The sequence below is a fragment of the Streptomyces sp. NPDC019443 genome (genome assembly GCF_044389785.1).
Lineage (GTDB): Bacteria > Actinomycetota > Actinomycetes > Streptomycetales > Streptomycetaceae > Streptomyces.
In genome coordinates, this window is sequence record NZ_JBIRYJ010000014.1 from 115,344 (window position 1) to 171,538 (window position 56,195).

Sequence of the window (56,195 nt, forward strand, 5' to 3'; positions counted from 1 at the left end):
ATAGAGGACCTGATCGCCTACCGCCGCACCTCCGAGCCGACCGTCAAGCGCGAGGCCGAGGTCAATCTGCCCACCGCCTTCGGGCAGTTCACCGCCTACGGCTACCGCTCCACCGTCGACGGCATCGAGCATGTCGCGCTCGTCCACGGCGAGGTCGGCGACGGCGAGGACGTTCTCGTACGCGTCCACTCCGAGTGCCTGACCGGCGACATCTTCCACTCGCTGCGCTGCGACTGCGGCCCCCAGTTGCAGGCCTCCATGGAGCACATCACCGAGGCCGGCCGTGGCGTGGTGGTCTATCTGCGCGGCCACGAGGGCCGTGGCATCGGCCTGCTGTCCAAGCTGCGCGCGTACGAACTGCAGGAGCGCGGCCGCGACACCCTCGACGCCAACCTGGAACTCGGCCTGCCCGCCGACGCCCGCGACTACGCGGCGGGCGCGCAGATCCTCGTGGACCTCGGCGTACGCAGCCTGCGGCTGATGACCAACAACCCCGAGAAGATCACCGCGCTCGTCCGGCACGGCCTCACGGTCGACGGCCGCGAGCCGATGCCCGTCCAGGCGGGCGAGCACAATCTCCGGTATCTGCGCACCAAGCGGGACCGGATGGGACACGACCTGCCCTGGCTCGACGCCACCGGCGTGTCGGCCTGCGGCAACCAGTAAGTCAGAAAGCGGCAAGGGAGAAACATGAGCGGCAAGGGTGCACCCGAACTGTCCGTACGCAACTGCGGCGACCTGCGGGTGGCGGTGATCGCGGCCCAGTGGCACGAGAAGGTCATGGACGGCCTCGTCGACGGCGCCCTGCGCGCACTGCACGAGCTGGGCATCGACGAGCCGACGCTGCTGCGTGTCCCCGGCAGCTTCGAGCTCCCGGTGGTCGCCAAGGTGCTCGCGGGCCGCGGTTACGACGCGATCGTGGCGCTCGGCGTCGTCATCCGCGGCGGTACGCCCCACTTCGAGTACGTGTGCCAGGGCGTCACCCAGGGTCTGACCCAGGTCTCCATCGACACCGGTGTCCCGGTCGGCTTCGGCGTGCTGACCTGCGACACCGAGGAGCAGGCACTGGACCGGGCCGGTCTCAGCGGATCCAACGAGGACAAGGGACACGAGGCGGTCACCGCCGCACTCGCCACCGCCGCCACACTGCGCACCGTCAGCGAACCCTGGCGCTGAGTGTCCCGGGCGGACCCCTTACCCTGGGGACCATCATGGCGAACAAAACCTTCGAAGAGCTCTTCGCCGAGCTGCAGCTCAAGGCGAAGAACGGCGACCCTGCCACCTCCCGCACCGCCGAACTGGTGGACAAGGGAGTGCATGCCATCGGCAAGAAGGTCGTCGAGGAGGCCGCCGAGGTCTGGATGGCCGCCGAGTACGAGGGCAAAGAAGCCGCCGCCGAGGAGATCTCGCAGTTGCTGTACCACGTCCAGGTGATGATGGTCGCGCGCGGGATCTCCCTCGACGACGTCTACGCCCACCTCTGAGCACAGCCCCACTACGTACGTACGAACAAAGGAAGCCCGTCTCATGCTGCGCATCGCCGTCCCCAACAAGGGTTCACTGTCCGGACCTGCGTCGGCGATGCTCCATGAGGCCGGCTACCAGCAGCGCAAGGAGTCCAAGGAGCTCGTCCTCGTCGACCCCGAGAACGACGTCGAGTTCTTCTATCTGCGCCCGCGCGACATCGCGATCTACGTCAGCTCCGGCAGGCTCGACATCGGCATCACCGGCCGCGATCTGCTGCTGGACTCCGGCGCCAACGCCGAGGAGATCCTCCAGCTCGGCTTCGCCCGCTCCACCTTCCGCTACGCCACCAAGCCGGGCACGGCCACGGGCGTCGACGGCTTCGGCGGAATGACGATCGCCACCTCCTACGAGGGCATCGTCGCCAAGCACCTCGCGGACAACGGCATCGACGCCTCAGTCGTGCACCTCGACGGCGCGGTCGAGACCGCGATCCAGCTCGGCGTCGCCGAGGTCATCGCCGACGTCGTGGAGACCGGCACCAGCCTGCGCAACGCCGGCCTGGAAGTCATCGGCGAGCCGATCCTCACCTCCGAGGCGGTTGTCATCCGGCGCACCGGCGAGCCCGCCGACGACCCGAAGGTGCAGCAGTTCCTGCGCCGCCTCCAGGGCGTCCTGGTCGCCCGCACCTACGTGATGATGGACTACGACTGCCGGGTCGAGCACCTGGAGCAGGCCGTCGCCCTCACCCCCGGCCTCGAGTCGCCGACCATCTCCCCGCTGCACCACGAGGGCTGGGTCGCCGTCCGCTCCATGGTCGCCGCCAAGGAAGCGCAGCGGATCATGGACGATCTGTACGACATCGGCGCGCGGGCGATCCTCACCACGGCCATCCACGCCTGCAGGCTCTGACGGATGCCCGCCACCATGCCCGCCGCCGCGCCCCAAGTCCCCGCTCTTCCCGTCACGTTCAGGCCGACCCGTACCCGCATCGTCCTGCTGACCGTGGGCGCGGCGATGTTCGCCGTGATCACCGGGGTCGCCCTGCTGCTGGAGAAGCTGAGCGCGGGGGAGCGGAGCAGCTTCGTCTTCACCGCGCTGGTCTTCTTCGGCGTACTTGCCCTGCTGAGCCGACCCAAGGTCGTCGCCGACGAGCACGGCGTCACTGTCGTCAACCTCACCCGTATGCGGCGCCTGGAGTGGGCGGAGATCCTGCGGGTGAATCTGCGCCCCGGCGACCCGTGGGTGTTCCTCGACCTCAGCGACGGCACGAGCCTGCCGGTGCTCGGCATCCAGCCCGGCATCGCCAAGGCACAGGCCATCAGTGACGCCCGCGCGCTGCGCGCGCTCGTGGAGAGCCGGGGCATCCGCGCGGACGAGGACTGAGCGGCGACACCCCTGCCGCGCCGGCCGTTCGCCGACTGTTTTTCCCGGGGCGACACCCCCGAGCCCCTCGGCTGAAAACCATTACTCTGGTGGCCGGTGGCGACAAGCTCGTCCCTCCCCGCACCACACGGTCGCCAACGGCCCGCGGGGCACCTGCGACCCGAGGAGTGACTCCCTCCAGCAATGGACGGATCGTCCGGTAGTACCTGCGCCGCCCCCTCCCAGGAGGCGGCGGCATGATCATCCCCCTGTTGCTGCTTGCCGCAGCGTTCCTCCTGATCCTCGCCAACGGCTTCTTCGTGGCGGCCGAGTTCGGCCTCGTCACGGTGGAGCGGCCCGATGCCGAGCGCGCCGCCGCCGAGGGCGACCGCCGCGCCCGCCGTGTCGTCAAGGCACTGCGGGAGCTGTCCTTCCAGCTCTCCGGCACCCAGCTCGGCATCACCATCACCTCGCTCGTCGTCGGCATGCTCGCCGAACCCGCCCTGGCCCAGCTGCTCGACGGGCCGCTGACCGCGACCGGGCTGCCCGAAGGGGCCGTCTCCGGGGTCGCGGTGGTGATCGGGATGCTGTTCGCCTCCGCCGTCCAGATGGTGATCGGCGAGCTCGTTCCCAAGAACTGGGCGGTCTCCCGGCCGTTGCAGGTCGCGCGGTTCGTCGCAGGACCGCAGCATCTTTTCTCGACCGTCTTCCGCCCCGTCATCACCCTGCTGAACGCCGTCGCCAACCGTCTCGTACGCCTGTTCGGCGTCGAACCGGCCGAAGAGCTGGCATCCGCCCGCACCCCCGGCGAGCTGGTCTCGCTGGCCCGCCACTCGGCGCGGGCCGGCGCGCTGGAGCAGGACACCGCGGATCTGTTCGTACGGACCCTCTCGCTCGGGCACCTCACCGCGCAGCATGTGATGACCCCACGGGTGAAGATGAGCGCCCTCCAGTCCGACGCCACCGCGGCGGACGTCCTGAACCTCACCCGCGCCACCGGCCTTTCGCGCTTCCCCGTCTACCGGGAGCGCATCGACGAGATCGTCGGGATGGTGCACCTCAAGGACGCTCTCGCTGTCCCGGTCGAGGAGCGGCTGCGCACCCGCGTCGACCGGGTCGCCGTACCGCCGCTGCTGGTGCCCGAGACGCTGCCGGTGCAGCAGCTCCTGGAGCGGCTGCGCAGCGAGCAGCCCATCGCGGTGGTGGTCGACGAGTACGGCGGCACGGCCGGAGTCGTCACCCTGGAGGACATCATCGAGGAGCTCGTCGGCGAGGTCCGCGACGAGCACGACGCCGAGGCCGACGGTCGGCCCGAACTCGCCCCCGTGGCCGCTGAGGAAGGCAGCCCCGCATGGGAGGCTGATGGCAGCTGCCGGGTCCTCACGCTGCGCCGGATAGGCCTCGATGTGCCCGACGGCCCGTACGAGACCGTGGCCGGTCTTGTCGCCGATCTGCTGGGGCGCATCCCCGCCCCCGGTGACCGGGCCGAACTGCCCGGCTGGCGGCTCTCGGTGCGCCAGGTGGACCGCTACCGCGCCGAACGGGTGCGCCTGGTGCGTACCGCCGATGTGCCGGCCGTGACGGAGGCCGTCCGATGAGCGTCCTCCAACTGCTGTTCGCGCTGCTCCTGGTGCTGGCGAACGGATTCTTCGTCGGCGCCGAGTTCGCCCTCGTCTCGGTACGCCGCAGCCAGATCGAACCGCTCGCCGCGGCAGGTTCCTCGCGGGCCCGGCAGGTGCTGCACGGTCTGGAGAACCTGCCCCAGATGATGGCGGCCGCACAGTTCGGCATCACCATCTGCTCGCTGACACTCGGCGCGGTGGCCGAGCCGACCGTCGCGCATCTGCTGGAACCGGTCTTCCACGCGGCCCATGTGCCCGAAGGGCTGATCCATCCGCTGGGCTATGTCATAGCACTGGCCGTGGTTGTCTTCCTGCACCTCGTCATCGGCGAGATGGTCCCGAAGAATCTCGCCATGGCCGCCCCCGAGAAGACCTCACTCTGGCTGAGCCCCGGCCTCGTGGGCTTCGCCCGGCTGTGCCGCCCGGTCACGGTCGGACTCGGCGCCTGTGCCCGGCTGGTGCTGCGGGCCTTCCGCGTCGAGCCGAAGGACGAGGTGGAGGCGGTCTTCACAAGCGAGCAGCTGAACCGCCTCGTCGAGGACTCGGGCCAGGCGGGTCTCCTTGAGCCGGCCGAACAGGAGCGGCTCGAGGACGCGCTGGAGCTGGGCAGCCGCCCGGTGATCGATGTGCTGATCCCCCGCTCCACTCTGGTGACAGTCCCGCCCTCGGTCACCCCGCGGCAGATCGAGGAGCTGACAGTCCGCACCGGATACTCCCGCTTTCCCGTCTGCGCGCAGGGCACGGGTCCCTATATGGGCTACCTCCACGTCAAGGACGTACTCGATCTGGAGGACGGCGAACGGGCCGTGCCCCAGCACATCTGGCGTCCCATGGCGACCCTGCGGGCCGAACTCCCGCTGGACGACGCGCTCACCGTGATGCGCCGCGCGGCCACCCACCTCGCCCAGGTCGCCGACGGGTCCGGCCGGGTGCTGGGACTGGTCGCACTGGAGGACGTCCTGGAAATGCTGGTCGGCGAGGTCCGTGACCCGTCCCACCGGGTGACGGTGCCCCGGTCGCCCCATGCGGCCCAGCCCGCAATGGACACCGCGCTGGCCGGCTGAGCCTCGGCGTCAGGTCAAGAAGCCCGGCGGAGGAGGATCCTGCGGGCCGCGGTCGACCGGACCGCGGCCCGACAGGACCTCGCCGTACGCCTGCATCAGGTCGGGCAGCCGCAGCGTGGAGAGGTCCTCGCGGGTGGGCGTGCCCGGGTATCCGGACAGCCGCAGATCCCGGTAGGCGCAGCTCTTCTCGTACAGGGTGCGCAGAAAGCGGCCGTTGCCGAGCTCGTCGATCCAGCCCTGGTCGACCACGTGCCCGCTGATCGAGCGCAGCTCCTCGCGGACCTCGTCGTCCCACACATCGCCGTTCTCGGCGGCCAGCACCTCGCCGATCGCTGTCAGTTCGAGAGGGCGGTACGAGGGGAAGTCGACCCGTGTGGTGAAGCGGGAGGAGAGCCCGGGGTTGGCGGCGAGCAGCCGGTCCATGCCTTCCGGGTAGCCGGCCAGGATGACCACCAGGTGGTCGCGGTTGTCCTCGGCGCGCTTGAGGAGGACCTGGAGCGCCTCGTCGCCGTACGCGTCGCCCTTGGAGTAGCCGGTGTTGGAGAGGCTGTACGCCTCGTCCACGAACAGCACGCCGCCGAGCGCCGAGTCGATCAGCTCATTGGCCTTCACCGCCGTCTGGCCCAGGAACTCTCCCACCAGGTCGGACCGTTGGGCCTCCACCAGATGGTCGCCGCCCAGCAGCCCGAGCGCGTAGAAGACCCGGCCGAGAATGCGGGCGACGGTGGTCTTGCCGGTCCCGGACGGGCCCGAGAAGACAAAGTGCCGTTTCGGCGGCCGGACGGGGAGGCCCTGGCCGGCGCGCAGCCTGGCCATCTTCAGCTGCGCGGACAAGGCCTTGACCTGCCGCTTGACCGGCTCCAGTCCGACCATTCGCTCCAGTTCGGCAAGTGCCTCGCCGAGCAGCACCGGATCGGTGGGGCCCGCCGGAAACGCCGGGGGCGCCGGCTGGGCCGGCACCACCGCCTTGCGCCGTACGCCCTCGGGCGGGACGCTCGGCACGGAGCCGGGGAGCTGGGTCTGCGGATCGACGCCGATCCGTGCCTCGGCCGCGACCGGCCCGTCGCCGTCGGCCTGCGCGTCCACCGCGTCCTGGCCGAAGCCCGCAAGCGACACGGCCGCGAACCCGGACGACTCGTCGTACCCGTCGATGCCGTCGTACTCCGCGATCGCCGCGAGTCGTGCGGAGGTGTCCATGAAGGCCGGGTCGATCCTGTGCACCGCCCGGTACAACGGCAGGGCGGCGGCGCTGCGGCCGGTGCCTTCGTGCGCACGCGCCAGCCAGTAGCGCAGCTCCTTGCGCTGCGGCTGCTCGCTGCGACAGCGCATCAGGGCGGCGGAGAGCAGCGGCTCGGCCTGCCCGTACATCTCCAGGCGTACGCGTGCCATGCCGCCGAACAGCCCGGCCTCGATGCCCAGAAACGGATCGTTGATCAGCGGCTCGGTGTGGCGTACGAGCTGTTCCCAGTCCTTGACCAGATACGCGCGGCAGGCGTGCAGAAAGCGCACCTGCGGGTCCGCGTCGACCGGCGGCAGCCCGGCGAGTGCCTGGTCCAGCTCCGGCACATGGCGGCCGTCGAGCCAGTGGGAGGCGTGCGCGAGCAGCAGATCGCGCGGGCTCTCCAGCACCGGCTGGACCCACCAGCCCAGCCAGTACCAGGAGTTGAGGGTGCGGCGGTGGCGGGCGCGCTGGTCGCCGAAGCGCTCGCGGGTGCTGTACATGCGCAGCAGCGCGGTCGTGGTGTCGACGCGCAGGGCATGGAGCCCGAGCCAGCCGTCGGCCATCCCGGGATCGAGCCGCACGGCGGTCCGGAACTCCTCCTCCGCCTGCGGATACGCACCCATCGTGTAGGCGTCCACGCCGCGCACCCAGGCGAGGTCGGCCGGGGCCGGTACGCCCTGCGTGCCGATGTCCATCAGGTCCCCCACAAAAGTGCACCTGTCGTGTGTTTCCCGGGGGGACTGCACCCGACAGCGGCTTCGCCGCGGGCCAGACCCCCGGTGCCGGGCGGACGCCCGGCGGGCAACGCACTGAACCACCTTGCCGTGGACGGGAATTGACCCCACCGAGGTGCATCGTACCTGCGCAAAGGGGTTGCGACGAAGGGCGCAGCAAGCTGTCCGGTGGCCGTGACCCTGGGTAAGCGGGGGGTGGGGTGCCGCGCCTGTGATGTGGGGGAGAGGGCAGAACGAAGCCCCCGATCACGGGGGAACAACCGGGGGCTTCGCGTCTGCGGCGGCTCCGGAAAGCCGCACATTGAGAACGTAAGACCTGTACGCCTCCTCGGTCAAGAAGGGTTGAGGCACTCTTGAGGCGGAATTCCGACTGCTCAGTATGTCGGGGGAAAGCAGTCACCCTGTGTGATGACTTGATTCGGGCGCGCTGTCACAGCAGGTCCCGGGCGCCACTCGTAACCCTCGTGGCACTCACGTACCAGGGCATCGGCGTACCGGCGTGAGGGGTCCGCGGCGAAATGGCGTGTCTCCGCCACTGTCCAGCCGTCCCAGAAGGCGGAGAGTCCGCTTCCGTCGCGTTGGCGGCCCCGCTGCCAGGACTCTTCGGCGTCCCGCTCCATCCACAGCAGCCACGCCAGATACGGGCGCAACACCCGTCGCCCTGCTCCCACGCCCTCGATCAGCACGACAGGAGCGGCCTCCAGCGCGCGCGGCGGACCGAAGCGGCGCAGATTCCAGTCGTACGGGGTGTAGTGCGCCGTACGGCCGTGCGCGAGGGGATCGATCACCTGGGTCAGCATCCGGTCCGTCCACGCGAAGAGCTCCTCGTGGGTGGCGAGATCGTCCAGATGGAGCACCGGCACATCGCCGCCGACGGCCGCCGCGAGCCGGGCGGCGAAGGTGCTCTTGCCCGCTCCGGCGTGGCCGTCGATCCCGATCAGCCGCACGGGTCCGCACGATGGCGGGAGTGAGCGCAGCGCCGGGGCCTGCCGGTCGAGGTCGTCCATGTCGCAAGCCTATGAGGGCGGCGGGCCCGGCCGCAGGTCGCTCCCCCTATGGGGGACCCCCCCGGTGGACGCGACCAATATTGGTGGCGCGACGCGTCTCCGGGCGCTGGCAGAAGTCCGCCCGGACCCGCAATAGTTGCCCCACTGTCGCGCACCCTGACTTGGGGGTCCCATGGCCAGATCTACTTCGCGCCGAGCCGTGCTGAGCGCCGCGATCGCGGCAGCGGCGGGTGCGGGTGCGCTGTCCTCGTCCGCGATGCCGGCCGCCGCCGCGCCGGGCGGGACGCTCCCGGAGCCGGACTCCGCCGGGCCTGCGGAGTCCGCCGGGCACGCGGGAGGCACAGGGCCCGCGGGGCGCGCGCCCGCGCCGGCCGTGGACAACCGCTTCTGGACCTCGTACGCCGACTGGCGCCTCGGCGCCGCGGCCGGCACCCGGGCCGTCGCGGGCAGCCGCCCCGGCCTGGTCCTCGAGGGCCCCACTGGCCGCACCGTCTACACCGACCCGCACACCGGACAGACCACAACCTGGGAGTACGGCACCTGGACCTCGCCCGTCCACCTCTCCCGGGTGCCCGCAACGGAGGTCATCGCCTCCTGGAACGCGCGCACCCCGGCCGGCACCTGGCTGCAGGTCGAGCTGCGCGGCAGCTACTCCGACGCCACCCGCACGCCCTGGTTCGTCATGGGCCGCTGGGCGGCGGGCGACGGCGACATCCGGCGTACCTCGCTCGACGACCAGACGGACGGGAAGGCGAGCATCTGGACCGACACCTTCTCCGTCGACGACGCTTCGAGCGGGCTGCGGCTGAACTCGTACCAGCTGCGACTGACCCTCTACCGCAGGCCCGGCACGAAACTGACGCCCACCGTCTGGCGGCTCGGCGCGATGGCATCCGACGTCCCGGACCGCTTCACCGTGCCCGCGTCGACGCCAGGGCTCGTGCGCGAGCTGCCCGTGCCGCGCTATTCGCAGAACACGCACATCGGCCAGTACCCGGAGTACGACAGTGGCGGTGAGGCGTGGTGCAGCCCCACCTCATCGCAGATGATCATCGAATACTGGGGCCGGAAGCCCACCCCGGCCGACCTGTCCTGGGTGAACCCGGCCTTCGCCGATCCGCAGGTCTGCCACGCGGCCCGCTTCACCTTCGACCACCAGTACGACGGCTGCGGAAACTGGCCCTTCAACGCCGCCTACGCGGCCACCTACAAGGACATGAGCGCGGTCGTCACCCGGCTGTCCTCGCTCAGCGACCTGGAGACCTTGATCCGGGCCGGCATCCCGGCCATAACGTCCCAGTCCTTCCTGAAGGGAGAGCTGACCGGGGCGGGATACGGCACCTCCGGGCATCTGATGGCAGTGATCGGCTTCACAGCCGGCGGCGATGTGATCGCCAACGATCCGGCGTCGCCCAGCAACGAGGCCGTACGCCGGGTCTACAAGCGCGCCGAGTGGGAGACGATCTGGCTCCGTACCAAGCGCTACAACGCGAGCGGCAAAGTGGTCTCCGGCACAGGCGGCGTCTGCTACCTGTACTGGCCCGCCGTCCCGACGGCCGCCCAGCGCCGGGCTCTGGCGGCAATCGGCATCCGCTGACCGCCAACCGTCCCCGGAGGTAGTGACGTACGTCTCTACCCCGGGGCCGGTATCGCTGGCACTGTGGGTGGGTCACCCGGGGGGACGCACCTGCCAGCCGACTGAACGAGACGCACCATGACTTCGACCGCTGCCACCGCCGACCGCGCCGAGACCCGCGCCCGCACCGGCGGCCCCGAGGACGGCTCCAAGGTCCTCGAGCACATCCTCGGCTGGACGCTCGTCGTCGTCCTCGCCATGTTCGTCACCCAGCTCGGCCTGATCTGAGGTCTGCCATACTGCGCAGATCTTGTGGCAGTTGGAGACCAGGGTCCAATTTGAGTAATAGTCAACAGCGTGGCGCGACCGGACGATCCCAGGCACGCCGCGGTGAACTCATCGCAACCGGACGGAAGTTGTTCGCCGACACTTCCTACGACGCGCTGTCGATGGACGACATCGCCAGACACGCCGGAGTCGCCAAGGGCCTGGTCTACTACTACTTCAAGAGCAAGCGCGGCTATTACCTCGCCATCATCGAGGACTCGATGGCCGACCTCGTCTCGCGCGCCGCGGGCGACACCGAGCTGCCGCGCGCCGAGCGCGTGTACCGCACGGTCGACGGCTATCTGCGCTTCGCCCAGCACCATCAGGCGGCGTTCCGCACGATCGTCACGGGCGGCGTCGGCTTCGACACCCAGGTGCAGTCGATACGGGACGCGGTGCGCGAGGAGCTGATCGCGACCATTGCCGAAGGCGCCTACGGCACGCGTGACATCCCCATGCTGGCCCGGCTGGCGCTGCTCGGCTGGCTCAGCAGCGTCGAGGGAATCACCCTCGACTGGCTGGGCCACCAGGAGCCGGCGCGCGAGACCGTGTGCGCGCTGCTGATACGGATGCTGCGCGGCACGCTCCACACGATCGCGGAGTTCGAGCCCAAGTGCCCCGAACCGCCGGCCGAGTCCCTGCCTGCCGCGCTCGCCGAGGCCGTGCCCGAGCCGGTCGAGGCATGACGCGAGGGCGGGCAGCCGCACCCGGCCGCCCGCCCTCATCGTGTCCGCAGGCTAGTTGATGGCCTTGATCAGCTCTCCGTTCGAGGTGTCACCGCTGAGCTCCCAGAAGAAGGTGCCGCCCAGGCCCTGCTGGTTCTTGTAGTTCATCTTCCCCGCGATGGTGGCGGGGGTGTCGTAGCTCCACCACTGGGTGCCGCAGTGCGCGTACGCCGTCCCGGCGACGGTCCCATTGGCCGGGCACCTGCCCTTGAGCTCCTTGTAGTCGTCGATGCCCTGCTCGTACTTCCCGGGCGCGGGCCCGGTCGCCGTCCCGCCGGGCGCCTTCTGTGTCACGCCCGTCCAGCCCCGTCCGTAGAAACCGATCCCGAGCAGCAGCTTCGACGAGGGGATGCCGAGGCCCTTCAGCTTCTTGATCGCGGCGTCGGAGTTGAAGCCCTGCTGCGGAATGCCGGTGTAGGAGGTGAGCGGCGAGTGCGGGGCCGTGGGGCCCTGCGCCGCCCAGGCGCCGAAGAAGTCGTACGTCATCGGGTTGTACCAGTCGACGTACTGGGCCGCGCCCGCGTAGTTCGCCTTCTCGATCTTGCCGCCGGACGAGCCGTCCGCGGTGATCGCAGCGGTAACCAGGTTGGAGCTGCCGAACTTCGCGCGCAGCGCGGACATCAGGTTCTTGAAGGACTCGCGCCCGCTGGTGTCGCAGGTCAGGCCGCAGGCGTTGGGGTACTCCCAGTCGATGTCGATGCCGTCGAAGACATCCTTCCAGCGTGGGTCTTCGACCAGGTTGTAGCAGGACTGGGCAAAGGCGGCCGGGTTGGCCGCGGCCTGGCCGAAGCCGCCGGACCAGGTCCAGCCGCCGAAGGACCAGAGGATCTTGAGGTTCGGGTGGAGCTTCTTCAGCTTGCGCAGCTGGTTGAAGCTGCCCCGCACCGGCTGGTCCCAGGTGTCGGCGACGCCGTCCACGCTCTGGGCGGCGGTGTACGTCTTCTCGTAGTCGGCGAAGGCGTCACCGATCGCGCACTTGCCGCCGGTGACGTTTCCGAAGGCGTAGTTGATGTGGGTGAGCTTGTTCGCGGAGCCGGAGGTCTGGATGTTCTTGACGTGGTAATTGCGGTCGTAGACGCCCCATTCGGTGAAGTAGCCGATCACCTTGTTCCCGGCTGCCGCCGGGGCGGCAGCGGGCTTCTTGGCCGGGGCGGACTCGCCGGCGGACGCGAGGTGGGCGCCGGTGAGCAGGGTCGCGCCGAGTGCGGCGGTACATGCGGCGGCGATGAGCGCCCTCAGGCGGGCGCGGGGACGGTGTGGTCCGAGCATCAGGTCTCCTCGTGGGGGAGGGAGAGCGAGTGGGGGCATGCGCTGTCGACCGTCTGACTTCTTTGGCATGAACGCGGCCATGCGCTGGGGGGAACGCTAGAAGGACTAGACCAGTGCGTCAATGGTTCGGACCAATTCCGGCCGCGATGCAAGGGAAAGCGGAGCCGAAAATTCCCACCCGTGACGGAAGTCCGCTGATCGGGCATACTCAACGCGCCACAGCCGCCGTCGAGCCGCTTTCGTGATCCGGAAGGGCAGCATCGGCCTGGCAGTAAGTCCGGCGGCGCGCCCACACCCTTCGCGCGCGACGCCGCAGCGCCCGACAGGGAGGAGAGCGCCGCAATGCCCGACCGCGCCCCGCAGCCGGTGGAACGCCAACTGCCCACCGAGGAATCCAGGGATCTGATCGCCCTGGTACGCGACATCATCCAGCGGGAGATCGCCCCCCGGGCGGCCGAGGAGGAGGACTCCGGGCACTTCCCGCGTGAGGTCTTCTCGCTTCTGTCCGAGTCCGGACTGCTCGGCCTTCCGTACGACTCCGAATACGGCGGCGGAGACCAGCCGTACGAGGTCTACCTCCAGGTCCTCGAAGAGCTCGCCGCCGCCCGCCTCACCGTCGGCCTCGGCGTCAGCGTCCACTCCCTCGCCTGCCACGCACTCGCCCGCTACGGCACCAAGGAGCAGCAGACCGAGCATCTGCCCGCCATGCTCGGCGGCGGCCTGCTGGGCGCGTACTGCCTGTCCGAGCCCGGCTCCGGCTCGGACGCCGCATCGCTGCGGACCAAGGCCGTGCGTGACCAAGACAGCTGGGTGATCACCGGCACCAAGTCCTGGATCACGCACGGCGGGATCGCCGACTTCTACACCGTGATGGCCCGGACCGGCGGGGAGGGCGCCCGCGGCATCACCGCCTTCCTGGTCCCGGGCGACGCACAGAGCCTGAACGCCGCCGCCCCCGAGAAGAAGATGGGGATGAAGGGCTCGCCCACCTCCCAGCTTCACTTCGACGGCGTACGGGTCCCTGACTCCCGCCGGATCGGCGAGGAGGGGCAGGGCTTCGCGATCGCGCTCTCCGCGCTCGACTCGGGCCGACTCGGCATCGCCGCCTGTGCGGTCGGGGTCGCGCAGGCGGCCCTGGACGAGGCCGTCTCGTACGCGACCGGGCGCCGGCAGTTCGGACGGCCCATCGCCGACTTCCAGGGGCTGCGCTTCATGCTTGCCGACATGGCCACCCGGATCGAGGCGGGGCGAGCGCTCTATCTCGCCGCCGCCCGGCTGCGCGACGCGGGACGGCCGTTCTCCCGGCAGGCCGCCATGGCCAAGCTGTTCTGCACCGACGCGGCGATGAGCGTCACCACCGACGCCGTCCAGGTGCTCGGCGGCTACGGCTACACCCTGGACTTCCCGGTCGAGCGCTATATGCGCGAGGCCAAGGTGCTCCAGATCGTCGAAGGCACCAACCAGATCCAGCGCATGGTCATCGCCCGTCACCTGGCCGGACCTGAGACACGCTGAACCTATTCACCCGGGTTCGGGGGCGCCGTGGGCCAGGGGGCGTTGACGGTTGCTGTGCGGTGGGTGGTTTCGCCGCTGGACCTAGTCACCCGGGTTCGGGGGCGCCGTGGGCCAGGGGGCGTTGACGGTTGCTGTGCGGTGGGTGGTTTCGCCGCTGAACCTATTCACCCGGGTTCGTGGGTGCCGCGGGCCAGAGCGTGTTGGTGGTTGCCGTCCGGTGGGTGGTTTTCGCGGCCGAGCGCCAAACAGTCCGCGGCGCCCCGAAAGCCGGCGGCGCCGCGAGTCTGCTCCACTCCGGGTCGCGGCGCCCCGGCAGGGTCTTGCCCTTGCTCGCCCACAGCTGGAGCAGCTCCCGGTAGATGGGCGGATCGGCCGGGTGCGGAACCGATTCTTCGGGTGGCGGTGTCGCCAGCCGGCGCCGACCGTGACTGGTCGTGGAGTACAGCAGGGTCATGCCTGGGGAACGCACCGTGCCCGTGGCGGGTTACCGCTGGGACAAATCGCGCGGAAGTTCGCGACCTACCCGCCGCTGGGGCTTGCCGCGAAGTCGCCCGCCCGACAGCAACCACCAACGCCCCCCGGCTCACGACCCCGGGTGCTCGGCTGAAACACGAGTATGGCGCCCGGGCCCGGTCTCCGGCAGAGTTTCTGACGTGTCGTCAAATGGCCTGCCGCCCCAGGGGGTCAGCCGTGTCCGACGACCGTCCGGTCGCCCTCGACGAACACCCCGTCCACCAGGCGCCCCTGTCGATGGGAGAGCGCCGCGACGCCATTGAGGACCGCTGTGCCCGGCTCACCGGACACCGCCCGCGCGACATGGAGTTCCACGCCCTCTACGCCGCGCTGCGGCACGCCGATCGTCATGCTCCGAGTGGCCTACTGACAGGTCCACTTCGGTGAAGCGCAGGTGGCCGAAGACCCGGACGCCCTGATCCTGCACCACGCCAGTCTCGCCGCCATGGTGCAGGGGAGCTATTGGACCCAGGTTTGAGAACGTCTAGGCCGCGTGGCGCCGCATCTGCTGCACCCGCAGCGGACGCGAGCCCGGACCGCCGACGTGCGAGAAGGGCTGCGTCCGCCAGTCGAGCCCCTGGGGGAGCGTAAGCAGCAATGCGGTGTCCTGCTCCTGGACCTCGAGGGTCTCGTCAGCGGGACGCGCCTGCGAGGCGGGACGGCCCGTACCGGCGCACACGGTGAGCCCGAACGGATTCCACGGGGTGGGGCACAGGGCGTGCTCCGGCAGGACGTCCTCGTCCGCCAGCAGCGCGATCGGCTGCGCGCAGTCCGGGCAGATGACCCGGAACATCTCAAAGGTGTCGTACGCGTCGAGCTCGTCGATCTCAGCCGGTTCGGCCGAATCGACAGGCTCCGGTTCGGTACGTCCTGTGTTCTTGACACTCTGCATGGAGAATCTCCCCCTCGGGTGGGCCGACCAGGCACTTGCGGCCTCGACCACAGCAAGCAATTCCCCACGCGCCCGGCAGGTAACCGTGGGGTCACGACCGACCGGGCCGCAGCCCTGTGGCATTCGTCACATGCCCGCCGCAGGTGCCCCCGCACGCCGCAGCCGACTGTGCCGGAAGCGACCTGGGGCAATAGGTTGATCCGCATGGAGGAGCTGGATCGTCAGATCGTGGAATTGCTCGTCAAGGACGGGCGGATGAGCTACACCGACCTGGGCAAGGCCACTGGCCTGTCCACCTCGGCGGTGCATCAGCGCGTCCGCCGTCTGGAACAGCGTGGTGTCATCCGCGGCTATGCCGCGGTCGTCGATCCCGAGGCGGTCGGGCTGCCGATCACCGCCTTCATCTCGGTCAAACCCTTCGACCCGAGCGCGCCGGACGACATTTCGGAGCGTCTCGCAGACGTGCCTGAGATCGAGGCCTGTCACAGCGTCGCGGGCGACGAGAACTACATCCTCAAGGTGCGCGTCTCGACCCCGCTGGAGCTGGAGCACCTGCTCACCCGCATCCGCTCGCTGTCCGGGGTCTCCACCCGTACGACGGTCGTGCTCTCCACCCCGTACGAGGCACGCCCGCCGCGTATCTAGGCTGGTCCCATGAGCGAGAGCGCCGCCCCCCAGAGCGAACACCGCACCGTGCTGCTGCGCGGTGGAGAAGTCCACAGTCCCGCCGACCCCTTCGCCACCGCGATGGTCGTCGAACGACGACATGTCGCCTGGGTGGGCTCCGAGGGTGCCGCCGACGCCTTCGCGGGCGGCGTCGACGAAGTGATCGACCTCGAAGGGGCCCTGGTCACCCCGGCGTTCACGGACGCACACGTGCACACCACGGCGACCGGCCTGGCGCTCACCGGCCTCGACCTGTCCGGCGCTCGCACGCTCGCCGAGGCCCTCGGTCTCGTACGGAAGCACAGCGCCGCACACCCCGGCGACAAGGTCCTCCTCGGGCACGGCTGGGACGCCTCGCGCTGGCCCGAGCAGCGCCCGCCGTCCCGGGCCGAACTCGACGAGGCCGCCGAAGGCCGCCCGCTCTATCTGCCGCGGATCGACGTCCATTCGGCCATGGTGACCACCGCCCTGCTCGACCTCGTCCCCGGCGTCAGCGGCCTCACCGGCTACCGCCCGGATGCGCCGCTGACGGCAGCGGCCCACCACGCTGTACGCTCCGCCGCCCATGGCGCGATCACCTCCGCCCAGCGCGCGGCCGCCCAGCGAGCGGCGCTCGCGCGGGCCGCCTCTCTCGGCATCGGCACCGTCCATGAGTGCGCCGGCCCCGACATCTCCGACGAGGACGACTTCACGTCCCTGCTGGCACTGGCCGGGGCGGAGCCGGGCCCGCGAGTCGTCGGCTACTGGGCCGAGCAGGTCGCAGATGCGAAGGACGCCCGGCGGATCCGCGAACTCGGCGCGATCGGCGCGGCCGGCGACCTCTTCGTCGACGGCTCCCTCGGCTCGCACACCGCCTGCCTGCACGACCCCTACGACGATGCCCCGCACACCGGCGCCGCCCACCTCGACACCGCGGCCGTCGCCGCCCATGTCACCGCCTGCACGGAGGCCGGACTGCAGGCCGGTTTCCACGCGATCGGCGACGCCGCCCTCACCGCGGTCGTCGACGGCGTCAGGGCCGCGGCGGACACGATCGGCCTTGCCCGCGTCCGCGCCGCCCGTCACCGCATCGAACACGCCGAGATGCTGACCCCCGAAACCATCGCCGCCTTCGCCGAGTTCGGCCTCACCGCCTCCGTGCAGCCCGCCTTCGACGCGGCCTGGGGCGGCGACAGTGGCATGTACGCGCAGCGCCTCGGCGTCGAACGGGCCCGCACCCTCAACCCGTACGCGGCACTGGTGCGCGCCGGAGTGCCCCTGGCCTTCGGCTCCGACAGCCCCGTGACTCCGCTCGACCCCTGGGGGGCCGTCCGGGCCGCCGCCTTCCACCGCACGCCCGAGCACCGCATCTCCGCCCGGGCCGCCTTCACCGCCCACACCCGCGGCGGCTGGCGCGCCGTCGGCCGCGACGACGCCGGTGTCCTGGTGCCCGGCGCGCCCGCCGACTACGCCCTGTGGCGCACCGGGAAACTCGTCGTCCAGGCCCCCGACGACCGCGTCGCCCGCTGGTCCACCGACCCCCGTTCCGGCACCCCGGGCCTGCCCGATCTGAGCCCCGGCGCCGAACTCCCCGTCTGCCTGCGGACCGTGGTCTTCGGACAAACCGTCTTTGAGCGGCCGTACGAGTGACGTGCGGACATTTCGTGCCGCTGACGGATACTCACCACGCTCGGCCGCGACCTGCGGATCTTCCGCGCTGACCTGGTGATTTGGGCAAACCTCGCAGATCAGACGACTGTTGACATGGAGCGCCCACCGGCGGGTAGGTTCGGCCGAGTCCACCACAGGACGTCCGACCGGCAAACCTCCACGCAGTCGTCGAACGCCGCTGGGTCATGGGGCAGTGCGCCGCACCGGCGCACTGCCACTGGGAGCCAGGTTCAGCGCCCGCGCCTCGGGGGCGAGGGATGGTTCCAGCCGGCCGGCGGGTGCGACCCGGGTGGGGCCCGGCGTTCAGTAGACAACGGCTCTCGGTCGACCCGCAGCCAGCGGGTCCCAGGTCGGCCCGAAGGACGCCGGGCCCCGATCCGCAGCTCCTTGTCCGCGCCACCGTCGGACGTACGACACCTCAGCTCCGTGCCGCCGCAGCCGCGCGCCGAGCGCTCGCTATGGTGGGGCTCTGAGCACGGACTTTAAGGGGCAGCAGTGAACGACGGCGCTGGGGTTACCCGTGGCGAAGCCCAGGGGCGGCGGTACGGCCCGCTCGGCAGGGTCTTGGTGATCATCCCGACCTACAACGAGGCCGAGAACATCAAGCCGATCGTCTCCCGGGTGCGCGCGGCCGTGCCCGGGGCGGACGTCCTCGTCGCCGACGACAACAGCCCCGACGGCACCGGCAAATTCGCCGATGAGCTCGCGGCCCACGACGACCAGGTGCATGTTCTGCACCGCAAGGGCAAGGAAGGGCTCGGCGCCGCCTATCTCGCGGGCTTCACCTGGGGAATCGAGCACGGCTACGGCGTACTCGTCGAGATGGACGCCGACGGCTCCCACCAGCCCGAGGAACTGCCCCGGCTGCTGACCGCCCTCAAGGGCGCGGACCTGGTCCTCGGCTCGCGCTGGGTCCCCGGCGGCCGCGTGGTCAACTGGCCCAAGTCCCGCGAGTTTCTCTCGCGGGGCGGCAGCACCTACTCACGCCTCCTCCTCGGCGTCCCCATCCGGGACGTCACCGGCGGTTACCGCGCCTTCCGCGCCGGGACCCTCGAAGGGCTCGGGCTGACCGAGGTGGCCTCCCAGGGCTACTGCTTCCAGGTCGACCTGGCCCGGCGAGCCGTCGCCGCCGGTTACCACGTCGTGGAGGTCCCCATCACCTTCGTGGAGCGCGAACTGGGCGACTCCAAGATGAGCCGGGACATCGTCGTCGAAGCGCTGTGGCGGGTCACCGCGTGGGGAATCGGAGGCCGGGCGAAAAGTCTCCTCGGCCGCAAGCCCTCCCGAGGTCGCACGTCGTCCTGATCGCGGACGGCCGCCGGGGCGGTCCGCGATCTTCTTGATCACCCGCTTACGCCGCTCCGGCGGCCGTCCAGGCACACTGGGGGCATGACGACCGGCGCACCGCCCCCGACGGCCCCCAGGCGCTCGCGCGCCCGCACTTTCGTCCCACTCGGCATCGCCGTCTGGCTGGTGCTCGAGATCTGGCTGCTGACCCTCGTCGCCGACGCGGCCGGCGGACTCACGGTGCTCGCGCTGCTCGTCGGCGGCGCCGTCCTCGGCGGCGTCGTGATCAAGCGGGCCGGCCGCCGCGCGTTCCGCAGCCTCACCGAGACCCTGCAGCAACAGCAGACCGGCCAGGGTCCGGCCGCCGGCGTCGGCAGCCCCGGGACCGGGACCGTCAGCAAGGGCAACGGCTTCCTGATGCTCGGCGGCCTGCTCCTCATGCTGCCCGGCCTGATCTCCGACGTGGTGGGCCTGGTGCTGCTGGTACCGCCCGTCCGCTCGATGCTCGGGCGGTACGCGGAGCGGTCCGTGGAGCGCCGTATGCGCGCTGCCGCACCCGGCAGCCTCGGCGATGCCTTCCAGCAGGCCCGCATTCACCGGCCGGACGGGAAGGTCGTCCAGGGTGAGGTCATCCGGCAGGACGGAACGCCGCCGCGGAGTTACGAGGACGAGGGCCCCCGACCTCCGCTGACCCCCTGACGGGATCTGATGGGATCTGACGGGATCCGCGCACAACAGAGCCGCGGGCCGTCTCACTGAAAGTGAGACGGCCCGCGGCTCTTGTTTCTATGACGCTGTTGGTGCGGTGTTACGCGGTCAGGCGGACTTCCGGCTGTCCCGCGGATGCACAGCGATGTTCATGGCGCCGGAACGCAGGACCGCCAGCCTCTCGGCCAGCACCTCCTCCAGTTCCTCGCGGGTGCGCCGCTCCATGAGCATGTCCCAGTGCGTTCGCGCCGGCTTGCCCTTCTTCTCCTCGGGGCCATCCCCGTCCACCAGGAGTGCCTGGGCGCCGCACGCCTTGCACTCCCACTCCGGCGGAATTTCCGCCTCTACCGAGAACGGCATCTCAAAACGATGTCCGTTCTGGCATGCGTACTCCACCGCCTGGCGCGGGGCCAGATCGATGCCGCGGTCCGTCTCGTAGCTGGTAACCACGAGGCGCGTACCGCGGAGAGCTCGCTCACTCATGAATCGTGCCTCCCGGGCTTGTCGCCCACAGGACAGGTGTCGCTGTCGTCGTCATCCGGTCAACGTCCGGTCGGCGGTAAAGATTCCCGTTCCGGGTCATGCGTCGCCCGTCGTGCCGCCCCTTGTTGTACCCACCATTGCCCGGTTTGTCACATCTGACAGAAAGTGTCACCCAGTGAATTCACTTCTTCAGCACGCAGTAACGGTCCGCCTGGCAGGCCAAAGGCGTACACTACCGGCCTTTCACTTCGACGTCTAAATCCGCTCCGGGACGGGGTTGCCCGCGGCGGCCACCGCACGCCGCACCGGGACCCGCGCCAGCAGTACGAAACCGAGCGCGAAGAAGACCACCAGAGAGATGATCGCGTCCCGATAACTGCCGGTCAGCTGGTATGCCAGGCCGAACACCAACGGCCCCAGCCAGCTCAGGCCGCGGTCGCTCATCTCGTACGCCGAGAAGTACTCGGCCTCCTTGCCGCGCGGCACCAAGTGTGAGAACAACGACCTCGACAGCGCCTGGCTGCCGCCCAGAACCAGCCCGATCGCGCCCGCCAGAGCGAAGAACCAGACTGGTTCCCCGGCCGGAAGGAAGTACCCCGCCGCCAGAATCAGCGTCCATACGGCGAGCGAGGCGAGGATCGTGCGCTTGGCCCCATGTGTTCGGGCCAGCCGTCCCATTCCCAGCGCACCCGCCACCGCGAGCACCTGCACCAGCAGCACCGCGGTGATCAACGTCGCCTGGTCGAGGTCCAGCTCCTCGGAGCCGTAGATCGACGCCTGCGAGATCACCGTCTGGACCCCGTCGTTGTAGATCAGATAGGCCAGCAGGAACGACAGCGTCAGCGGATGCCTGCGCATGTCCCGCAGCGCGGCCGTCAACTGCCGCCATCCGGACCCGACCGCGCCCTCGCCGCTCGGCGCCACCCGCCGGTCCCGCAGCCGCCGAAGTGGCACGAGCGTGAAAGCGCCCCACCACAGGCCGGCCGACGCCAGACAGATCCGTACCGCCGCCGACTCCGACAGGCCGAACGAGTCATGGCCCGAGTAGACGACCAGATTCAGCACCAGCACCAGCGCGCCGGCCGTATAGCCGAAGGCCCAGCCCCGCGACGACACCGCATCGCGCTCGTCCGGCTCCGCGATCTGCGGCAGATACGCGTTGTAGAGCACCATCGACACCGAAAGCGACGCGTTTGCGACGATCAGGAGGAACGCGCCCAGCAGATAGCGCTCACCGTCGAGGAAAAACATCCCTGTCGTCGCGGCGGCCCCTACGTAGGCGGCCACCGCAAGCAACGGCTTCTTGCGTCCAGTGCGGTCGGCCACCGCACCCGCCAGCGGCATCAGCAGCACCGCGAGCACCACCGAGACGGACACGGCGTAGGCGAAGACCGATCCCGCCCGTACCGGAATGCCCAGCGGATGCACAAAGCCGTCGGCATCCGCCGCGGCCTTGGCCACCGATGTCAGATACGGCCCCAGGAAGACTGTCAGCACACTCGACGAGTAGACCGAGCACGCGAAATCGTAGAAATACCAGCCGCGTTGCTCGCGCCTGCGCTCACTCGTCCCGGTCGTCCGGTCCGCGGTGTCGGCCGTCACTCCGCGCCCCCTTGCTCGTCCCCGTGGTGCAGACGCGCGGGGTTCAGACCCAGACTCCCCGGTCGGTCAGTACCGTGCGCAACGTCTCCAGATGATCGGTCATGATGCCATCCACACCGAGGTCCAGGAGCGCTGCCATCCGATCAGCGTCGTTCACCGTCCAGACATGGACCTGCAGGCCCCGTTCGTGTGCGGCCGTCACAAAACGCCGGTCCACCACCCGGATACCGCTCTGCGACTCCGGAACCTGCGCACACACCGCGCCCATCCGCAGTGCCGCCGGAATTCCGTACGAGCGCAGCCGCAGCCCCATCACGCCCCGCACTCCGTACGAGGTCGCCAGCCGCGGTCCCGCGAGCCGCATCGCCCGCGCCACCCGGCCCTCCGAGAAGGAGCCGATGCACACCCGGTCCCACGCGCTTGCGCGGCGGATCAGGTCGACCAGCGGGACCAGCGCGGGCTCCGCCTTGATGTCCACATTCCAGCGGGCTTCCGGGAACTCCTCCAGCAGTTCCTCGAGGAGCGCCGGCGGTTCCTTGCCCCCCACCCTGGCCTGCCGGACCTCGCTCCAGGGCAGCGCCGAGATCTTGCCGCGCGCGTCCGTCACCCGGTCCAGCGTCGTGTCGTGGAAGGCGACCAGCTTGCCGTCCGCGGTGGTGTGCACATCGGTCTCGAAGTATCGGTAACCGATGCCGGCGGCCCGCCGGAACGCGGCCGCGGTGTTCTCGATCCCGTCCGCCGCGCCGCCGCGGTGGGCGAAGGCGAGAGTGGAGGGGTGATCCAGGTAGGGGTGGAGTGTGCGCGTCACCTTCGCAGTATCGCCCGCCCCGGTGTCCTGCCGGCGACGACCGTACTGCCACTTTCCTGATCGGAGATGGCGAAGACGCGCAGGAACAGTTGCGCCAGCGGCCCGATGGCGAGGGCGTACGCGACCGTGCCGACCCCCACCGAACCGCCGAGCACGAAACCGGTCGCCACGACGCCCACCTCGATGGCCGTACGGACCAGCCGGATCGAACGGCCCGTGACGCGGTGCAGACCCGTCATCAGACCATCACGGGGACCGGGTCCGAACCGCGCCGAGATATACAGGCCCGTCGCCGCGCCATTGAGCACGATGCCCCCGATCAGCACACCGATCTGCATCCCGAGCCCGTGCACGTCCGGGACCAGCGCGAGCGTGCCGTCCATCGCCACGCCGATCACAAAGACATTGGAGACCGTGCCGAGCCCCGGCCGCTGCTTCATCGGAATCCACAGCAGCAGCACAACCGAGCCGACGATGATCGACACGATGCCGATCGTCAGCCCCGTCAGCTCGGCCAGACCCTGATGCAGTACCCCCCACGGCTCAAGGCCGAGCCCGCCACGCACAAGGAGCGCCGAGCTCACTCCGTACAGCGTCAGACCGATGTACAGCTGCAGCAGTCTGCGGGTGAGATGCCTCGACACCGTGGACACAGTGACGCCCCCCTCTGGTGATTGTGGACTGATGCATGACACCCTGTGGCTACGGAACAAACGTCAACCATGGCCAATTCGAGGAAGGTGGACTGACTTCCATGACGCAGTGGACCTCTGCGGTGGGCGCGGCTCAGCTCGCCCGGCAGCTCACCTCCCAGCAGCCACGCCCGGCCGGGCCCGGCACCCGCAAGCCCCCCGCCTACCGCGCCCTCGCCGACGGCATCCGGCTGCTCGTCCTCGAAGGCCGCGTCCCCGTCGCCGCCCGGCTGCCCGCCGAACGCGAGCTCGCGCTGTCGCTGTCCGTCAGCCGTACCACCGTCGCCGCGGCGTACGAGGCGCTGCGCGCAGAAGGCTTCCTGGAGTCACGCAGGGGAGCGGGCAGCTGGACAGCCGTGCCGGCCGGGAACCCGCTGCCCGCACGCGGACTCGAACCCCTGCCGCCCGAGTCGCTCGGCTCGATGATCGACCTCGGCTGCGCCGCGCTGCCCGCGCCCGAACCCTGGCTCACGCGCAGCGTCCAGGGCGCACTCGAAGAACTGCCGCCGTACGCGCACACCCACGGCGACTACCCGGCCGGTCTGCCCGCCCTGCGCCAGATGCTCGCCGACCGCTACACCGAGCGCGGCATCCCCACCATGCCCGAGCAGATCATGGTCACCACCGGGGCGATGGGCGCGATCGACGCCATCTGCCACCTCTTCGCCGGGCGCGGCGAGCGCATCGCCGTCGAATCCCCCTCCTACGCCAACATCCTTCAGCTGATGCGTGAAGCCGGGGCCCGGCTGGTGCCGGTGGCCATGGCCGAAGGGCTGACCGGCTGGGACATGCACCGCTGGCGGCAGGTGCTGCGGGACGCGGCGCCGCGGCTCGCGTATGTGGTGGCCGACTTCCACAACCCCACCGGCGCGCTGGCCGACGACGACCAGCGCCGCCGCCTCGTCGACGCCGCACGCTCCGCGGGCACGGTCCTCGTCGTCGACGAGACCATGTCCGAGCTGCACTTGGACGAGGGCATCGACATGCCGCGGCCGGTCTGCGCCTTCGACCCGGCGGGCAGCACCGTCCTCACGGTCGGCTCGGCCAGCAAGGCGTTCTGGGCAGGCATGCGCATCGGCTGGGTGCGCGCGGCACCGGACGTGATCCGCTCGCTGGTCTCGGCCCGCGCATACGCCGACCTCGGCACGCCCGTCCTGGAACAGCTCGCCATCAACTGGCTGATGCAGACCGGGGGTTGGGAGAAGGCCGTCGCCATCCGCCGGGCCCAGGCGCGCGAGAACCGCGATGCGCTGGTCGCGGCGGTGCGCCGGGAGCTGCCCGACTGGGAGTTCGACGTGCCGAGCGGCGGGCTCACCCTCTGGGTGCGTACGGGAGGCCTGTCCGGATCCCGTCTCGCGGAGGTCGGAGAGCGGGTGGGCGTGCGGGTGCCGTCCGGGCCGCGCTTCGGCGTCGACGGCGCCTTCGAGGGCTATGTACGGCTGCCGTTCACGGTCGGCGGTCCGGTCGCGGAGGAGGCGGCGACACGACTGGCGGCCGCCGCGCGGCTCGTGGAGACGGGCGTGACCACCGGCACGGAAGCGCCGCGCACGTTCGTCGCATGACGGCGGAGGTCAGCCCTCGGCCGGGACGGGAGCGGGCACGGGACCAGGCGAGGGAGCTGGCGTGGGCGTGGGATCAGGCGCGGGCGTGGGATCAGACGTGGGTGCGGGCGAGGCATCAGGCGACGGAGCGGGTGCGGCCGGCTCGGCCCCGTCCGGGTGCTCCGGCAGCAGCTCCAGCACGGCCTGCCGGTGCGCCTCACTGGTGGCGTCGTCGTACGGGTCCGGGGTCGCCGGCACCTGAAGCCTGAGCACCGGGCCCGTACCGAGCCGCGCGTATCCGCGACCCGGCGGGACGTCGGGCGTCGGCGTGGTGTGCGGCTTCGTCCCGAGCACCGACTCGACCTGTTCGAAGGTGGCGGGGCCCAGCACCACCCGGCTGCGGGTGTGCGTCCTCACGGTCTCGGTGAGCGAGTCCACGCTGTCGAACTGCTCGGCCACGACCACCGTCACCTGTGCCGCCCTGCCGTGCCGCAGTGGCACCTGAAGCAGCTGCTGCGGATCGATGCGCCCGTCGGCCGCCGCCAGGTGCCCGAAGATGCTCGGCCGGTCCAGCAGGATCCACAACGGCCGCTTGGTGTCGTCGGGCGCGGGATGCCCGGCCTGCCGGGCGCGGTTCGCGGCGATCAGCCGGCGCTCGGTCTCGTGCGCGGCCCACTCCAGGCTCGCCAGCGCCCCGGCCAGTCCGCATTCGACGGCCAGCACGCCGGTGCGCCCCGTCAGGCATGCGTACTCTCCGGTGCCGCTGCCCTCGACGATCAGCACGTCTCCGTGCTGCAGGGCCTGGAGCGCGATCGAGCGAAGGAGGGTCGTGGTGCCGCTGCCCGGCTCGCCGACGGCCAGCAGATGCGGTTCCGTCGAGCGCGGGCCGGTGCGCCAGACGACCGGGGGCGCGTCCCGGGTCTCCTCGCCCACCGTGACCGGCACGGTGCGCTGCACCGCGCCGTCGTCGGTGAAGCCCAGCACGGTCTCGCCGGGCACTGTGACGAATCGCTGGGCGGCGATGGAGGTGCGCAGGGCGGGCAGCACGCTCATCAGGAGCTGGTTGCCCTCCTCGTCCCAGGTGAAGAGATACTCGCGGCCGCGCCCGGACTTGGCGTGCAGCAGCTGCTCGATCCTGGCCCGGGGCTCGGCCTCACCGTCGGTGAAGTACGCGGGGTAGGTCACCCGGAGCTGGGTGAGCCGCCCGTTGTCGTCGAACTCGTAGTCGCTGAAGGCCTTGCCCCATTCGCCGCCGTGGGCGAAGAGCGGCGCCGGGTCCTCTGTGACGGAGAAGTACGGCACGAGGGCCTCGTACAGAGCCCGGAGCCGGCCGGCCTCCGCGTCGTCGGGCCCGGTCTTCACCGGCGTACGCACCCGGCCCTTCCAGGCGGCCGCGGCCATCACCGTGATCAGGGCAATCAGCGGCCCGTACGGGATGAGCGCGACCACCAGGACGCAGGCCGCGATCAGGAACAGTGTGGGACCACGCCGTTCCTTGGGCGTGGCGGCCCACTTGTGCCCGGACATCGCGGCCAGCTGCCGAAGGCCACGGCTGATCGCGATCAGCGGATGGAGGACGTCCGTGGCGCTGTCGGCGGCCGTGCGCGCGATCTGGCGGCTCCGGGCGATCTGTGCGCTGCCGCTGCTGAGAATGCGGGGGAGTGGTCGCCGGGCCACATCGGTCTCCTGAAGGTGCTGACGGTGCTGAAGGTGCTGGGTGGGGCTGCGGGTGTCAGAACTTGATCCCGCCCAAGAGGCTGGCGAGGCTCGCGCTGCCGGCCTTGATGCTGGGGGCGATGGCGGTGCCCGCAACGAAGAAGCCGAAGAGCGAGCAGACGACCGCGTGGGACGCCTTGAGCCCGTCCTTCCTGAAGAACAGGAAGACGATGATTGCGAGCAGCACGACGCCTGAGATGGAGAGGACCATGAGAGTTCTCCTGGTTGAGGGGACAGTCACCATGAGTTCTTCCAGGATCACAGGAAGTATCCATGTGATAAAAGGTCCAAATAGGTGAATTTCTCAGGATTTCACTGCACCGGCGGACGTCACGCCACCGATCGGCGGGCACACTGCGCCGTTGCACGGCACAGTGCCTCCCCTGCACTGTTCCTCGCCGCGGCCGGGCCCATCATGCCGGTGTGCGGGCAGTACCCTGTCGATTCACTCGTACGGCGGCTCTTGCCGTGCACCCCAGGTCAACGCAGTGAAAGGCGGTCAGTCCAATGAGTGAAGCCCCGGATCCAGAGGTGATCGAACTCGCGACCAAGGTCTTCGATCTGGCGCGCCAGGGAGAGACCGAGGCGCTCGCCGCCTACGTCGACGCCGGCGTCCCCGCCAACCTCACCAACGACCGTGGCGACACCCTTGTCATGCTCGCCGCCTACCACGGGCACGCCCCGGCCGTGGAAGCGCTCCTCGCCCGCGGCGCCGAGCCGGACCGGGTCAACGACCGCGGCCAGACGCCGCTCGCCGGCGCGGTGTTCAAGGGCGAGGACGCCGTCATCCGCGTCCTCCTCGCCGGCGGAGCCGACCCGGCGGCGGGCACGCCATCCGCGATGGATACCGCGCGGATGTTTGGGAAGACAGAGCTCTTGGAGCTGTTCGGCGGCCATTGAGGGGCCGCCGGAGAGGCTCCTGAGAGGCCGCTGAAAGGGGCGCCGTAAATGTGGTCGCGGTGGCGAAATGGGTGGGTCATCATGACGTCGGGCCCTACCCCGGACTTCATCCGGGAGTTCCCCTGGGGCCACCGACGAGAGGCAGAGGAAGATGGTCTACACCAAGCGGAAGACGACGGGCGGCCCTACATGTTGCTGCGCGGCCTAGGCATCTCCACTCCCCGGTTGCGTCGACAGCTTGATGTGAGGCTTTTCCCATGTTCGATCCAGTCATAGCGCCGAGCGGCACGCTGCTCGGCCTGCTGCAGAGGGGCCGCGGTGACGGCACGCTGCATGCGCTCGCCGCGCCGCGCGCAGAAGCGCTCGCGGCTCTCAACCACTGCGTACTGAACGATCCGCGCCACGACTGGCAGGTCGAGAACCGCTCCCTGTACTACGCGCGCCTCTACCTGGATCTCCATGGCGGTCTCGAGGAGATCGAGCGGCACCTGTGTGACGCCGACGACTGCCTCGACACCGACGAGGCCAGGACCGGCCTCGCGCTCGCGGTGCTCGGGCACCTCGCCTCGTACGGCAGGGACGACGCCCTCGCGCTGCTGCGGCGGTACGCCGCCGGCGGCTCCAACTGGGCCTGGGCCCTCGATGAGCTCGCCCTGCGCGACGACGACAACGGCCTGCGCGCGCTGGCCGCGCCGGTCCTCGCCCGCTTCCCGGCGACCCCGGAGGGCGACGCCGAGCTGGCAGTCGCAGTACGGGACGCCTTCGAACCGCGGCCGTGGCGCCTGTGGGCCGAGGACCAGCGAGAGGTGATCGGCGCCCGCGTACGCGCGGCCCAGGAAGCCGGCTCCTTCGACCGCTGGCAGCGCCAGCTGCGACCCACCGGACCCCGGCCGGGCTGGAGCATCCAGGCCGTCTTCGACTGGGCCGACCAGGGCGTCGAGCGCGGCAGCGCCCTCCATGTGCCCGCGGCCCGATGTCTGTCGGCCGTCGCGGGACCCGAGGACCGGCCCGCGATCGTCAAGGCCGCCCGCGAGGGATCCGACGGCGCGCGCTGCGCCGCCCTGCACTATCTCGCCGAGTCACGCGACCCCGTCGTCCTCGATCTGATCGAGGCCGCGGTGTCGGGCGGCTCCCGCACTGTCGCCGACGCCGCCGTCTCCGCGTTCGAGCGGATGTGCGGCGACGAGGCCGTCGACCGGGCCCGCGGCTGGGTGCACCGGCCCGACGCGCTCGGCGCGTCCGCGGCGGGCGTGCTCGCCTGCCGGGGAAGCGCCAAGGACGACAAGCTGGTCCTCGGCGCGCTGCGCGAGACCGTACGGGCCGACGGGCCCGACGCGCCCCTGCTGTGGAGGCTCGTCGACGGGGCCGGACGGCTCGGCATCGGCTGCGCAGCACCCGTACTGCGCCATGTGTACCGGGAGACCGCGTCCTCGCAGCTGCGCGGCCGCGCGGCCCGCGCGCTCGCCGCCACCGACGCCTCCTTCGCCACCGGATTCGCCGTCGAATGCCTGTGGGACTGCGAGGAAACCACCAGAGAGGTTGGCGCGCTGCACGCCGAGACCGGCGATGTGCGCGTTGCCGAGCGATTGCGCCGACTTGCCGCGGATCCGGCCGAGGAGGCAGAGGTGCAAACCGCCGTACGCAGCAGAATCGGCCCGGACATGCCCGCCATGTGACATTAGGGACGCGAAACGGTCCCGGCCACAAACGCTCATGGGACGTTAGCCAAGCGGAAAGATCCACGTTGGCACAGCCACCCCGGGCCAGACGACAACACGAGTATGCGTGTCGTCATCGTCACCGAATCCTTTCCGCCAGACGTCAATGGTGTGGCGCACTGCGCCCTGCAGACCGCCCGGCACCTCGCCGCGCGCGGTCATGACCCGCTCGTCATAGCCCCGGCGGTCGCCGGGGCCGACAGCTCCGACCGGAGCGCGCCCTGCCCTGTGGTGCGCGTCCCCTCTCTGCCGCTGCCCGGATATCCGCAAGTACGGGTGGCGCTCCCCAGCCGGCGGGTGGCGGCCGCGATCACCGCCCACCGGGCCGAGCTCGTCCATCTGGCCAGCCCGTTCGTGCTCGGCGTGCGCGGCATGGCGGCAGCGGCGCGGCTGGGCCTGCCGGCCGTCGCCGTCTACCAGACCGACCTCGCCGGCTATGCCCGTACGTACGTGGGCGCCGGCGAAGGGGCCGCGTGGCGGCGCATCCGCACCGTGCACAGCGCTGCGGACCGCACGCTCGCGCCCTCCAGCGCCGCCCTGCGCGATCTGGAGGAGCACGGGGTGGAGCGGGTGCGGCTGTGGCCGCGCGGCGTGGACACCGCACGTTTTCGGCCGGAGCTGCGCGACGAGAAACTGCGCCGCGAGCTCGCCCCGAACGGCGAGCTGATCGTCGGCTATGTCGGCCGGCTCGCCCCCGAGAAGCATGTCGAACTCCTCTCCGGGGCCTGCGCGATGCCCGGCGTACGGGTCGTGGTCGTCGGCGACGGGCCGAGTGAGCCGTCGCTGCGCACCGCACTGCCCGGAGCCGTCTTTCTCGGCCGCAGGACCGGCGACGACCTCGCCCGGATCTTCGCCTCGCTCGACGTCTTCGCGCACACCGGTCCGTACGAGACCTTCTGCCAGACCGTGCAGGAGGCCATGGCCAGCGGGGTGCCGGTCATCGCCCCGGCCGCGGGTGGACCGCTCGATCTGGTCGACCACGGGCGTACCGGGCTGCTGGTCGAGCCGCGGGACGTGGACGCGGTGCGGACTGCGGTCGCGACGCTGGCGGGGAACCCGGAACTGCGTTCCGCGTACGGGCTGGCAGGGCGCGCCGCTGTCGAGGGCAGGACCTGGGCCGTGATCGGGGACCTGCTCCTCGACCACTACGCCGAGGTGCTGGGCGCGCGTACGGCGGTGGCGGCGTGAGCGCGCTGCGGATCGTACGGCTCGCGAACTTCGTCACCCCGGCCTCCGGCGGCCTGCGAACCGCGCTGCGCGAGCTCGGCAAGGGCTATCTGGCCGCGGGCCACGAGCCCGTGCTGATCGTGCCCGGCGACTTGGCGAGCGACCAGCTCACCCCGCAGGGACGGGTGATCACCCTGCCCGGGCCCGAACTGCCGGGCACCGGCGGCTACCGGGTGCTGGCAGGCCGGCGGCGGCTGCGCGATGTCCTGGAGAGCATCGAACCCGACCGCATCGAGGTCTCCGACCGCACCACCCTTCGGTGGACGGGCGAGTGGGCCCGGCGCCACCGGATCCCCTCAGTGATGGTCTCGCACGAGACGGCCGACGGGGTCCTCAGGACGTGGGGGTTCTCGGAGTCGCTCGCCGGCCGGACCGCGGACCGGCTCAACCGCCACACCGCGTGGGCGTATTCGCGGATCGTGTGCACGACGGAGTGGGCGGAGCGGGAGTTCGTCCGCATCGGGGCGCGCAATGTGGTGCGCGCGCCCCTCGGCGTCGACCTGGTCGGCTGCAGGCCGGGACGGCGCAGCAAGGTCCTGCGCGCGAAGTACGCCGCCGGGGCCGACGTGCTTCTGCTGCTCTGCTCCCGCCTCTCGGTCGAGAAGCGCCCGGGCATGGCCCTGGACGCACTCGCCGAGCTGCGCGAACGCGGTGTGCGGGCCTCCCTGGTGGTCGCGGGCGACGGCCCGCTGCGGGCCGCGCTGACCCGCAGGGCCCGGGCGGAGCGGCTGCCCGCGGTCTTCCTCGGCTATGTCGGCGACCGCGAGGTGGTGGCCGACCTCCAGGCGGCGGCGGACCTCTGCCTGGCGCCGGGCCCCGCAGAGACCTTCGGCCTCTCGGCCCTGGAGGCGCTGGCCTGCGGCACGCCGGTCGTGGCGAGCGCGTCGTCGGCGCTGCCGGAGGTGGTGGGCGACGCGGGAGCGGCCGCTCTCGACACCCCGGAGGACTTCGCCGACGCGGTACAGATGCTGCTCGCACGCCCGGAGGACGATCGCCGCGAGGCAGCCAGGGCGCGGGCCGAACTCTTCGACTGGCAACAGTCGGTAGATGCGTTCCTGGCGGCGCACGAGGCTCCGCCGGTGCGCGAGCGTGCACACGGAGAAGGGGTGACGGCGTGACGGCGGGGCGGGGCGCCACGCTGATGGACGAGCCGGGCTCGGAGGGCCCGGAGGGGGGCGCGGAGGCCTGTCGGCACGGGGAGAGGGTGCGCGTCGACGGGCTTGACGCGGAACGTCAACGCGTCACCGGGTGCGCCCCGGTGGCCGGGGAGGGCGCCCCGGTTGGCGCGTGCGTCTCCATGGCTGCCGTCGTGGCCCCGGTGGTGGTCGGGGACGGCGCCCGCGTGGGCGCGTACGTCTCCCAGGCTGCCGCCGTGGCCCCGGCGGTTGGGGATGGCGCCCCGGTTGGCGCGTATGCCTCCAAGGCTGCCGCCGTAACCCCGTCCGTCAGCCACCGCGCGCCCGGCACCGGGCCCGTCCCCCAACGCCCCTCGCGCGCGCCCCGCTTCGCCGCTCTCGGCGACTCCCTCACCGAGGGCGTCGGCGATCGCGTCGGTGACCACTGGCGGGGGTGGGCCGCCCTGCTCGCCTCGGGGATCGGGGGTGGCGACGCGCCCGCCGAGTTCCGGAACTTCGCCGTCAGCGGGGCGCTCACCCGGGACGTCGTCGAGCGCCAGGCCCCCGAGGCGCTGGCGTTCGAACCCGACATCGCCGCCGTACTCGTCGGGGTCAACGACACCCTGCGCCGCACCTTCGACATAGAGGACATGGCCCGGCAGCTCGACGCCGTGTGCAAGCAGCTCGTGGCCCGCGGCACCGTGCTGCTGACCGCCTGTCTGCCCGACCCCGGCAGCATGCTCGGGCTGCCTCTGCCGCTGGCCCGCCCGCTCGCCAGGCGTCAGCGGGCGGTCAACGCGGTCGTCCACGCCCTGTCCGACCGCTACGGCGCCGTACATCTGCATACCGCGGACGCCGCCTGGGTCGCCGACCGGTCCATGTGGAGCGCCGACCGTCTGCATCCGGGCGAGCGTGGGCACCGGATGATCGCCCGGCGCTTCCACGAGCTGCTGGCCGAGCGCGGGCTCGCCCACGGGACGGCGCCCGGCGGCGAGCCCGAGCAGCCGCCGCCGAGCCGGTCCGCGTCCGTGCTGTGGCTCGCCACGGCCGGCACCGCATGGGTGGCGCGCCGCTGCACCGACCTGCTGCCGCAGCTGATGCGGCTGGCGGGCGCGGAGGTACGCCACTGGGCGCGCGGCACCAGCGCACGCCTGGACATGAGCGCCGAGCATGCCCTGTCGTCCGCGCTGGCCGCCGTGTCACTGGACGGTTCCCTTGCCAGAGTGGGGGAATGAGCGGGCGCGCTCGGCAGGCACCTCGTGGAGCGCGCCGACGGAAGTGTGACTGAGCTGCACGGCCCCGGAGTGCTAGCTCGGACACCAGGGAACAAGTAGCCAGCCAGTAGCTTCCATGGCTTTGCGGGGGGTCTCCTTCGGCTGACGGGGCACGGTCTTCTCCCGGTCGAGGTGACCGTAGACCGTGGAGCGGGGCACGTTGAAGATGTCGGCGATCTGCTGGACGGTCTTCTCCCTGGCGTCGTATGGCCTCTGGGCGAGCTCGGCCTGGTCCGGGGTGACCTTGGGCCGGCGCCCGCCGACCCGGCCGCGGGCCCGCGCGGAGGCGAGTCCGTCGTTGGTGTCGGCCACGATCAGCTCGCGCTGGAGCTCGGCGAGTACGGACAGCATCCCGAACATCGCCCGCCCCTCCATCGTGGAGGTGTCGATGCCCTGCTCGATGGCGTGCAGACCGATGCCGCGCTCGCGCGCGCCGAGAGTCACCAGGTGGAGGACGGAGCGGGAGAGCCGGTCGAGCCGGGTGACCTTCAACGCGTCGCCCTCGCGCAGCAGCTGCATGACGAGGTCGAGCTTGGGGCGGGACGCCTTCGCGCCGCTCGCGGTGTCGACGTGGATGTTGTCGCGGTCGACTCCTGACCGCAGCAGGGCGTCGATGTGGTGATCGGGGTTCTGGCCGGCGGTCGAGCCCCGCGCGTAGCCGATGAGATGTGGGCGCCGCCCTGCGCGGGCTCGCCGTGGCGGGTCTTGCCGGCGGTGGCCCTGCACGGTGCGGTTGCTCGCGTCGGTCGCACGGCTCGGGGTGCTTCGGGAGGTCCGGCCGGCGATGTCCGCGGAGCGGGCCCGGCGGATGGCCGTGAACGCCGACGGGGCGGCGTACGCCGACGCGGTGTCGGTGTACGCCGCCCTGGGGCGGGACGAACTGCGGGAGGCGGCCCGCGTGCTCATTTCGGCTACTTCGGGTCGCGGTTGAACGTGGAGTTCGACCAGAAGTAGCCGAGCACCGCAAGGCCCAGGCACCAGACGATGGCGAGCCACCCGTTGTGGCCGATCTCGCTGCCGAGCAGCAGGCCCCGGAGGGTTTCGATGGCGGGCGTGAACGGCTGGTACTCGGCGATCGGCTGGAACCAGCCCGGCATCGCGTCGACCGGGACGAAGGTGCTGGAGATGAGCGGCAGGAAGATCAGCGGCATCGCGTTGTTGCTGGCTGCCTCGGCGTTCGGGCTGACCAGGCCCATCCCGACCGCGATCCAGGTGAGCGCCAGGGCGAACAGCGCGAGCAGCCCGAACGCCGCCAGCCACTCCAGGGCGGTCGCATCGGTGGACCTGAAGCCGATGGCCACGCCGACGGCACCGACGAGGACCACGCTCATGATCGACTGCAGCACGCTGCCGACGACGTGCCCGACGAGCACGGAACCGCGGTGGATCGCCATCGTGCGGAAGCGGGCGATGATGCCCTCGGTCATGTCGGTGGAGACGGACACCGCGGTGCCGATCGTGGTGCTGCCGATGGTCATCAGCAGCAGTCCCGGCACGAGGTAGGCGATGTACTCGGAGCGGTCGGCGCCGCCGCCACCGATGCCCGCGCTCATGGTGTCGCCGAAGATGTAGACGAAGAGCAGGAGCAGCATGATCGGGGTGAGCAGCAGGTTCAGGGTGAGGGACGGATAGCGTCGGGCGTGCAGCAGGTTGCGGCGCAGCATCGTGGACGAGTCGCGCACGGCGAGGGACAGGGAGCTCATCGAACAGCCTCCTTGGGCTGGCTGGGGACGCCGGCGCCGCCGGTCAGGGCGAAGAACACGTCGTCGAGGTCGGGGGTGTGCACGGTCAGCTCGTCTGACTCGATGCCGGCCGCATCCAGCCAGTCGAGGATGGAGCGCAGCTCGCGCTGGCTGCCGCCGCTGGGGATCTGCAGCGCCAGCGACTCGTCGTCCCGGGTGACCTCGCGCAGCGCGACCGCGGCGCCCTGGTAGGCGGCCGGGTCGGTGAAGCGCAGCCGGACGTGCCCGCCCGGGATGAGCCGCTTCAGCTCCTCGGGCGTGCCCTCCGCGGCGATCTTCCCGTCGTGGAGCACCGCGATCCGGCCGGCGAGCTCGTCGGCCTCCTCCAGATACTGCGTGGTGAGGAAGACGGTGACGCCGCCCGCGACCAGCTCGCGGATGATCTGCCACATGCTGTGCCGGGCGCGCGGGTCCAGGCCCGTGGTCGGCTCATCCAGGAAGATGATCCGGGGCCCGCCGACCAGGGTCATGGCGATGTCCAGGCGGCGCTTCATGCCGCCGGAGTAGATGGAGGCGGGCTTCTTCGCCGCGTCGGTGAGGTCGAAGCGCTCCAGCAGCTCGGCGGCGACCCGCCGTCCCTCGCCGTGGGAGAGGTGGTGCAGGTCCGCCATGAGGAGCATGTTCTCCTCGCCGGTGATCAGGCCGTCGACGGCGGAGAACTGCCCCGTCACGCCGATCGCGGCGCGTACCGCCTGGGGGTCGGTGGCCAGGTTGTGGCCGCCGACCCGCGTCTCGCCGGAGGCGGGGTCGGCGGAGATGAGGGTGGAGAGGATCTTGACGGCGGTGGACTTGCCGGCGCCGTTCGGGCCGAGCAGGGAGAAGATCGTCCCTTCGGGGACGGCCAGGTCGACGCTGTCGAGCACGGTCTTGTCGCCGTAGGACTTGCGCAGCCCGTTCGCCGCGATGGCCAGGTTCGTCATGAGGGGTGGCTCCTTTAGAGGCTGCGGGCGGTGATGTCGCCGTGGTCGGTGGTCGCGTGGATGGTCAAGCCGGCCGCGGCGCCGTCGGTGTTCTTGAGGGCGTTGTTAATCCGGCCGTAGCCGGTGCCGGCGTCCAGGGAGGCGGAAACTCCGGCCGCGGCGCCGACCGACACGTCGCCCATCCGGGTGCGCAGCACGAGGGTGCCGGAGATGGCCTCGGCGATGTTGATGTCGCCCTTTTGGGTGTTGATCTCTGCGGGGCCGCCCAGGCGGCCGATGGCGACGTCACCGGCGGAGGCGGTGAGGCGGACGCTCGCGGCCTCGTCGATCTTGACCGGGCCGTGTGCGCCCTCGAAAGCGACGTCGCCGAGGCGTCCGACGGCCCGGAACTCGGCGCAGGACGCCTCCGCCTCGACCCGCGAACCGGCGGGCAGCTGGATGGTCACCTCGACGGAGCCGGACGGGCCGAAGTACTGGTTCTTCGCCGCCGGGGCCTCGATCCGCAGGACGCCGTCGCTGTATGCGACGTGGGTCTGCTCCGCCGCCTTCACATCGCGGCCCTTCGAGGCGTTGGCGGGCTGGACCTCCACCGTGGTGTCAGCGCGGTCGGCGGCGATGAACTGGATGCGCCCCGCGGGAATGTCCAGGACGGCGGTGATCGGGGCGGGGGTGTCGAACGTCTGCATCGTGCCCTCCGGTACTCGTTGTTTCTGACACCCGAAACGCTACGTTGCATTCAAGAATCACTCAACGTTCTTGTTGCGCAGAACCATCATTTTTGCAGGTAGATGCCATGGCATCGTTGCAACGGTACTGCGCGTAATGCAACAACAGCTCGTTGATTCGTTGCAATGATTTGGGGGTGAACGCTATGCTGGGGGCATCAAGGAAGCGTGAAGGGAGATCGTGATGCCGGGAGGCAGGCTCACCCAGCAGGAACGCCGGCAGATCGCACTGGGGTTGGCCGACGGCCTCGCCTACGCGGAGATCGCCCGCGGTCTCGAGCGCCCCACCTCGACGATCACGCGTGAGGTGATGCGCAACGGCGGCCCCACCGCCTACCGCGCCGACCTGGCCCACCGCGCCACCGAACGCCGCGCCCACCGGCGCAGGCGGGCCGCGCCCCGCGGGCAGGGGGCGCCGGCGCAGACCCACGGACGCGACGCCGAAGCCGTGCGCGAGTACGAGGAGATGTTCACCACCATCCTCATGCAATCGGGCCTGCCCAAGATGATGTCCCGGGTGCTGACCTCCCTCTACACCACCGACGCCGGCAGCCTCACCGCCTCCGAACTCGTCCAGCGCCTCCAAGTCAGCCCGGCGTCCATCTCCAAAGCCATCACCGCGCTCGAGAGCATGACCCTCGTCCGCCGGGAACCAGGCGAACGCCGCCGCGAGCGCTACGTCGTCGACGACGACATCTGGTACCAGTCGATGATCGACAGCGCCCGGTCCAACGCTCAGCTCGCCGAGACCGCGCGGCAGGGCGTCGGCATCCTCGGCCGCGACACCCCGGCCGCTGCCCGCCTCGAGAACGTCGCCCGCTTCCTCGACTTCGTCGGCGAGAGCATCATCCGCGCCGCGGAGCAGGCCCGCGAGGTCCTCTACACGAAAGCCGAACCGACCTCAGGCGGCACTGCCACGCCAAGTTCGGGTCGCGGATAGACAGCCGTCTTGATGGTCACAGCCAGTGGTGCCCGCGCCGGACCCTTCAACCTGGGCCGAGCCCATCGCGCGCCCGCCAGGCGGCCTCGTTCTTGCGAGTATCGGTGAGGTCGGCAAAGTCCTTCATCGCAGCTCCGTGGCTGATCGGGTGGTGGCATCCGCCGGGGTACGGGGGCGGGGCACGGCCACGGTCGGCACCAGGTCGAGCCGCCTGTCCATGTCGAGGCGGAAGGTGCCGTACGAGTTGATGTTCGACCAGAACAGGGCAGCCAGCCCGCGCCGGTCCTCATCGGACAGCTTCTTGGCCCACGCCGGTTCGGCGAGGACCGGCTGAAGCAGCAGGGTGTTGATGTGCACGAGCGCGGATTGGAGCAGGCGGGAGGCCGAGCCCGGAGAGCAGATCGGTTGAGCGGCTGCCGAGCACCGGATCGACCGCGATCCCGCCGGCGAATGCCACATAGGTGCGCACACCGCGTACCGCCGGGCCCGCCTCCAGCAGCGATCCCGCGGCAGTCCGGACCGGTGCGCCCCACGCCACCGGTCGTCCGTCGACCGTGACGGCTCCCTGCCGTGCAGACAGAGCGAGCGGGCACGCACCGCAACCGACCGTCCGCAGCGCGAGGTGACCATCCCGAACCGCGCCATGCTGACGGACCGTTCGACGACGACGGCGGCCTGGTCGCTGAGCACCGCGCCGTCCTGCTCGCGCGGCACGCGTCGCGGAGGAGGACGCGGACGGAGCGTAGCCGGGCCGGTCGCTTCTGCGCCGTTTCGGCCGTTGTCAGTGCGAGGACCTAATCTGTGCAGCGTGACTTCGCCTGCCTCGACGGACTTCGTTCCGCCCCAGCTCAGCGCGGGGCCGCGGCCCGCGCAGGGCCCGGCCGCCGACGAAGGGCTCGCGCGGCGGCTGCGCGCGCTCGCGTGCACCGCACCGCTGCACGACCTCGACACCCGCAAGGCGAATCTCGCGGGGGAGTACACGGTGTACGCGATGGCGGAGGTCGCCCTTGCGGCGATCGACCTCGTCACGCTGAACATGGACTTCGACACCGGCGCCGATCATGACCAGATAGTGGCGAGGCTGCTCCCGCGCGTCGCCGCCCAGGCCCCGCGGCGCCCGGTCGCCGAGCACGAGCGCGTCGCCCGCTGGGTCCTGGAGAACCTGATCAACGTCGGCAGTGTGGACCGCGGATTCCGCGCGGTGTACGGCACCTTCGGCCCCGACGGCGTGTACACGCGGCGTGACTACGACTTCAAGCTCATCGAGGAAGTGCCGGGATACGGCGGCAGCGTCTATCTCCGTACGACCGACGAAGCGGTCAACGTCCTGGTCGGTGCGCTCGACACGGACGTCACCAGCGCGCAGATCGCGGCCGAGGTGAAGCTGGAGGTCCTGATCAGCAGGGGCCGCCTCGCCGATGCCCAGCTCGCGGCCGAGCAGGCCAGATACCGCACCGTGCAGTACGCCGAGACCCTGCGCAGAACGCTGGAGGCGACCCGGCGCAATGTGCGGGCCGTCGACTGGCTCAACGCGGTGCCCGACATGATCGCCGAGGCGCTCGACCATGTCGCCGACCGCTACCGCCATGAGAACGCGATTCTGACGAACATCCGCAAGGCGAGGGACGAGGCCGAAGACCCCGAGCACAAGCGGCGCGCCGCCGAACTCGTCGACATCGTCAAGGACTGCATCCGCCGCCACACTCAGCTCCAGTCCCGGCTGCTCGAGGCCGGCCCGCTGTTCCGCGCCGAACAGGACCGCCAGGCCTTCGCCCGTCCCACTGCCCGGACCGGGCTCGATCTGTACGGGCAGTTGGTCGCCCCGATCCTGCCGCTCCCAGTGAGGGCGGCGATCCGGGTCACGGACGCGTTCTTCGCCCGCGGGACCGGTTTGCGTACGCCGTCGTCCGTACGGGTCGGCGACTTGGTCGACATGCTGCTCACCCCGCCGATGGAGCGCGAGCATCTGGGCGCGGAGATGCCCGAGCCGGATCTGATCGCCACGCCCGACGACAGCCGCTTCAGTGAAGGGCAGCTGGCGAGCGCGATGGAACTGCTCGACCTGGAGCACGACGCGCCGCGCCGCCTCTCGGGACTCCTCGCCGAGGCCCGCCGCCGCGATCCCGAACTGCCGTATCTGGTCGCCCTGCTGGCGATCCACGCCGCGAGCCCACCGGTCGGCACGGCCTACCGCCAGGGCGAGGAGCGGCTGCTGTTCGCCGTCGACGACGGCACCGAACTGGACGACCCGGAATTCGGCGGGGCGGACCTGATCGTGGGCACGGCGCTGCTGGACGCGGCGGGCATGGCGACGGCCCGCACGGAGGCGGCGTGAGCGCGAGTACCGGGGCTCCGCCCCGGCCCCCGCGCGGGGGCTCCGCCCGCGGACCCGCCCTCTCCGCCCTGCGGGCGTGGGGGGACCCACAGCTCCTCAATGGCCGGAGGGGCTTGTTTCCGGGGCTCCGCCCCGGACCCCGCGTCTCAATCGCCGGCGGGGCTGAGTTTTCCGCTGGTCGGCCTGAAGATTCAGGCCGACCAGCGGAAATCAAGCCCGTCCGGCGATTGAGGACACTCCCCCTGCGCCCGGAGGGCGTGGGGGGACCCCCAGCGCGCGTGCGGGGGTGTGGGGGCTTGCCTCCAGTTCGGGAAGTGGGGGTCCCCCCACGCCCGTCAGGGCGTAGGGGGAGGGGTGGGGAGAGGCCCGCCGCAGGCGTCCCGCGCCGCCCCACCGACCACACCTCCACCCCAGAACTTCCGCAGGAGCACCCGTGACCGACCACCACGCAGAGCACGCCGACGCGTGGCGTGACCCGGACGCCCCCCAGCCGTCGCCCGCCGCCGGCGGCGCCGTCACGCCCGCAGACGCCGCCGACGCCGCGCGGCTCGTCTCCTTCGGACTGCAGCCCAAGCTGCTCCCCGCGCGCGACGCCGAATACGCCGAACTGCTCCGCCGCTACCGCGAAGAGACCGCCTTCGCCCGGCTCGCCGACGCCGTCGCCACCGGCCTCGGGCTCGTCGTCCTCGAAGTCTCCCCGCGCGCCGGCATGGCCGTCACCGCCGGTGAGGACTCCGTCTTCGCCGTCCGCATGGGCGACTACGCCCGCCGCGCGTCCGCCGACTCCGCGGACCGCTTCCTGCACGGTCTGGCCCATCTCGCCGTCGCCGCCATGGCGTTCCCCCGCCCCGAGGACCTCGCCGACGACGGCTACATCGGCCGCTTCACGGTCAACGGCGTCGACGCATTCGTCCGCCAGGCCTGCCGCCGCCTGGAGGAGCGCGCCGACGCGCAGGGCGAGAACACCGACCCCGCCACCGACGCCCCCGGCCTGGAAGCCGCCTGGCGGATCTACGCACGGCGCAGCGCCACCGGCGCCACCAAGGACGCGCGACGCCTCGCCGGATCGACCACCGGCATCGTCGGCAAGGCGGTCGCCTTCCTCACCGACTCCGGCTTCCTCCAGCGGACCGGTGACGACGCCGGAGGCGCGTACCGCACCACCGCCCGCTACCAGCTGCAGGTGCGCGACATGGCGGGCAGCTCGGCCATGGCCGAGCTCATCGAGCTCGGCGTCGTACCGGTCAGCGACGGCACCGCCACCCTCGTGCCGCCGCCCGACGCGGACGACCTGGAGCTGGCGGCCGACGCCGGCCTGCCCTTCCACGCCTGATCCCGTACCTCCCTGCCAACTACGAGAGTCCGCCGCCATGTACGAGCTGTCCCGGGTCCGCCTCTACTCCATCGGGCCTGCCGGTGCGCGCTATGCCGACACCGTGCTGGACCTGCGCGGAGTCGGCGAGCCCGTGCCGCACCCCGCCCCCACACAGGCGGAGTTCTTCGAGGAGGAGCCGGTCGGCCCGCCGCGCCGCCCCGCGCCCGCCGGCGTGCTCTTTCTGGAGAACGGCGGCGGCAAGTCCGTACTGCTCAAGCTGATCTTCTCGGTGATGCTGCCCGGCCACCGCAACACCCTCGGCGGCGCCAGCTCCGGCGTACTGCGCAAGTTCCTGCTCGCCGACGACTGCGGACATGTCGCCCTGGAGTGGCAGCACACGCTCACCGGCGAGCTGGTGGTGGTCGGAAAGGTCAGCGAGTGGCGGGGCCGTCAGGTCTCGGGCGACCCGCGGAAGTTCGCGGAAGCCTGGTACTCCTTCCGGCCGGGACCGGGGCTCAGCCTCGACTCGCTGCCGGTGGCCGAGTCGACCGCTGTCCGTCCGCCCGTCGAGGGCACGTCGGGCGCGCAGGGCCGCCGCCGCACGATGAAGGGCTTCCGGGACGCCATCACCGAGGCGGGCAAGGCGTATCCGCACCTCGAGGTGTACTGGGAGGAGATCCACGACCGCTGGAACGAACACCTCGGCGATGTGGGTCTCGATCCCGAACTGTTTCGCTACCAGCGGGAGATGAACGCGGACGAGGGCGAGGCGGCCGGGCTCTTCGCGGTCAAGAAGGACTCCGACTTCACCGATCTGCTGCTGCGGGCCGTCACCGACACCCGCGACACGGACGGACTGGCCGACCTCGTCAGCAGCTTCGGCAACAAGCTCGGCCGCCGCGCCGAACTCACCGCGGAACGCGACTTCACGGCCGGCTCGGTCGATCTGCTCGGCCGGATCGTGGAGGCGGCCGAGGCCCGGACCAGGGCCCGGGACATCCACGCCGGCGCCGAGCGCCGTACGCGCACGCTGGCCCGTCGGCTCTCCGCCCGCGCCGCTCAGGAACGGGGCCGTACGGCTGACCTCGCCCAGCAGGTCACCGCCGCCGCCCACACGGTGACCGAGGCCGAGCAGGCCCGCAGCCGCAGCTCGCTGATCGCCGCCGAACTAGCCTACCGGCACGCCTCGTTGGCCTTGGCCGTCGCGGAGAAGGGCGCCGCGGCGCGGCGACGTGAGCTGGCCGACGCGCGTACGCTGCACTCCGCCTGGCAGGCCGCGGAAGCCGTACTGCGCCACCGCGCCGCCGCCGACCGCTCCGCGCGCGTCGCCGCGGCGATCCGCGAGGCCGAACGGGACGCCGCCCCGGCGCTCGCCGCCCGTGCCAAGGCGGCCGCCGACCTCGTCCGCGCACTGCACTCCGCAGCGGAGGCGGGCGAGCGGGTGGCCAATGAGGAGGAGGAGCGCTCCGCGGCCCTCCAGGAGGCGGGCGAGGCCGCCCACCGCGACGCTACGTCCGCGGCCACGGAGGCGCAGCGCGCCCGCAGTGAGATCGGCCACCTCCGGCAGCGGCTGACCGAGGTCGAACAGGAGACGGCCGAGGCGGTACGGGCAGGCTGGCTCGACGACACCGCACCCGACGCCGACCCGGCGCGGGCGGCGCTGGCGGCGAGCGACGCGGAGAAGACGGCGGTCGCGGCGTGGGACGCGGCCCGCGAGGCGGCGCGCACGACGGCGGACCACGCGCGCGACGCGGCCGCGACGGAAGCCCGCGCGGAACTCGCGGCGGCCCGCGCGTCGGACGCGGCCGTGGCCGCGGACCACGCGTACGAGGCGGAGCGCCGCGCGGCGGACTCGATCGCCGGTGACGATCGCCTGGCGGAGCTGCTGAGTCTGCCACCGACGCTGCATGCGGCGGTGCCGTCACCACGGCGGGGGAGGGCGGCGGCCGGCCAGGAGCCCGGGGGAGCGCGCGCGAGGGACGCGTCGGAGTCCGCTGTCGGCGGTGGTACGGGCGAGGTGCCCGACCCGTCGCAGGCGGGAAACGACGCCGCTGCCGAGGCGGCCTCCGGCGACGCGGCCGACCCGGGCACCGGCGGTCCCCGTGCCGACTCCGCCCCGGTGCCCGGCAGCGGACAGGCACGCCACACCGACAACTCGGCCGGCATCGCCACCCCCCTCCGCGCCGCGGAAGGGCCCCTCACCGCCGAGGAGTTGGACCGGTATGCCGACGAGCTGCGGGAGCTGCTCGACCAGGGCATCGCCTCCGCCGAGCGGCAGCTCTTCGACCTGCGCACCGCCGCCGCCGACGACGCCCGCATCCTCGGTGCGCTCGGCGACGGCGGTCTGCTGCCCCCCGGGCCCGACGTCCTCGCGACCGTCGAGTACCTCGGCGAGCACGGCATCCCCGCCCTGCCCGGCTGGCGTTACCTTGCGCAGGCCGTCGACCCGGCCGACCACGCCGCCGTGCTGGCAGCGCGGCCCGAGCTCGTCGACGGTGTGGTGATCACCGATCCCGCCTCGCACGCCCGCGCGCGCGAAGTGCTCGGCGCAGCCGCGCTGTTGCCCCGGTCCGCCGTGGCCGTCGGCACGGCCGCCGCGCTGCTCGCCCCGGTGCCGGGACCGGGCCCGGGCGGCGCCGGTGACGGGGACGTGTTCCTCGTACCACCGAACCCGGCCATGCACGACGAACACGCGGCCGACGAGGAGCGGCAGGCGCTGCGGGCCCGGGCGACCGCGCGGGACGAGGAGATCCGTGCGCTCGCCACCCGGCTGGCCGGGGACCGTTCGATCGCCGCGCGGCTCGGCTCGTGGCGCGCGGACTGCCCGCCCGGGATGCTCGCCGAACTCGCGCAGGGCGCCCAGAGCGCACGCGAAGCCGCCGAGGAGGCGCGGGCGGCGCTCGCCGAAGCCCGTACCGTGCGCGCCGAGGCGGACGAGGCCGCGGCCGACGCAGCCCGGGTGCGCGACGAGCGCCAGGACGCGGCCCAGCGTGCCCGCCGTGCCGCAGACGCCCTCGCTGGGCTCGCCTTCCGACTCCGTGAGCGCGCCGGCTGGCAGGTGAAACTGCGTGAACTGGCGGACGACGCCGCCGAGTCCGAGGCCCGCGCCACGACCTGCCTGGAGCGCGCGAAGGCCGCTGACGAGGACCGCCGTGCCGCCCAGCGTGCCGGTGACGACGCCCGTCGTACGGCACGCGCGCTGCGTGCAGAGCGTGCGGAGATCGCCGGTGCCCCGGAGAACCTGCCGGAGGCGGACGCGGACACTCCGCGCACCGCGCTGCCCGCGCTGCGTGAGGCATACCGGGCCGCATCCCAGCTGTACGAGAAAGTGGGCGTCGGCGCCGACCTGCGCGCCGAACAGGCCCGTGCCGAGAGCGACGAGAGCGCCGCCCTCGCCGAGCTCGACAGGCTCACCAACAAGGTCCGCACCCGCGCCGCCCAGCTCCTGGAGGGTACGGACGGCGCCGACGGTCCCTCCCGCCAGGCCGCCGCCGCCCGCGCCGAGTCGCTCGTACAGATGCTGGAGTCGCGAGCGTCGGAGGCCAGCGAGAAGCTGGGCCGCCTCCGCGGCGAGGCCGAGCGGCTGGCTCCGTCCCCCGGCCTTCGGCACGGGGGACCCCACGGCGAGTCGCACACCGACCTTCCCGAGGAGCTGGTCCCCGCCGACGCCGAACAGGCGCAGGCCTTGCTGCGTACCGCCACGGCCGAACTGGCGGGGCGCACCGATGCGTTGGAGACGGCCCGTGCCGCCCATGCCGGCCTGCTCCAGGCGCATCGCGCCGCCGAGGACGCGGCCGGCGGCTTCGACGAGACCGCCGCGCTCCTGCGCGACCTTCTGCGGGAACACCACGAGGACGACGCGCAGGAGGCGCCCGAGCCGTACCCCGGCAGCCTGGAGGAGGCGCGGCACTCCGCCGCCGAGGCCCGCCGGTCACTGCGTGGCTGCGCCACCGACCTGTCGGTGGCCGAGGCAGCAGTGCGGGAAGCCGGCGACATCCTCGTACGGCACGCCAACTCCACCCGGTACGAGCAGGTGCGCACCCCCGCGCGCCAGCAGATCCGGGAGCTGCCCGCCGCCGCGCTGCCCGAGCACGCCGCGAAGTGGGCGGAGGCCTTCGCGCCCCGGCTGCGTGTGCTGACCGACGAGCTGGAGCAGCTGGAGCGCAACCGCGACACCATCGTCGACCGGCTGCGCGGTCTGGTGGAGTCCGCGCTGACGACGCTCCGTTCGGCGCAGCGGCTCTCCCGTCTTCCGGAGGGGCTCGGCGAGTGGTCCGGGCAGGAGTTCCTGCGGATCCGCTTCGAGGAGCCGGACCAGGCGACGCTCGCCGAGCGGCTCGGCGAGGTCATCGACGAGGCGACCCGCGCGGCCGTGAAGAAGAACTCCACGGCGGCGTACGGGGAGGGCCGCCGGGACGGAATGTCCTTGCTGCTGCGTGGAGTTCAGGCAGCGCTGCAGCCGAGGGGCATCGCCGTGGAGATCCTCAAGCCCGACGCGGTGCTGCGCGCCGAGCGGGTCCCGGTCGGGCAGATGGGCGACGTCTTCTCCGGCGGTCAGCTGCTCACCGCGGCCATCGCGCTGTACTGCACGATGGCGGCTCTGCGCAGCAACGACCGCGGCCGGGACAAGCACCGGCATGCCGGCACGCTGTTCCTCGACAACCCGATCGGCCGGGCCAACGCGACGTATCTGCTGGAGCTCCAGCGGGCCGTCTCCGATGCACTGGGCGTCCAGCTGCTCTATACGACAGGGCTCTTCGACACCACGGCCCTCGCCGAATTCCCGTTGGTCATCCGGCTGCGCAATGACGCGGATCTGCGCGCGGGCCTGAAGTACATCAGCGTGGAGGAGCATCTGCGCCCCGGCCTGCCGCAGCAAGACCCGTCGGGCGAGACGGTGCACGGCGAGATTACGGCGACCCGCATGTTCAAGCGAACCCCGGTCCCACCGGAGAATGTCAGTCCTTCCGGCGTCTAAGGAGCCGCGAGCCCTCCACCCCCCTCACGCCTCCGACAGCCGGCCGCCCTGGCCCCGTTCCCGTCGCCGTATCCGTGCACTCTCGCGCGCCGCCGCCCGCGCCGTGCGTCGTGCCCGGCGGCGTTCACGGCGCAGCTGGCGGGCTGTGCTGCTCGGCATGGACACCACGCCATTGCGCTGGTTCCACACCTGGCGGGTCACCCACACGTCAAGCACCGCCCACGTCGCCACCACCGTGCTGCCCACGCTGCTGAGCACCATGGGAAACGCCAGCCAGGACCCGGCAAGCGTGCACAGAAACGCGATCATCCCCTGAATCATCGTCAGCGACGCTATGATCACCGCGCGCACCGCTGCCGTACGGACCGGATCAGCCATGCGCCGTCGCACCGCCGGCTCCTCCACCCAGAGTTGCCGCGAGACATTCGCATAACTCGTCGCCCGCACTGCGCCGCGACGCTCGTCCGTGTCCATGGACCTGTCACTCCCCACCTCTGTCCGACATCAGGGTGGCTGCCCCGATTCCGCTGCTTTACTCCGGCACCCGCAGCGAATGCGAACCGAAGCCGAAACCGATGCGATGCGCGCGGCGTAGTGCGAACACCCGTGCCCCCCGCACAGAATGACGATTGACCAGGCCGGATGATTCCCGCGGATCGAAAAATTCCAGCCATCCGCAGCGGTCCGAAAAATGATGTGCCGCCGGCTGCGGTCCCACGCCGCGGGGAATGCCATCTCCCCGAATACCAGGACAACCCGTGATCAAGGCGTCTGTCCTCGGCCGAAAATCGTCCGGACGTGCCTTCGAGTTGTCTGTGTGACAGTAGTAGGCTCACGCCGTTTGTTGACGGAACACCACCCGCACCGGGCGGGGGTTGATCAGGGGGAGGCCATGCGCTTTCGCGGGAAGTCCATCCGCCGGAAGATCGTGGCGTTGTTGCTGGTGCCGCTCGTCTCCCTCACCGCCCTCTGGGGCTTCGCCACCGTACTGACCGGTCGGGAGGCCGATCAGCTTCTGGACGTCAGCTCAGTCGTCGAGAAAGTCGGCTATCCGGTCGCGGATGCCGTCAGCGTCATTCAGAAGGAACGCCGCCAGACGCTCATCTACCTTGCGGACCGCAGGGCTTCGGAGGCCCTGCCCACCCTGCGCCGCCAGCGCGAGGCCACCGACGAGGCCGTCGCCGAGATCAAGTCGAATATGGCGAAGTCCGGAGTCCTCGACGACATGCGGCCGGACACCGCGCAGAAGCTGAACTCGCTTCTCGAGGCACTCGACGAACTGGGCGCTCTGCGCCGCTCCGTGGAGACAGGGACCGTCTCCCGCAACCAGGCTCTGGATTTCTACAACCGGGTCGTCGACCCCTGCTACAGCTTCCTGCTGACACTCCAGGCCTTCAACGACGTGGAGATGGAGCGGCAAGGCCGCGCCCTCGTCGGACTCGTCCGCGCCATGGAGATGCTCTCCCGCGAGGACGCCCTTATGGCCTCCTCGCTGACCACGCGCAAAATCACCGCAGATGAGATCCGCGCGCTCTCCGACTTCGTAGCGAAGCGCGAGCTGTACTACGAGACCAACCTCGAAGTCCTGCCCGCCAAAGAGCGCGAGGTCTACGAGCAGTACTGGCGCAGTCCCAAGACCGCGCCCCTGCGCGACGCCGAGGAACGCCTGATCACCGCGGGCCCCGTCAGGAACACCGGTGCGTCCGAGGCAGCCCGGTGGCAGGCGGTCGCCACCCCCGTCCTCGACGACCTCGCCCGCGAGGCCAAGGAGGCGGGCGTCCGCTACCAGGACCGCGTCGAGCCCGCCGCGTACAGCGTCTTCGTCAAGGCCGGCGTCGCGGGCGTACTGGGCTTCCTCGCCCTGCTGGTCTCGGTCATCGTGTCCGTACGTATCGGGCGCGACCTCGTCCGCGACCTCTCCCGGCTGCGCAAGGAGGCCCACGAGGTCTCCGGCGTACGTCTGCCCAGCGTGATGCGCCGCCTCGCCGCGGGTGAGCATGTGGACATCGAGACCGAAGCGCCGCGCCTCGACTACGACAAGGACGAGATCGGGCAGGCCGGCCAAGCGCTCAACACGCTTCAGCGGGCCGCTGTCGAGGCCGCCGTCCGGCAGGCAGACATGCGACGCGGAGTCTCCGATGTCTTCGTCAACCTCGCCCGCCGCAACCAGGTACTGCTGCACCGTCAGCTCACGCTCCTCGACACCATGGAACGCCGCACCGAGGACACCGAGGAACTCGCGGACCTGTTCCGTCTGGACCACCTCACGACCCGTATGCGACGGCACGCCGAGGGCCTGGTGATCCTCTCCGGCGCCGCGCCCTCCCGGCAGTGGCGCAAGCCGATCCAGCTGATGGACGTCGTACGGGCCGCGGTCGCCGAGGTCGAGGACTACGAGCGCATCGAGGTGCGCCGGCTGCCGCGCATCGGTGTGGGCGGCCCCGCGGTCGCCGACCTCACCCACCTCATCGCCGAACTGCTCGAGAACGCCACGGTGTTCTCGCCCCCGCACACCGGCGTCCAGGTGCACGGCGAGCGGGTCGCCAACGGCTTCACCCTCGAAATCCACGACCGCGGGCTCGGTATGGCCCCGGAAGTGCTGCTCGACGCCAATCTGCGGCTCGCGGAGACCCCCGAGTTCGAGCTCTCCGACACCGACCGGCTCGGCCTGTTCGTCGTCAGCCGGCTCGCCCAGCGGCAGAACGTCCGGGTCTCGCTGCAGCCTTCGCCGTACGGCGGGACCACCGCGATCGTTTTCATCCCCGCGGCCCTGCTCACCGAAGCCCCGGAGACCCAGGGCACCGGCTTCCGCCTCGACCGCAAGAGCGAGAGCGCGGCGGGGCGGCGCGGCAGCGACGGCAAGCTCACGGCGCTCTCCAAGGTCCCCACCCAGCTCAGCGGCGCGGCGCTGCTCGACGGACCCGTCGAACTGGAGGCACCCGTCGGCGCGTTGGGCTTCGAGGAGCGGCCCGGCCTCGGAGGTGACCGCCCCGGCCTCGGCGGGGCCGACTCCCTCGCCGACATCGAGGACACGGAGAGCGAGCGCGGCGGGATCTTCCGCGCCAGGGCCCGCGACCGCCGCCGCCCGACCCCGGACGAGCAGCACCAACAGGCGCTGGACCAGACGCCCGAGCGGAACTCCGGGCCCGTGCCGCTGCCCCGCCGCAAGCCGCCGACCCTGGTCACCGACCACGGCCGCAGGGTGGACGATCGTGGCCGCACCCACCCGGCCCCGGCACCCGAGCCCCAGCGTTCCGCAGAGCCCACGCCCGCGCCGGAGCCGAGTACCGGGCCATGGTCTCCATCCGCGCCGGAGTCGCGCCCCGCGCCCTGGCCGGGACCCGCACCCGCCCCTGAGCCACGCCGCGCGCCCTGGCCCGCGCCCGCCCCGGCAGCGCCCGCGCCCGCACCGTCGCCGGACAACGCGCGCACCCCCAAGCCCGACCCCGACCCGGCATCGGCACCCCCACCCGCAACGGTCGACGGCCTGCCCCGCCGAGTCCGTCAGGCAAGCCTCGCCCCCCAGCTCAGGGAGGGCGCCACAGCCGCCGAACAGACCACAGCCCCGGCCGCGGGGCAGGACGTCGAACGAGATGCGGAACAAGTACGCAACCGGATGGCTTCCATGCAACGAGGCTGGCAGCGCGGCCGCCGCCAGAATGCCGAAGAGGCAGAGTACGAAGTGGCCACCGACCAGGCCACCGGCCCCGGCGAGACCGCACCAGGAACGACATCGGAGGGGGACGGTCGATGACCGCACCACACGCCGCAGCACCCAACGCCACCGGCGACGGCATGACCACAACCACCAGGCGATCCGGCGAACTCAACTGGCTCCTCGACGAACTGGTGGACCGCGTCGCCAGCATCCGCAAGGCACTGGTGCTCTCCGGTGACGGCCTCGCCACGGGCACCTCCCGGGAACTGACCCGCGAGGACGGCGAGCACCTCGCCGCCGTCGCCTCCGGCTTCCACAGCCTCGCCAAGGGCGTCGGCCGCCACTTCGAGGCGGGCAAGGTCCGCCAGACCGTCGTGGAGCTGGACGAGGCCTTTCTCTTCGTCACGGCCGCGGGTGACGGCAGCTGTCTGGCCGTCCTCGCCGACGCGGACTCCGACGTCGGGTTGGTGGCGTACGAGATGACGCTCATGGTCAAGCGGGTCGGAGCGCACCTGGCCACCGCTCCACGGACCGGCCAACCCGGGGGGTGAGTGGCCGGCATGAGTGACTCCGCTCAGTACGCTCGGAACCCGCACCACTTCTTCGACGCCGAAGCCGGCCCGGTCGTCCGTCCGTACGCGATGACGCGCGGCCGGACAAGCACCGCCACCCGCCACCGCCTCGATCTGATCGCCCTCGTCGTGCCGGAGGCGGCGGCCGACGACCCCGGCCGCGACCAGTTGCTCTCGCCGGAGCATGTTGAGATCGTCGAGCGGTGCGGCGACACCCCCCAGTCGATCGCCGAACTCGCTGCCACCCTGGACCTCCCTGTCGGAGTGGTCCGGGTCCTGGTCGGCGATCTCGTCGAGGACGCACTGGTGCATGTAACCCGTCCCGTTCCGCCGGCCGAACTGCCGGATGTGAGCATTCTCCGCGAGGTGATCAATGGTCTTCGGGCGCTCTAGCCGCCGAACGCCGCCCGTCGAGCCGGTGACTCTGAAGATCCTGGTCGCGGGCGGATTCGGCGTCGGCAAGACGACTCTGGTGGGCGCGGTCAGCGAGATCAGACCGCTGCGTACGGAGGAGACGCTGAGCGAGGCGGGCCGTCCTGTCGACGACACCGCGGGCGTCGAGCAGAAGACGACCACCACCGTCGCCATGGACTTCGGGCGTATCACGCTCCGCCAGGACCTGGTGCTCTATCTCTTCGGCACGCCGGGCCAGGACCGCTTCTGGTTCCTCTGGGACGAGCTGGCGCAGGGGGCGCTGGGTGCGGTTGTGCTCGCCGATACCCGCCGCCTCGAGGACTCCTTCGGGGCCATCGACTACTTCGAACGCCGCTCCATTCCCTTCACCGTCGCAGTCAACTGCTTCGAGGGGGCGGGCCGTTTCCCCAGCGAGAGCGTACGGGCTGCGCTCGACCTCGACCCCGAGGTGCCGCTGCTGATGTGCGACGCGCGCCAGCGCGAGTCGGCCAAGGAGGTCCTGGTGGCGGTCGTTGAGCACGCGCTGGTCCGCGCCGACCGGCAGCGCGAGCACGCGGACGCCTGACCCCCTGCGTGCGTGTGCCGCAGGCGCGAGCACGCGGACGCCTGACCCCCGCGCCGACCGTTAGCGCGAACACGCGGACGCCTTACCGCCGCGCCGCCGACGCGAGCACGTCGTCAGCCGACCGATGGGCGAGCCACGGCCCGTACCCCCACCGACTGGGGTACGGGCCGTGAGTCAGCATGGGGTCACTCGTCCCCTTCCTCGTGCCAGCCGAAGCTACGCTCCACCGCCTTGCGCCAGTTGTGGTACTCGCGCTCGCGGGTCTGCGCCCCCATCCGCGGCGACCACTCCACATCGCGCTTCCAGTGCGCCTTGAGCTCGTCGAGGTCCGACCAGACGCCGGTCGCGAGCCCCGCCGCGTACGCGGCCCCCAGACACGTCGTCTCGGAGACCTTCGGCCGGATCACCGGCACCCCCAGCACATCCGCCTGATGCTGCATCAGCAGATTGTTGGAGGTCATACCGCCGTCCACCTTGAGCGTGGTGATCTGCACTCCGGAGTCCTGATACATCGCGTCGACCACTTCGCGGGTCTGCCAGCTGGTCGCCTCCAGCACCGCTCGCGCCAGATGCGCCTTGGTGACGTAACGGGTCAGGCCGGTGATGACACCGCGTGCGTCGGAGCGCCAGTACGGAGCGAAGAGCCCGGAGAAGGCCGGCACGATGTACGCCCCGCCGTTGTCGTCCACGCTCGCCGCCAGCGTCTCGATCTCCTCGGCGCCGCGGATGATGCCCAGCTGGTCCCGGAACCACTGCACCAGCGCGCCGGTGATCGCGATCGATCCCTCCAGGCAGTACACCGGCGCCTCTTCGCCGATCTTGTACCCCATCGTGGTGATCAGCCCGCTCTTCGACGGCACGGGCCGGTTGCCGGTGTTGAGCAGCAGGAAGCTGCCGGTGCCGTACGTGTTCTTGGCCGTGCCCGTGTCGTAGCAGGCCTGCCCGAAGATCGCGGCCTGCTGGTCGCCCAGCGCAGAGGCCACCGGCACACCCGCGAGCTGGCCGACGGCCGTCCCGTACACCTCCGCCGACGATCTGATCTCCGGAAGCACCGCCTGCGGCACATTCATCGCCGCCAGGATCGCCGGATCCCACTGCAGGGTCTGCAGATTCATCAGCATCGTGCGCGACGCGTTGGTCACGTCGGTGACATGGACCCCGCCCTCGGTGCCGCCGGTGAGGTTCCAGATCAGCCAGGAGTCGATGGTCCCGAAGGCGATCTCACCGCGTTCGGCCCGGCCGCGCAGGCCGGGCACATTGTCCAGCAGCCAGGTTGCCTTGGGCCCGGAGAAGTAGCTCGCGAGCGGCAGTCCGGTCGCGTCGCGGAAACGGTCCTGTCCGTCCGTGCCGCCCAGTTCGTTGCAGAGCGCGGAGGTACGCGTGTCCTGCCAGACGATCGCGTTGTGTACGGGCTTGCCGGTCGTCCGGTCCCAAAGAACCGTCGTCTCCCGCTGGTTGGTGATGCCGAGGGCACTGAGCTGGTCGGCCCGCAGGCCCGCCTTGGCGATCGCCCCCGCCACCACCGCCTGCACCTTGGACCAGATCTCGGTGGCGTCGTGCTCCACCCAGCCCGGCTTGGGGAAGATCTGACGGTGCTCGCGCTGGTCGACGGCGACGATCGCGCCGTCCTGGTTGAAGATGATGCAGCGGCTGGACGTGGTGCCCTGGTCAATTGCGGCGACGAATTTGTCCGTCATGACGTCCTCTTGTCGAAGTGGCCACAAGGCCTAGAAGGCTGCGTTGAATATGAGGCCGGCCAGCAGCCCGCCGATCACGGGCCCGGCCACCGGCACCCAGGCGTAACCCCAGTCGGAGGTGCCCTTGTTGGGGATCGGCAGCAGTGCGTGGGTGATGCGTGGTCCGAGGTCCCGCGCCGGGTTGATGGCGTAACCGGTCGGCCCGCCGAGCGAGAGACCGATACCGACGACCAGCAGCGACACCAGCAGTATGGAGATGCCGGAGCCGTAGATCCCGGCGTCCTGCCCGGGTATCTGCCCGATGCCGATGCCGTCGTTCTTGCCGAAGGCGAGTATCGGCAGCACCAGGCCGATCGTCGCGATGATCTCGGTCATCACGTTGGCGACGGGATTGCGGATCTCCGGACCGGTGGAGAAGATTCCGAGCGTGGGCTGTGCGTTCTTCTTGTCCGCGTTGGCCTGGAACTGCGCGAAGTAGACGAGATAGGCGAGTACGGCGCCGAGGATCGCGCCGACCATCTGCGCCAGGATGTAGAGCGGCACTTTGCTCCACTCCCCGGTGTCGACGGCTACGCCCAGCGTCACGGCCGGATTGAGATGCCCACCCGACAGCGGCGCGGCGGTGTACGCGCCCGCCAGCACGCCGAAACCCCAGCCGAAGGCGATGACGACCCACCCCGCGGCCCTTGCCTTGGAGTGGTGGAGCGTGACGGCGGCGCAGACGCCCGCGCCGAAGAGGATGAGTATCGCGGTGCCGATGACCTCACCGATGAAAATGTCTCCATTGCTCATGGCGGCTCCTATGCCCTCGGCCGGGGCCTGGGCCCCGGTCCTCCGTGCAGGATGCGTGCTCCATGGCGTTCCATGGCTACGGAGCCGGGGGCAGGGGAGTCTCCCGTACCCGGCCCGGCGTCCGTGACGAGCGTGGTGAGCGTGCCGAAGTGGCGGCGATGCCGACGAAGAGGCAGTTTTCACCGGCCGTGATGGGGCGTCAAGGTCGTTGACAGCAAGCGCAGTTCACGGCCTGTGAGTTGACACGGTACCGGGGAACGTAAGGCAGCGGGAGGTCGCCTTCAGGGTCCGCTCACCGGACGGCGACGACCGCCGAGCCATGGCCGAACAGCCCCTGGTTCGCGGTGATCCCGGTGAGCGCCCCCGGCACCTGACGGGCTCCGGCAGTGCCGCGCAACTGCCAGGTCAGCTCGCAGACCTGGGCGATGGCCTGAGCGGGCACCGCCTCGCCGAAGGACGCCAGACCGCCGCTGACATTGACGGGAATCCGCCCGCCGAGTGCGGTTGCCCCCTCGCGCACCAGCTTGGCACCCTCGCCGGCCCCGCACAGCCCGATGTCCTCGTACCACTCCAGCTCCAGGGCGGTGGAGAGGTCGTACACCTCGGCGAGCGAGAGATCCTCGGGCCCGATGCCCGCCTCCTCGTACGCGGCCCCGGTGATCGAGGCCCGGAACGACTGCGGGAGCGGGTCCATGGCGGCGGCCGAGTCGGTCGCGATGTCCGGGAGGTCGAGTACGGCCTTCGGGTAGGTCGGCGAGACGGTGGAGACCGCGCGGATACGGACCGGCTCGCCGGCCCCGTGCCGGCGCGCGAAGTCCATGCTGGAGAGCACCAGCGCGGCCGCGCCGTCGGACGTCGCGCAGATGTCGAGCAGCCGCAGCGGATCGGCGACCACCGCGGAGGCGGCCACCTCCGCGGCCGAGACGGCCTTGCGGTAGCGGGCGTTGGGGTTGAGCGCCCCGGCCGCCGCGTTCTTCACCTTGACCAGCGCGAAGTCCTCGGCGGATTCGCCGTACAGGGCCATACGCCGGCGGGCGTAGAGCGCGAAGTAGGCGGGGTTGGTCGCCCCGAGCACCCGGAAGCGAAGCCAGTCGGGATCGTCGGGCCGATCGCCGCCGGCCGGTGCGAAGAAACCCTTCGGCGCGGAGTCCGCACCTACCACCAGCACCACGTCAGCCATGCCCGCCAGGATCTGGGAGCGCCCGGTGTTGATCGCCTGCGCGCCCGATGCACAGGCCGCGTAGACACTGCTGACGCGTGCCCCCTGCCAGCCGAGCGCCTGCGCGAAAGTCGCCCCTGCCACATACCCGGGATAGCCGCAGCGCATGGTGTCCGCGCCGACCACCGACTGCACCTGCCGCCAGTCGATCCGGGCATCGGCCAGCGCGGCTCTGGCCGCGGCCGTGCCGTACTGGACGAAGCTGCGACCCCATTTGCCCCAGGGGTGCATTCCGGCCCCGAGGACCGCCACCTCGCCGCTCATGACGCCACCCCCACGGGCCGCCAGTGCCAGGTCGTCCAGACCGTCTCCGCGTCCTCGTTCAGCACGCCGGGCACGACCTCGACCTCCATCCCGACCGCGAGATCGGCGACTCTCACACCCGGCACGGCCTGCCCGAGGACCACCATCCGCTCGGCCTCGAGCTCGACGGCGACGAGTGTGTACGGTTCCCACTCCGCATCGGGGTCAGAGACATACGGCGCGGGTGGTCGATAGCGCCCGTCCGTGTACGACCACACCCGTCCCCGCTTGGACAGGGGCACCTCCGCCAACTCCCCGCCCCCGCACGCCGGGTTGCGGCAGAAGCAGTCCTCGCGCGGGAAGAAGACCGACGCGCAGGCCGCACAGCGGGTGCCGAGCAGCCGGAAGTCCTCCTCATCGCTGTCCTGCGTGAACCATCCGGCCACCACGGGTGTGCGCGTCAAGATCCCTCCCCGGCACAGCAATCTGACGGAACGTCAGAAGTGTGCCACGGGTCAGCGGTTCTCGGCGAGCCACTTGGCGGCGGTCTCGGCCAGTTCCCGGTCCCTGCCTGCCAGCATCATCCGGATCATCTGCACGTCACCCCGCAGCGACCAGGCCGGATGCCCGAAGGTCGCGGGGTTGTTCTTCTCGATGAAGAAATGCGCGGGCCAGGCCGTTCCGTAGCCGATCAGCGGCAGGGCGGCCGCATACCGCTTCCGGCCGCGCGCCAGCCCGTACGCACTGATCGCGAGACCGGTCAGCGTGCCGGTCAGATGGACCCACCGGGTGGCCGCCCTGGAGTGCATCGCGACGTAGTACGGCCAGAACTCCTCGTACGAGTCAAACGTCTGCTGCGTCATGGCGGCACCGTAATCCCTCGGCAGCGAACCTGATACGGCCCGGCCGCGCCCGATACCGGAGAACGGGCCGCCGGAGCCTACGGGGATGGTCCCGGCCGCCCGTTCCGCAGCGGCCTCCTTCAGTGCCCGGCTACCGAACGCCAAGCGACGGGAAAGTCGAAGAAGGTGTCGGGGAACGGCTCCGGCTTGTAGGTGAAGTGCCACCACTCCTCGGGCAGATTCACAAGGCCGACCGCACTCAGAGTGCCCTTCAGTAGCTGCCGGTTGGCGCGCTGCTTGCCCTGGATCCTGGGGTCATCAGTGTGCGACAGCGTGTCGAAGCAGTCGAAACCGGTCCCCATGTCCACGGAATTGTCGGGAAAGCGCTCGGACTTGGGCGCATGGCAGGGGACGAGGGGCTCGCCGGGAATGTACGGCCTGGTTGGCAGGGCAGGCAGCTTCACGATGGTGAGATCGACCGTGCTGCCGCGGCTGTGCCCGGACTTCTCCGCGATGTAACCGTCGTCGAACAGCCGCGACTTGTCGACTTGGGGAT

Annotated in this window: 52 protein-coding genes and 3 pseudogenes (2 of these 55 cut by a window edge); 30 read left to right on the forward strand and 25 right to left on the reverse strand. The window is 71.1% G+C overall.

Annotated elements, in window-relative coordinates; all coding sequences use genetic code 11:
• From ACH492_RS31790 to ACH492_RS31820, 7 genes are all read left to right on the forward strand, one after another.
• Nucleotides 1–666, forward strand: the 3' portion of a protein-coding gene (locus ACH492_RS31790) for a bifunctional 3,4-dihydroxy-2-butanone-4-phosphate synthase/GTP cyclohydrolase II (protein WP_398991563.1). It extends 705 nt beyond the left edge of the window; 666 of the gene's 1,371 nt are visible here — the last part of the coding sequence; its start codon lies beyond the left edge, outside the window; the stop codon is at nt 664–666.
• Between the two features lie 24 nt (nt 667–690).
• Complete coding sequence (gene ribH / locus ACH492_RS31795) at nt 691–1,176, forward strand: 6,7-dimethyl-8-ribityllumazine synthase (RefSeq protein WP_398991565.1); 486 nt, start codon at nt 691–693, stop codon at nt 1,174–1,176.
• A 35-nt stretch (nt 1,177–1,211) separates the two neighbouring features.
• Nucleotides 1,212–1,484: a phosphoribosyl-ATP diphosphatase gene (locus tag ACH492_RS31800; RefSeq protein ID WP_142215995.1), complete on the forward strand. Its 273-nt coding sequence runs from the start codon at nt 1,212–1,214 to the stop codon at nt 1,482–1,484.
• A 43-nt stretch (nt 1,485–1,527) separates the two neighbouring features.
• Nucleotides 1,528–2,376, forward strand: a complete 849-nt coding sequence (gene hisG, locus ACH492_RS31805; RefSeq protein WP_398991567.1) for an ATP phosphoribosyltransferase — start codon at nt 1,528–1,530, stop codon at nt 2,374–2,376.
• Nucleotides 2,377–2,379: 3 nt separating this feature from the next.
• The gene (locus ACH492_RS31810) at nt 2,380–2,850 is read left to right on the forward strand and encodes a PH domain-containing protein (RefSeq protein ID WP_398991569.1); all 471 of its coding nucleotides are present in this window, start codon (nt 2,380–2,382) and stop codon (nt 2,848–2,850) included.
• Between the two features lie 236 nt (nt 2,851–3,086).
• The gene (locus ACH492_RS31815; protein ID WP_398991571.1) at nt 3,087–4,427 is read left to right on the forward strand and encodes a hemolysin family protein; all 1,341 of its coding nucleotides are present in this window, start codon (nt 3,087–3,089) and stop codon (nt 4,425–4,427) included.
• Nucleotides 4,424–5,515 carry a hemolysin family protein gene (locus tag ACH492_RS31820; RefSeq protein ID WP_398991573.1) on the forward strand — a complete coding sequence of 364 codons (1,092 nt, stop codon included), beginning with the start codon at nt 4,424–4,426 and terminating at the stop codon, nt 5,513–5,515. Before ACH492_RS31815 ends, ACH492_RS31820 begins: the two co-directional genes overlap by 4 nt.
• Nucleotides 5,516–5,524: 9 nt before the next feature.
• Here ACH492_RS31820 and ACH492_RS31825 read toward each other — a convergent pair whose 3' ends face one another.
• Together ACH492_RS31825 and ACH492_RS31830 are read right to left on the reverse strand one after the other, a co-directional pair.
• Complete coding sequence (locus ACH492_RS31825; protein WP_398991667.1) at nt 5,525–7,432, reverse strand: AAA family ATPase; 1,908 nt, start codon at nt 7,430–7,432, stop codon at nt 5,525–5,527.
• Nucleotides 7,433–7,845: 413 nt separating this feature from the next.
• A complete protein-coding gene (locus tag ACH492_RS31830; RefSeq protein ID WP_398991575.1) occupies nt 7,846–8,478 on the reverse strand; it encodes a uridine kinase in 633 nt (210 codons plus the stop codon).
• 172 nt (nt 8,479–8,650) lie between these two features.
• Here ACH492_RS31830 and ACH492_RS31835 point away from each other — a divergent pair, with 172 nt between their 5' ends.
• The 3 genes from ACH492_RS31835 to ACH492_RS31845 all read left to right on the forward strand — a co-directional run bounded on the left by ACH492_RS31835 (nt 8,651) and on the right by ACH492_RS31845 (nt 11,067).
• Nucleotides 8,651–10,075 (forward strand): peptidase C39 family protein, encoded by a 1,425-nt coding sequence (locus ACH492_RS31835; RefSeq protein WP_398991578.1) that lies wholly within the window; start codon nt 8,651–8,653, stop codon nt 10,073–10,075.
• Nucleotides 10,076–10,192: 117 nt separating this feature from the next.
• Nucleotides 10,193–10,342, forward strand: a complete 150-nt coding sequence (locus ACH492_RS31840; RefSeq protein WP_398991580.1) for an SCO1431 family membrane protein — start codon at nt 10,193–10,195, stop codon at nt 10,340–10,342.
• Between the two features lie 50 nt (nt 10,343–10,392).
• The gene (locus tag ACH492_RS31845) at nt 10,393–11,067 is read left to right on the forward strand and encodes a TetR/AcrR family transcriptional regulator (protein WP_398991582.1); all 675 of its coding nucleotides are present in this window, start codon (nt 10,393–10,395) and stop codon (nt 11,065–11,067) included.
• A 51-nt stretch (nt 11,068–11,118) separates the two neighbouring features.
• On the opposite strand, the gene ACH492_RS31850 is transcribed toward ACH492_RS31845, so the two are convergent.
• Nucleotides 11,119–12,375 (reverse strand): glycoside hydrolase family 18 protein, encoded by a 1,257-nt coding sequence (locus ACH492_RS31850; RefSeq protein WP_398991583.1) that lies wholly within the window; start codon nt 12,373–12,375, stop codon nt 11,119–11,121.
• Nucleotides 12,376–12,717: 342 nt separating this feature from the next.
• Between ACH492_RS31850 and ACH492_RS31855 the strand changes: the two genes are divergently transcribed.
• On the forward strand, nt 12,718–13,890 hold the full coding sequence (locus ACH492_RS31855) for an acyl-CoA dehydrogenase family protein (RefSeq protein ID WP_398991585.1): 1,173 nt from the start codon (nt 12,718–12,720) through the stop codon (nt 13,888–13,890).
• A 160-nt stretch (nt 13,891–14,050) separates the two neighbouring features.
• Here the strand turns inward: ACH492_RS31855 and ACH492_RS31860 are convergent, their stop codons facing one another.
• The gene (locus ACH492_RS31860; RefSeq protein WP_398991587.1) at nt 14,051–14,344 is read right to left on the reverse strand and encodes a hypothetical protein; all 294 of its coding nucleotides are present in this window, start codon (nt 14,342–14,344) and stop codon (nt 14,051–14,053) included.
• 305 nt (nt 14,345–14,649) lie between these two features.
• Here ACH492_RS31860 and ACH492_RS31865 point away from each other — a divergent pair.
• Nucleotides 14,650–14,881, forward strand: a pseudogene (locus ACH492_RS31865) (phosphotransferase family protein); the annotation flags it as partial.
• Nucleotides 14,882–14,887: 6 nt separating this feature from the next.
• On the opposite strand, the gene ACH492_RS31870 reads toward ACH492_RS31865, so the two are convergent.
• Nucleotides 14,888–15,295 carry a hypothetical protein gene (locus ACH492_RS31870; protein WP_398991589.1) on the reverse strand — a complete coding sequence of 136 codons (408 nt, stop codon included), beginning with the start codon at nt 15,293–15,295 and terminating at the stop codon, nt 14,888–14,890.
• Between the two features lie 204 nt (nt 15,296–15,499).
• On the opposite strand from ACH492_RS31870, the gene ACH492_RS31875 reads away from it, so the two are divergent.
• The 4 genes from ACH492_RS31875 (at nt 15,500) to fxsA (ending at nt 19,597) form a co-directional block, all read left to right on the forward strand.
• A complete protein-coding gene (locus ACH492_RS31875; protein WP_307664705.1) occupies nt 15,500–15,940 on the forward strand; it encodes an Lrp/AsnC family transcriptional regulator in 441 nt (146 codons plus the stop codon).
• Between the two features lie 9 nt (nt 15,941–15,949).
• On the forward strand, nt 15,950–17,590 hold the full coding sequence (locus ACH492_RS31880; protein ID WP_398991591.1) for an amidohydrolase: 1,641 nt from the start codon (nt 15,950–15,952) through the stop codon (nt 17,588–17,590).
• Between the two features lie 516 nt (nt 17,591–18,106).
• On the forward strand, nt 18,107–18,916 hold the full coding sequence (locus tag ACH492_RS31885; protein WP_398991593.1) for a polyprenol monophosphomannose synthase: 810 nt from the start codon (nt 18,107–18,109) through the stop codon (nt 18,914–18,916).
• A gap of 84 nt (nt 18,917–19,000) precedes the next feature.
• On the forward strand, nt 19,001–19,597 hold the full coding sequence (gene fxsA, locus ACH492_RS31890) for an FxsA family membrane protein (RefSeq protein WP_398991595.1): 597 nt from the start codon (nt 19,001–19,003) through the stop codon (nt 19,595–19,597).
• 117 nt (nt 19,598–19,714) lie between these two features.
• On the opposite strand, the gene ACH492_RS31895 is transcribed toward fxsA, so the two are convergent.
• The 4 genes from ACH492_RS31895 to ACH492_RS31910 form a co-directional block, all read right to left on the reverse strand.
• Complete coding sequence (locus ACH492_RS31895) at nt 19,715–20,089, reverse strand: RNA polymerase-binding protein RbpA (protein WP_003959706.1); 375 nt, start codon at nt 20,087–20,089, stop codon at nt 19,715–19,717.
• A 255-nt stretch (nt 20,090–20,344) separates the two neighbouring features.
• Nucleotides 20,345–21,691, reverse strand: a complete 1,347-nt coding sequence (locus ACH492_RS31900) for an MFS transporter (RefSeq protein WP_398991598.1) — start codon at nt 21,689–21,691, stop codon at nt 20,345–20,347.
• A 43-nt stretch (nt 21,692–21,734) separates the two neighbouring features.
• Nucleotides 21,735–22,499, reverse strand: coding sequence for a glycerophosphodiester phosphodiesterase family protein (locus ACH492_RS31905; protein WP_398991600.1), 765 nt, complete (start codon nt 22,497–22,499; stop codon nt 21,735–21,737).
• The gene (locus ACH492_RS31910) at nt 22,496–23,152 is read right to left on the reverse strand and encodes a YitT family protein (RefSeq protein ID WP_398991602.1); all 657 of its coding nucleotides are present in this window, start codon (nt 23,150–23,152) and stop codon (nt 22,496–22,498) included. Before ACH492_RS31910 ends, ACH492_RS31905 begins: the two co-directional genes overlap by 4 nt.
• Nucleotides 23,153–23,253: 101 nt before the next feature.
• On the opposite strand from ACH492_RS31910, the gene ACH492_RS31915 reads away from it, so the two are divergent.
• Nucleotides 23,254–24,753 (forward strand): PLP-dependent aminotransferase family protein, encoded by a 1,500-nt coding sequence (locus tag ACH492_RS31915; protein WP_398991604.1) that lies wholly within the window; start codon nt 23,254–23,256, stop codon nt 24,751–24,753.
• A 9-nt stretch (nt 24,754–24,762) separates the two neighbouring features.
• On the opposite strand, the gene ACH492_RS31920 is transcribed toward ACH492_RS31915, so the two are convergent.
• Entirely contained in the window at nt 24,763–26,409 is a 1,647-nt protein-coding gene (locus tag ACH492_RS31920) for a hypothetical protein (RefSeq protein ID WP_398991606.1), read from the reverse strand.
• 55 nt (nt 26,410–26,464) lie between these two features.
• Nucleotides 26,465–26,659 carry a hypothetical protein gene (locus ACH492_RS31925; RefSeq protein ID WP_307664714.1) on the reverse strand — a complete coding sequence of 65 codons (195 nt, stop codon included), beginning with the start codon at nt 26,657–26,659 and terminating at the stop codon, nt 26,465–26,467.
• A gap of 296 nt (nt 26,660–26,955) precedes the next feature.
• Here ACH492_RS31925 and ACH492_RS31930 point away from each other — a divergent pair, with 296 nt between their 5' ends.
• The 5 genes and pseudogenes from ACH492_RS31930 to ACH492_RS31950 all read left to right on the forward strand — a co-directional run.
• Nucleotides 26,956–27,348, forward strand: coding sequence for an ankyrin repeat domain-containing protein (locus ACH492_RS31930; RefSeq protein WP_398991609.1), 393 nt, complete (start codon nt 26,956–26,958; stop codon nt 27,346–27,348).
• Nucleotides 27,349–27,605: 257 nt separating this feature from the next.
• On the forward strand, nt 27,606–29,024 hold the full coding sequence (locus tag ACH492_RS31935) for a HEAT repeat domain-containing protein (protein WP_398991611.1): 1,419 nt from the start codon (nt 27,606–27,608) through the stop codon (nt 29,022–29,024).
• A 105-nt stretch (nt 29,025–29,129) separates the two neighbouring features.
• Entirely contained in the window at nt 29,130–30,254 is a 1,125-nt protein-coding gene (locus tag ACH492_RS31940; protein WP_398991613.1) for a glycosyltransferase family 4 protein, read from the forward strand.
• A complete protein-coding gene (locus ACH492_RS31945) occupies nt 30,251–31,411 on the forward strand; it encodes a glycosyltransferase (protein ID WP_398991615.1) in 1,161 nt (386 codons plus the stop codon). Before ACH492_RS31940 ends, ACH492_RS31945 begins: the two co-directional genes overlap by 4 nt.
• A 374-nt stretch (nt 31,412–31,785) precedes the next feature.
• Nucleotides 31,786–32,643 (forward strand): annotated as a pseudogene (locus ACH492_RS31950) (SGNH/GDSL hydrolase family protein); the annotation flags it as partial.
• Between the two features lie 72 nt (nt 32,644–32,715).
• Here the strand turns inward: ACH492_RS31950 and ACH492_RS31955 are convergent.
• From ACH492_RS31955 to ACH492_RS31970, 4 genes are read right to left on the reverse strand one after another with little or no spacing between them, the layout of a single operon-like run.
• Nucleotides 32,716–33,588 (reverse strand): recombinase family protein, encoded by an 873-nt coding sequence (locus tag ACH492_RS31955; protein ID WP_398991617.1) that lies wholly within the window; start codon nt 33,586–33,588, stop codon nt 32,716–32,718.
• Nucleotides 33,589–33,593: 5 nt separating this feature from the next.
• The gene (locus ACH492_RS31960) at nt 33,594–34,385 is read right to left on the reverse strand and encodes an ABC transporter permease (protein WP_398991619.1); all 792 of its coding nucleotides are present in this window, start codon (nt 34,383–34,385) and stop codon (nt 33,594–33,596) included.
• Nucleotides 34,382–35,344 carry an ATP-binding cassette domain-containing protein gene (locus ACH492_RS31965; RefSeq protein ID WP_398991621.1) on the reverse strand — a complete coding sequence of 321 codons (963 nt, stop codon included), beginning with the start codon at nt 35,342–35,344 and terminating at the stop codon, nt 34,382–34,384. Before ACH492_RS31965 ends, ACH492_RS31960 begins: the two co-directional genes overlap by 4 nt.
• 14 nt (nt 35,345–35,358) lie before the next feature.
• Nucleotides 35,359–36,030: a DUF4097 family beta strand repeat-containing protein gene (locus tag ACH492_RS31970; RefSeq protein ID WP_398991623.1), complete on the reverse strand. Its 672-nt coding sequence runs from the start codon at nt 36,028–36,030 to the stop codon at nt 35,359–35,361.
• 223 nt (nt 36,031–36,253) lie between these two features.
• On the opposite strand from ACH492_RS31970, the gene ACH492_RS31975 reads away from it, so the two are divergent.
• A complete protein-coding gene (locus ACH492_RS31975) occupies nt 36,254–37,009 on the forward strand; it encodes a helix-turn-helix domain-containing protein (RefSeq protein WP_398991625.1) in 756 nt (251 codons plus the stop codon).
• Between the two features lie 123 nt (nt 37,010–37,132).
• Here the strand turns inward: ACH492_RS31975 and ACH492_RS31980 are convergent, their stop codons facing one another.
• The 3 genes and pseudogenes from ACH492_RS31980 to ACH492_RS31990 form a co-directional block, all read right to left on the reverse strand.
• Entirely contained in the window at nt 37,133–37,366 is a 234-nt protein-coding gene (locus ACH492_RS31980) for a hypothetical protein (RefSeq protein WP_398991669.1), read from the reverse strand.
• Nucleotides 37,296–37,547 carry a hypothetical protein gene (locus ACH492_RS31985; protein ID WP_398991671.1) on the reverse strand — a complete coding sequence of 84 codons (252 nt, stop codon included), beginning with the start codon at nt 37,545–37,547 and terminating at the stop codon, nt 37,296–37,298. The genes ACH492_RS31980 and ACH492_RS31985 overlap by 71 nt, the downstream gene beginning before the upstream one ends.
• 20 nt (nt 37,548–37,567) lie before the next feature.
• A pseudogene (locus ACH492_RS31990) lies at nt 37,568–37,723 on the reverse strand (LamB/YcsF family protein); the annotation flags it as partial.
• A 94-nt stretch (nt 37,724–37,817) separates the two neighbouring features.
• On the opposite strand from ACH492_RS31990, the gene ACH492_RS31995 reads away from it, so the two are divergent.
• The 3 genes from ACH492_RS31995 (at nt 37,818) to ACH492_RS32005 (ending at nt 45,637) form a co-directional block, all read left to right on the forward strand.
• A complete protein-coding gene (locus ACH492_RS31995; protein ID WP_398991627.1) occupies nt 37,818–39,344 on the forward strand; it encodes a hypothetical protein in 1,527 nt (508 codons plus the stop codon).
• Between the two features lie 433 nt (nt 39,345–39,777).
• Complete coding sequence (locus ACH492_RS32000) at nt 39,778–40,677, forward strand: hypothetical protein (protein ID WP_398991629.1); 900 nt, start codon at nt 39,778–39,780, stop codon at nt 40,675–40,677.
• Nucleotides 40,678–40,714: 37 nt separating this feature from the next.
• On the forward strand, nt 40,715–45,637 hold the full coding sequence (locus ACH492_RS32005) for a hypothetical protein (RefSeq protein WP_398991631.1): 4,923 nt from the start codon (nt 40,715–40,717) through the stop codon (nt 45,635–45,637).
• 24 nt (nt 45,638–45,661) lie between these two features.
• Here ACH492_RS32005 and ACH492_RS32010 read toward each other — a convergent pair whose 3' ends face one another.
• Nucleotides 45,662–46,111 carry a hypothetical protein gene (locus tag ACH492_RS32010; protein ID WP_398991633.1) on the reverse strand — a complete coding sequence of 150 codons (450 nt, stop codon included), beginning with the start codon at nt 46,109–46,111 and terminating at the stop codon, nt 45,662–45,664.
• Between the two features lie 418 nt (nt 46,112–46,529).
• On the opposite strand from ACH492_RS32010, the gene ACH492_RS32015 reads away from it, so the two are divergent.
• From ACH492_RS32015 to ACH492_RS32030, 4 genes are read left to right on the forward strand one after another with little or no spacing between them, the layout of a single operon-like run.
• The gene (locus ACH492_RS32015) at nt 46,530–49,391 is read left to right on the forward strand and encodes a nitrate- and nitrite sensing domain-containing protein (RefSeq protein WP_398991634.1); all 2,862 of its coding nucleotides are present in this window, start codon (nt 46,530–46,532) and stop codon (nt 49,389–49,391) included.
• Entirely contained in the window at nt 49,388–49,846 is a 459-nt protein-coding gene (locus tag ACH492_RS32020) for a roadblock/LC7 domain-containing protein (protein ID WP_398991636.1), read from the forward strand. The genes ACH492_RS32015 and ACH492_RS32020 overlap by 4 nt, the downstream gene beginning before the upstream one ends.
• A 9-nt stretch (nt 49,847–49,855) precedes the next feature.
• Nucleotides 49,856–50,260: a DUF742 domain-containing protein gene (locus tag ACH492_RS32025; protein ID WP_398991638.1), complete on the forward strand. Its 405-nt coding sequence runs from the start codon at nt 49,856–49,858 to the stop codon at nt 50,258–50,260.
• Nucleotides 50,241–50,846, forward strand: coding sequence for a GTP-binding protein (locus tag ACH492_RS32030; protein WP_398991640.1), 606 nt, complete (start codon nt 50,241–50,243; stop codon nt 50,844–50,846). Before ACH492_RS32025 ends, ACH492_RS32030 begins: the two co-directional genes overlap by 20 nt.
• A gap of 185 nt (nt 50,847–51,031) precedes the next feature.
• Here the strand turns inward: ACH492_RS32030 and glpK are convergent, their stop codons facing one another.
• The 6 genes from glpK to ACH492_RS32060 form a co-directional block, all read right to left on the reverse strand.
• A complete protein-coding gene (gene glpK, locus ACH492_RS32035) occupies nt 51,032–52,543 on the reverse strand; it encodes a glycerol kinase GlpK (protein ID WP_398991642.1) in 1,512 nt (503 codons plus the stop codon).
• Between the two features lie 30 nt (nt 52,544–52,573).
• A complete protein-coding gene (locus ACH492_RS32040; RefSeq protein ID WP_398991644.1) occupies nt 52,574–53,335 on the reverse strand; it encodes an MIP/aquaporin family protein in 762 nt (253 codons plus the stop codon).
• Nucleotides 53,336–53,627: 292 nt separating this feature from the next.
• Nucleotides 53,628–54,818, reverse strand: a complete 1,191-nt coding sequence (locus ACH492_RS32045; protein WP_398991645.1) for a lipid-transfer protein — start codon at nt 54,816–54,818, stop codon at nt 53,628–53,630.
• Nucleotides 54,815–55,246, reverse strand: a complete 432-nt coding sequence (locus tag ACH492_RS32050; RefSeq protein ID WP_398991673.1) for a Zn-ribbon domain-containing OB-fold protein — start codon at nt 55,244–55,246, stop codon at nt 54,815–54,817. Before ACH492_RS32050 ends, ACH492_RS32045 begins: the two co-directional genes overlap by 4 nt.
• Before the next feature lie 66 nt (nt 55,247–55,312).
• Complete coding sequence (locus ACH492_RS32055; protein WP_398991647.1) at nt 55,313–55,660, reverse strand: Mpo1-like protein; 348 nt, start codon at nt 55,658–55,660, stop codon at nt 55,313–55,315.
• Nucleotides 55,661–55,779: 119 nt separating this feature from the next.
• On the reverse strand, nt 55,780–56,195 hold the 3' portion of the coding sequence (locus tag ACH492_RS32060) for a M15 family metallopeptidase (protein ID WP_398991649.1). The gene runs 388 nt beyond the window's last position; the window shows 416 of its 804 coding nt (coding positions 389–804); the start codon falls outside the window, past its right edge; its stop codon occupies nt 55,780–55,782.

Coding starts and splice junctions, on each gene's coding strand:
- ribH (WP_398991565.1), top strand. CDS start 691: ATGAGCGGCAAGGGTGCACCCGAACTGTCCGTACGCAACTGCGGCGAC.
- ACH492_RS31800 (WP_142215995.1), top strand. CDS start 1,212: ATGGCGAACAAAACCTTCGAAGAGCTCTTCGCCGAGCTGCAGCTCAAG.
- hisG (WP_398991567.1), top strand. CDS start 1,528: ATGCTGCGCATCGCCGTCCCCAACAAGGGTTCACTGTCCGGACCTGCG.
- ACH492_RS31810 (WP_398991569.1), top strand. CDS start 2,380: ATGCCCGCCACCATGCCCGCCGCCGCGCCCCAAGTCCCCGCTCTTCCC.
- ACH492_RS31815 (WP_398991571.1), top strand. CDS start 3,087: ATGATCATCCCCCTGTTGCTGCTTGCCGCAGCGTTCCTCCTGATCCTC.
- ACH492_RS31820 (WP_398991573.1), top strand. CDS start 4,424: ATGAGCGTCCTCCAACTGCTGTTCGCGCTGCTCCTGGTGCTGGCGAAC.
- ACH492_RS31825 (WP_398991667.1), bottom strand. CDS start 7,432: ATGGACATCGGCACGCAGGGCGTACCGGCCCCGGCCGACCTCGCCTGG.
- ACH492_RS31830 (WP_398991575.1), bottom strand. CDS start 8,478: ATGGACGACCTCGACCGGCAGGCCCCGGCGCTGCGCTCACTCCCGCCA.
- ACH492_RS31835 (WP_398991578.1), top strand. CDS start 8,651: ATGGCCAGATCTACTTCGCGCCGAGCCGTGCTGAGCGCCGCGATCGCG.
- ACH492_RS31840 (WP_398991580.1), top strand. CDS start 10,193: ATGACTTCGACCGCTGCCACCGCCGACCGCGCCGAGACCCGCGCCCGC.
- ACH492_RS31850 (WP_398991583.1), bottom strand. CDS start 12,375: ATGCTCGGACCACACCGTCCCCGCGCCCGCCTGAGGGCGCTCATCGCC.
- ACH492_RS31855 (WP_398991585.1), top strand. CDS start 12,718: ATGCCCGACCGCGCCCCGCAGCCGGTGGAACGCCAACTGCCCACCGAG.
- ACH492_RS31860 (WP_398991587.1), bottom strand. CDS start 14,344: ATGACCCTGCTGTACTCCACGACCAGTCACGGTCGGCGCCGGCTGGCG.
- ACH492_RS31870 (WP_398991589.1), bottom strand. CDS start 15,295: ATGCAGAGTGTCAAGAACACAGGACGTACCGAACCGGAGCCTGTCGAT.
- ACH492_RS31875 (WP_307664705.1), top strand. CDS start 15,500: ATGGAGGAGCTGGATCGTCAGATCGTGGAATTGCTCGTCAAGGACGGG.
- ACH492_RS31880 (WP_398991591.1), top strand. CDS start 15,950: ATGAGCGAGAGCGCCGCCCCCCAGAGCGAACACCGCACCGTGCTGCTG.
- fxsA (WP_398991595.1), top strand. CDS start 19,001: ATGACGACCGGCGCACCGCCCCCGACGGCCCCCAGGCGCTCGCGCGCC.
- ACH492_RS31895 (WP_003959706.1), bottom strand. CDS start 20,089: ATGAGTGAGCGAGCTCTCCGCGGTACGCGCCTCGTGGTTACCAGCTAC.
- ACH492_RS31915 (WP_398991604.1), top strand. CDS start 23,254: ATGACGCAGTGGACCTCTGCGGTGGGCGCGGCTCAGCTCGCCCGGCAG.
- ACH492_RS31925 (WP_307664714.1), bottom strand. CDS start 26,659: ATGGTCCTCTCCATCTCAGGCGTCGTGCTGCTCGCAATCATCGTCTTC.
- ACH492_RS31930 (WP_398991609.1), top strand. CDS start 26,956: ATGAGTGAAGCCCCGGATCCAGAGGTGATCGAACTCGCGACCAAGGTC.
- ACH492_RS31935 (WP_398991611.1), top strand. CDS start 27,606: ATGTTCGATCCAGTCATAGCGCCGAGCGGCACGCTGCTCGGCCTGCTG.
- ACH492_RS31940 (WP_398991613.1), top strand. CDS start 29,130: ATGCGTGTCGTCATCGTCACCGAATCCTTTCCGCCAGACGTCAATGGT.
- ACH492_RS31955 (WP_398991617.1), bottom strand. CDS start 33,588: ATGAGCACGCGGGCCGCCTCCCGCAGTTCGTCCCGCCCCAGGGCGGCG.
- ACH492_RS31960 (WP_398991619.1), bottom strand. CDS start 34,385: ATGAGCTCCCTGTCCCTCGCCGTGCGCGACTCGTCCACGATGCTGCGC.
- ACH492_RS31965 (WP_398991621.1), bottom strand. CDS start 35,344: ATGACGAACCTGGCCATCGCGGCGAACGGGCTGCGCAAGTCCTACGGC.
- ACH492_RS31970 (WP_398991623.1), bottom strand. CDS start 36,030: ATGCAGACGTTCGACACCCCCGCCCCGATCACCGCCGTCCTGGACATT.
- ACH492_RS31975 (WP_398991625.1), top strand. CDS start 36,254: ATGCCGGGAGGCAGGCTCACCCAGCAGGAACGCCGGCAGATCGCACTG.
- ACH492_RS32005 (WP_398991631.1), top strand. CDS start 40,715: ATGTACGAGCTGTCCCGGGTCCGCCTCTACTCCATCGGGCCTGCCGGT.
- ACH492_RS32010 (WP_398991633.1), bottom strand. CDS start 46,111: ATGGACACGGACGAGCGTCGCGGCGCAGTGCGGGCGACGAGTTATGCG.
- ACH492_RS32015 (WP_398991634.1), top strand. CDS start 46,530: ATGCGCTTTCGCGGGAAGTCCATCCGCCGGAAGATCGTGGCGTTGTTG.
- ACH492_RS32020 (WP_398991636.1), top strand. CDS start 49,388: ATGACCGCACCACACGCCGCAGCACCCAACGCCACCGGCGACGGCATG.
- ACH492_RS32025 (WP_398991638.1), top strand. CDS start 49,856: ATGAGTGACTCCGCTCAGTACGCTCGGAACCCGCACCACTTCTTCGAC.
- ACH492_RS32030 (WP_398991640.1), top strand. CDS start 50,241: ATGGTCTTCGGGCGCTCTAGCCGCCGAACGCCGCCCGTCGAGCCGGTG.
- glpK (WP_398991642.1), bottom strand. CDS start 52,543: ATGACGGACAAATTCGTCGCCGCAATTGACCAGGGCACCACGTCCAGC.
- ACH492_RS32040 (WP_398991644.1), bottom strand. CDS start 53,335: ATGAGCAATGGAGACATTTTCATCGGTGAGGTCATCGGCACCGCGATA.
- ACH492_RS32045 (WP_398991645.1), bottom strand. CDS start 54,818: ATGAGCGGCGAGGTGGCGGTCCTCGGGGCCGGAATGCACCCCTGGGGC.
- ACH492_RS32055 (WP_398991647.1), bottom strand. CDS start 55,660: ATGACGCAGCAGACGTTTGACTCGTACGAGGAGTTCTGGCCGTACTAC.